The organism is Alteromonas confluentis (genome assembly GCF_001757105.1).
GTDB lineage: Bacteria > Pseudomonadota > Gammaproteobacteria > Enterobacterales > Alteromonadaceae > Alteromonas > Alteromonas confluentis.
In genome coordinates this window covers 189,582-232,782 of the sequence record NZ_MDHN01000040.1, presented here as the reverse complement: position 1 = coordinate 232,782, position 43,201 = coordinate 189,582, and the positions used below count along the sequence as shown (strand labels likewise).

Genomic DNA, 43,201 nt, shown 5'->3' with positions numbered 1-43,201 from the left:
TAATGCCAGTCAGTTAAGCTGACTGGCTTTTTTCTTTGTGGGGTATTTAGTCGGTTTTTTCCTCACCGCTCTTGGGTAATATCTGTCTGGACGTTTGTCGGGCAACCTCATCATTCTCAGAGATTCCATCAGATATTCATAGTGAACGGGCAGCTTAGTAACGGTTTCCGGAATGGTTGACAGGAAGAATACAATAATGTGTCTCATGCATAAGCCGAAGCTGAGTCGGGACGGAGATAGCTCCGGCATATCTTTGACAGCATCCAGCATCATCATTCGAATCAGGTTGTAGGCGAGTAATAGCCCCCAGAGCTCCTGTCGTACCATCTCCGGCTTCTTGCTTCGGAGTGTCAGTTTTGCCTGATGCATCGTTTGTTTCATTTCCCTGAAGCCCAGCTCTATTTCCCAGCGTTGAACATACACATCGACAACTTCGTCATAGGGAAACTGTAGCGCATTGACCATTGAACTAAGCACACGGTAAGTCTTTCCATCGACTTCATAGCTGGTCAATCTCGCTTCGAGGGTCTCAGGTAAGCCACTAAATTTTTTTCTGGCCTGGGGCGAGGTTTTCAGTGTGACAACAGCATCATGGTCGCTTAGTTGATGCTTTACTGTGTACTGTAAATCTTTACGAGCAGGCAGCATCCAGTGGGTATTCACACCTTTAGTCATCCATAGATGGAGTAATCCCAACGAGTAATATCCTCTGTCAAAGAGAGTCAGGGAGTTATCTGGCACCGAAGGAACAAGGCGCTCTGCAAGTGACATCTCGCCGACATCACGACTGTCGAATTCACTGGCTAATAGAAGATGGCTGGACGTTTCCATCAGGCTGCACATGCGTACCTGCGGATAAGGATTATCACCTTTAGCATTCCGGTCACAACCAAATGTATCAAGATTCTCATTGGTATCCTGCGCACGGAACATCACACCATCAACCGCCAGGACATTTAAACCACACCACTGTTCAAAGGCATACTCTCCAAATGCTCGCTGTGCCATTAACTTAAAGACGTGACCGACAGCTTCCTCCCCCAGTCGTTGCCGGGCTTGCACCACCGCACTGGGCGCAACAAAGCGGTTTTTACCCGGCAGCGAAACATCGAGTTTATTCGCGACATCCCAGACAGGGTCGTTACGGAAGAGGCTCATTCCCACAATCGTAAAAACGACGGAATCCAGCGGCAACCGGCGACGTCTGACGGTCGCTACACCCGATAAATCATAAGCTTGCTGGAGCAGTTCAGGGTCAACAAAAGACATGAGCTTATCAATAGTATTCAAATCTTCAGCATGACTGAATGTTTCATCGAGGTTGGAAAGTAAAGGCATAAAAAAATCCGATATCAGAAACTGATATCGGATTTTGAAGCCTTTAAAAGATCGGTCAACCGATCATGAAAATATTCTTAACTGATCGGCATTAAGAAGATTCTGGCTTTTTTTATGTAGGCTATCACTTACTCAAGGTCACATGCGTGCAGGTTTGAGCAAGGCTTAACCTTTTTAAACTGTGTAGTTGCTTCCTGTTGCTTCTGAACCGGCTTCGCGCCTTCTTCTACAGTAGTTACAGGTGCAGTTGTTGAAAGTGCGAGTGCTACAGCGGCTGCTTTTAACATGTTATATATCCTCTGATTTTTATTTGAACAAACAACACCGTTATGTTCGGTGCACCAGAGATATTGCTAGATGCGTGCCAGACTAAACCTTTAGTATGATTTTTTTATTTTTTTCAATAAATTCAATGAATTATTTTTATTGAGAATTTGGAATAAGAAATAAAGAAAATTTTTTGACTATTCGTCTAAATAGACTACGACTTTTTTTTGACGTTGCTTAATTAAACGAATTATTACCAATAAGATTATAAAGTTTTTGATTCTCTTGAAGTAATTTTTCAAACCGCTCTGCGTTTAATGGTTTCGAATACAGGTAGCCTTGCAGCATCTCACATTCGTAGCGGCGTAAAATAGCAAGTTGGTCCTCTTGCTCCACACCTTCAGCGACCACTTTTAGCCCCAGGTTATGGGCAATATTGATGATAGCGGCAGCCATATGCCGGTCTGTGTTGCTCACGGCAATGTCATCAATGAAGGCTTTATCAATCTTCAGCGTATTCAGCGGGAAGCGCTTCAAGTAGGCAAGAGATGAATAACCGGTACCGAAATCATCCAGTGCCAAATGAATGCCACGGTCACGTAGCCGCTTCATGAGTTCTAAACCCTGCTCTGGGTTTTCCATCAGTGTGCCTTCGGTGATCTCGCACTCGAGGTGAAGAGGGGACAGGCCCACTTCTTTTAAAATTCTTTCTATGCGGTCGTCAAGATCAAGAAGTTCGAATTGCTTCGCTGAAATATTCACAGCAACTCGCCCAGAGAACAAGCCGGCACTTACCCAACGTTTAGTATCAGCACAGGCTTTCCTTAACACCTGCTCGCCAATCTCAACAATTTGGCCTGTTTGCTCAGCGAGGGGAATAAACTGGCCTGGGCTAACAATCCCTTTTTGTGGGTGTTCAAATCTTACCAAGGCTTCCATGCTGACTAATTTACCCGAAGCAATATCCACTTTCGGTTGATAGTACACGGTAAATAAATCGTCTTTGATACCCTGACGGATCAGGTTTTCGATTTGCAGTTGACGAACAGCATTCTGGTTCATTTCGCCACTAAAGAACTTGTACGTATTACCGCCATTATTCTTGGCGAAATACATGGCCGTATCTGCATTTTTTAGCATTTCCTGAGGCGTTTTGCCGTCATCAGGATAGAAGGCAATACCGATACTGGCGCCGAGCACGAATTCCTGCTTGTTAATAATGAAAGGCCGGGACAAGTTATCCAGGATGTTCTGCGCATAATGGGTAATTGTATGAATATCAGCCTGATCTTCCATCAGAATACTAAACTCATCACCGCCCAGGCGATAACAGGTGGCGGCGCTGCCGGTAATGCGTTGCAAACGTCGGGCAATTTGTTTTATCAGCACATCACCGGTTTGATGGCCCAACGAGTCGTTAATTTTCTTAAAGTTGTCCATGTCCAGGCAGAGCAGGGAATGAGACGCTGCCTTACGCACCAGGTTCTGGTGGCTGGCTTGGAAGAATGAACGATTCGGCAATTCTGTCAGGGGGTCTGTGTTTGCCAGTTTTAGCAGTTCTTTTTCAGTATTCTTACGCGAGGTAATGTCAGAGAATACGCCTACGAAGTGGCTAATGCGGCCATCATCATCGTGGACAGCATCGATATTGAGCTCCATTTCATAGCGCTCACCATTCACCCGCACAGACTCTACTTCACCGAACCAGTTACCTTTCGTGCGCAGTGTCTTTTTGATCTCTTCGGTAAACGCATCAGGATACTGATTAAAGTACATATAGGAGGCCAGTGCCTGGTCGCGACTCTCGCCGGTATAGCCACAATACGCGTTATTAATGGAAATATAACGGAAGTTAGTGTCGGTGATGAATACCCCTTCCGAAATGTTTTCGATTGAACGCTTAAATAAATTAAGTTGCTCTTCCGCCTCTTTCAGGTGGTGTATATTTTTAAGTGTACCTGTCATCCGCATGGGTTGCTGATTATGGTCTCGCTGAACAACCTTGCCGCGATCCAACACCCATATCCATGCGTTAGAAAAGGTTTTTGCCCGATAAGCTAATTCGTAAAATTCGGTTTTACCTTCCAGATGGCCCTTTAGCGCTTCCTGCACGCGCAGAATGTCGTTAGGGTGAATATTGGCATCATACGCACTGGTGGTACGAATGTTATCCTGTGGGAAATCCAGCGTGCCCCAGGTGTTAGCTCGATAAACCTGGCCGCGGTACACGTCCCAGTCCCACAACTCGTCGCCAGAACTCCAAAGGGTGAGTTTCAGTCGCTCTTCTGATTCCTGTATTGCACGTTGGCTTTGTTTATGTAGCTGATACTGACGCAGAATATAAAATAAAATAGTCAGCGCGACGAAGGCATAAAATACCAGTGCCGCAGTGTGCAGCCAGAAAGGCCGGCCAACAGTGATATCCAGAGTTCGGCTATCTGACCAGTCCTTATCGCCTTCTTTGGCCTGCACTTCAAAGGTGTAGTGGCCGAAAGGCACGTTGTTGAATTGAGCTAGTCGATTATTCCCCGCAGGGAACCACTCGTCTACATTTCCTACCATGCGATAACGGTAATTAACGCGTTCAGGTGTAAGAGGGTTGGCTAAACCAAAAGTGATACTAAATCTAGATTGTTCGTAGGTAAGTGAATAATTCTGACTTACTAATAGACTGGCATTTGTCTGTTGCGTTTCTTCTTCATTTGAACCTGAAAGGTGGGCCGATCCAAAAACTTTTAACTCAAAAAGCAGAGGAGTCCGAGTTTTCACAGATTGTTGAATACTTTGCTCAATGAACGACCTTTTTATTACATTAAAGCCACGAACCCCAGCAAAAACAAGTGAGTTAGCAGTTGTTAAGAGAGAAGCCCCTTCACTGAACTCATTATTACCTAACTCTTCTCTCGATATGCTTTGTTCATCAGTCAAGGAAAATAGGTCAACTCGTGTTATACCTAACCGGTTGGTGTACCAAATGGATTCATTGCTTCCAATGGCTGAAAAAGTTATACCGCTATTAGACCCTTTATCTTGTTTTTCCGTTATTTTCAGCGTTGATGAATTTACTTTAAACACACCATTGTATCTGGTGGTTATCCAGTAAAAATTTCTCCAAAAATAGACGTTTACAGTATTAAATGCATGCTGGTCTTCATTACCGATAAATTTAACTACTTTTTCCTTTAAAGGGTCAAATAAGGCTATTCCTGTATTTGTAGAGAGCCAAATTCTCCCTTCATGGTCACTGAATACCGGGGAATATGATTGTTCATTATCGGGAAGTTTATATTTAGTAATTAAATCTACATCTGTATTCTTTGAATTTACTATTGTAGTGGGCACAGATATTAAAAAACCGGAATTATCGTTTAGCCATATCTTCGTGCCATCGTAATGAAGCTTTTCAAGATTTTGACCATCTACCAATGAGCGAACCAAAACTAGTTTGTCATTAGCGTATTTATATATTTTCAAGCCAGATGAAGATGCTATCCAGAACATTCCATTTTGATCGATGACAAGATCCCAAAGTAGCTCTTTTTTGTTTTCCAAAAAATAATCAATTGTACCCAAATTAGGATCAAATCTACCGATGCCCTCGTGCTGAGTGACAAACCAAAGTTTATGGTCCTGATCTTCATCTATTGCCCAGATAGTTGAAGAAATTGATGCTTCCTGAAATTCTTTACTATTTTCGAATGTTCTAACGGCACTTAATTCAGGTTGAAAGCGAAATAGGCCAGAGTAAGTACCTAGCCACAATCCGCCAGTTGAATCTTCAGTTATTGCGAATATCATTCGCTGGGTTAAACCGATTAAATTGTGATTTTCTAATCCATTTACAATGAACTTGCCGGTCGTTAAATCGAAAATGCTCAAACCTTTGTACGAACCAATATAAACAAGCTCACCGCTCTGCTTTAATACCGAAACAGCTGAGAGGGTAGCACTCTTATCATCAACCCGATCTGTTAGAAATTGAGATTCCCCATTATTACTAACGGTTACAACACCATCGCCAGTAGCAAGCCAATATTCACCATTAATTATTCTAATTTTATTAATGCGTGTTGGTTCAACTGAATAACCGTAAACATTAGCTTTGCTTAAAGAATATAGCTTGTCAGTATTTTTGTTCAGGATGAACGCACCATGATTAATTGTTCCAATCCACAGGCGATGTTGTTCATTATAAATAGTAAGAATATCTGATGGAAAACTTGTACCTCTGAAGGCTGGTTCAAGTTGTGACATATCAGGTGATAATCTGTATATATTATCGTAAGTGCTGACCAATAAGCGGCCATTTTCATCTGTTACAATGTCGACTATTCTCGTCGCTACATTTTCTGGGTTTTCGAACTGAATTAGGTCGAAGTCATCGCTTATCGGATTATATCTAGCCAGACCTTTGTCCGTACCTACCCAAAGTGTGCCTTTATCGTCAATGAACAAATCATTAATCCATGCAGAGGGGAGTGAATGAGGGTTAAGAGGTTCGGGGTGATACTGCTTAGAACCTGAATCGTATCCGGTATATCGATGTAGACCTGTAACTGTTCCAATCCACAAAATACCGTTTTTGTCTTCAACGATATCCAGTACGGTGTGATCGGAAATGCCATCCTTCTGAGTGATGGACTGGAAGTAGATGTCTGTGATGGATACAGCTTGGCTGTCCGGAGAGAGAAGTGTCCCCAGTAGCAGAAAAAAGCTAACAAAAATCCAGTTTAAGGTTGAGCGCACCAATACACCTTTGGCGATATTATACTATCGTTCTAATTAAGTTTTATATCGGCAGCTTCCCTACAAACCGAAGGTTCAATATGCCGAAATACGCCATTATCTACAAGTTTTTTTCAGATTAGGCGGGTGTAGAGGTTAAATAATGCTCACATTATCCTTTATTGCGTTTTTCTACCTTACTTATTGAAAATACTGTGTTGTTTTTTTGAACAATGCCAGGTCTTTCAATTTTTTGTCGTCAGATACGTCCATCGATGGAAACTTACCTGAAGCAAACAAGACCAGTTCGCCGAATACATTTCGCTCGGCTATTTTGTTCGCATAAGCCTGAATGTCCTGAAAAGACGTTCGGCTTATCAGGTCGGCTAATTTCGCATTTCGGTCGAAGGCTAAATCCTGCGTGCCTAAACAAACCCAAAGTCGCTGGGACTTCATCGACAACGACAGGTCTCGTTCCTCAAGTTGTTTCAGCAGGTTTTTTTGAATCGTGGACCAGTAGAAACGATAAAAATCGATTTCATTGAGCTGTTCAAACAGAAATGAAGTCATTTCTTTTAAAAGCGCTTCGGGGGCATGGGAAGGGCTTTGAATATAAAAAGCCATTCCAGGATGCTGATTGTGCGGTACATAGCCGGTACCCACCACATACCCGAGTTGTTTTTCAGTTCGAAGCACATTAAAGAAGGGGGCGGCCAACATCTGTTCAAGCACCATACACATGGCGGTATCTATCAGGCTGTTGCTAGGCGCCTGCAAATACAACACAACTGCCGCATCTTCATGTTCACAAGTCACTTCATGATAAAGTGCATCGCCAACAGGTAAAGCGGTTACTGCCCTGGACATGGGGCCTGCATTGGCATTTGTACATTGTTGCTGTAACTTCTCGGCAAAACTCTGAGCTTCATCTTCAGACCAGTTGCCATGCATGAAACATTCAACGTAATAGCCTTTAAGCGCGTTATCTAAACATTCACGCATGTGTTGATAAGTACATTCCTTAACCGCTTTGAGCAGGTCTACCGGTGCTTGCGTGTTTTTCTGCACAATCACACTTAAGCGGGAAAACAACCTGTTTGTCGGCTTATTCATCAACGCATTTTCGAGGGACTGTATTTGCATCGCTTTTAAGCGATCGAAATGCTGTTGGTCAGGGATAAATTCGTAAATGGTTTCCAGCAACTGACCCGCGAGTTTGGGCTGATGGTTAGAAAAACCCCGTGTATGTAAGCTGAACCCAGCCTGATGCCCATAAATACGATAATGAAGGCCCGCGATTTCAGCGCGATAGTACTTGGCTTGTAAATAGTCGTTGAGCGCGGCCAACCAGATGCGTTTTGCCGCAACGGCCAGTAAATCGTCCGAAAACGCCGGGGTATCGAAGGAGACGTACAAGTCGCCTTTTGGACTATGGAACGTGTCGTCCTGCGCAAACCAAAGTTTGGTGTAATCGCTATCCAGTAAAAGCCGAGGCGTGAGATTTTCAGCCTGAGGTATCGTGAGGTGGTAATCGTCACCCAAATACGGATTGGGAGGAGGAAGCTGAAGCTCCGGGATATTTTCAGGATGGCAGAGTTGAGACAGCAAGGTCTGCGAAAGCGGGCGCATTTGATATTTTGCATTATAGAAACGGCACACAGTATCTGTGGCCAGTTCTGGCGCAATCATTTTTACGCGAATGTTATCGGGCCTGAAATAGCTTAATGCGTTTTCAAGTACTTCTTTGTCGAAGCTATCGATAACAATCCTGAAAAGCTTGATGTCGTCGCTGCTAAACGAGAATAAATGTTGCGAATAATCACACACGATATTCTGTAGTTTAGGGTTGTCTTCGTACTGATAAGCCAGTGCACCTAAGTGTGCTTTTTCCTGGTAGCGCCATTTTTCATCCATTGCGTTACTGATGAGTGCAATAAAAGAGAAAAGCGCCTGAAGAATGTGATCGCGGTTGGCTAAACCCTGCTCTGTAAGCTGAAAGCTTACATTGAAGTCTTTAAAGTCTTCACCTTCAATACCACTACCGGCAATAAGGTTAGTTACCCAGTTTTTATTTTTCAGGTATGCCAGCAAACTGCCTTCGCCTTCATCCCCAATAAGGTGGCTCAGGTAATTTAATGGTTTGGTACGAAAGTCCTGATGCAGGCCGGGCAAGGCAAAGGTGACTATCATTCGGCGAGCTGTTTGCAACGGGACAATATTGATTTCTACCGCCAGTTGTTCTGGCGTGTACAAGGCGGGCCATTCCGTATTGGCTTCTTCGCCTGCCTTTAATGCGCCAAAGCTTTGTGAAACCAACTCTAGTACGTCGTCAACATTTTCACTGGTAAAAATAGCAAGGCACATGTTTGCGCCTACATAATACTGCGCGTGATATTGCTGCAAAGCGGCGTGCAGCTCGCATTCAGGCAGCGAGCGGAAAATATCTGCATTACCAACCGAGAACTTACTAAACGGATGTAACGGATTCGCGGTTTCTTTGTGGATTTGATAAAGGCGTCGTAAGTCGTCTTTAATCTTAAATTGAAACTCGGCTTCAATGGCATTGATTTCTTTATTCAATGTATCCGGATCAAGCAGCGGCAAGCGCATCATATCGGCGAATGCGGGAAGGATACGTTTTATTTCTGTACTGCGGCAGTGGAAGTGATAATTAGCAAACTCAGTACCCGTCCAGGCATTAATTGCCCCGCCAGCACTTTCAACCATATCGTTAATACTGTTTGCCTTTGGTAAATGCCGACTACCCAAAAACATCATATGTTCTAGTAGATGTGATAAACCTTCGCATTCTTGAGGGTCATAAAAATGTCCGGCTCGTACACTCATTGACACAGAGGTTGCAGGAGAAAGGTCATGTTGGTAAATCATGACGCGCAACCCGTTGGGAAGCGTATGGAAACAGGCGTTTTCCAGATTTAAAGTAGTTGTCAAAATGCTCTCAATATTGTTTGTTATTACTGCATTTTTTTGAAGAAAATTTAGGTCGGAATTGGGTTCCAGAACAATTTAAATATTTATATCACCTAAAGTCGTAACTATTAATACTAGGCTACTCTATATGGGTCTGCTATGGTAACAGTGTAGTCCTTCATCATATTCATTAAACTATGCCACGTCAAAATTCCAACGCTGACACATTATTATTTATTATGCGCCACGGTGAGGCAGAATCATTGCGGGTTGATGACAAAAGTCGTCAGCTAACTGAGTTTGGTCGTGCACAAGTCTCTGTAACGGCTAACTGGCTTATAGATAACTACTGTGAAAACAGGCAGGTAGATCTTGCATTGGTTAGCCCTTATCGTCGAGCCCGTCAGACTTTTGACATGCTCAGTCTTGATTTGAGTGCCGGCAAGTCTGAAAGTTGGGACGATATTGTGCCTGAAGGTAATCCAGCAATGGCCCACGATTATGTTGATACGTTGCTCAACGCGCATACCGGCCGTGGTCATCAAATTAACCGTATGTTACTGGTTAGCCATATGCCGTTCGTGAGTTATTTTCTGGATGAAGTGTGTACTATCCCAACACATAGCCTGTTTGCAACGGCATCTGTCGCGGTGGTTCGCTACAATATTCAGAAACAGAAAGGCGAACTCGTCGCGCATTTTCAAGGCTAAAAGCCTGTCCTGCTCCATCTTTATCCGCAAAAATTAAAAAACCTCTTAAGAAGTTAATTTCTCAACCGATAAACTATGTAGTGAGAGTGTAACCAACTGCGCAGGGCAGTAATTCTAATGACAACTAAATCCATCCCTGATTTGCTCAGGCGTTCGTTAGAGAGTCATATGGCTGAGGCCGATCTTAAAAACGATGAAGAACTGAAGGATATTCTCGGTAAGTTGAGTTCATTGTCGGAAAAGGTGGCTGCGGCTAAGGCGCAAGTATTGGCCCGACGTGCGCGGGCCAGTGAAGAGACTTAGTTTTCTGAGGACGTTTCCCGGGGTGTTTCAAAGTATTCCGGTAATACCCGTACTGTTTTAATCATGTTGTCTTTTATATCGACAATTTCCATAGGATAGCCCGCAAGACGAACACTTACATGATGCTCAGGAATTTCCTCAAGATATTCCAGAATCAAACCGTTCAAGGTTTTAGGCCCATCTAGCGGTAAATTCCAGTCCATTTCTTTGTTTAGATCTCTGACGTTGGCACTGCCATCAACCAGTACACTGCCATCTTGCTGAACGTTGGCTTCTTTGCTGTGGTCCGGCACCATTGAAGTGGTGAAGTCACCGACAATTTCTTCCAGAATATCTTCCAGTGTTACCAGGCCCATGATGTCACCGTATTCATCTACCACCAGAGCGATGCGCTCTTTTTCAGCCTGGAACTTATACATCAGTGTGTGCAGTGGAGTCGATTCAGGCGTGTAGTAAATTTCCCGTACTGCACGAAGCAGACTGGATTTGGTGAACTGGTCTTTTGATAACAGACGCAATGCGTCACGGGCGTGAACAAAGCCCACCGCATCGTCAATACTGTCGCGGTAAAGTAGAACGCGTGTGTGCTGGGCTTGAGTAAGTTGCTTCTGAATTTTCTTCCAGTCTTCATTGATATCAATGGCAACGATTTCAGCGCGAGGCACCATGATGTCTTCAGCGGTCACGTTTTCCAGATCAAGAATGCCGACCAGCATATCTTGGTGTTTTTTCGGGATCATCGTTCCGGCTTCATAGACCACGGTTCTCAACTCTTCCCGGCTGAGCGAGTCATCATTACCGTTCTTAGAGTCGATGCGTAATAAAAACAAAATGCCGTTGGTGATGGAGTTAATCATGGCCACGAACGGATAGAGTACAAACAGCAGTGGTAATAAGATGAGCGAGCTAGGAAACGCCACTTTTTCCGGATACAGCGCGGCCAGCGTTTTCGGTGTGACTTCTGCAAATATAAGCAGCACCAGGGTAAGACCGAATGTAGTAGCGATGAAGCCCCAATAATCGCCGAACAACCTCGTACATAAAATGGTAGCAATGGCAGATGCAGCAATGTTTACCATGTTGTTGCCTATAAGGATAAGACCTATCAGGCGATCAGGACGTTCGAGTAACTTCTGCACACGCAATGCGGCGCGGTTACCTTCATTTTGTAGGTGTTTAAGTCGATAGCGGTTAATCGACATCATGCCTGTTTCAGAACTAGAGAAATAGGCGGATAAAAGTATCAGTACGCCAAGTGCAATAAATAGCGTGCTTGTTGATATGTCGTCCAAAAAAAAGGGTTCCTTTACCTGTGTGGACTGTCCAATTTAGTTATTCAGCCAACGGGTTTCAAGTGTAAGTTTGTGAATCTACGCATACAGTAGCCGCTTTTCACCTATTTTGGCGGAAGCAGCCCACTGATTACTGATATTTTTAGTCTAAAGTAGTACTTCCCGAACGAAGCGACTACCGAAATAGGCGAGGGTAAGCAACAGCAAACCAACGACGGTAAGTACAATTACCTGTTTGCCTCGCCATCCCCAAATGCGTTGCCCGGTGAGCAAAAAGACATATACCACCAGGGCAATGAGCGACAGCAAGGTTTTATGGGCGTACATCGTACTGAACATGTTATCGAGAAATACGAATCCGCTGATGAGCGACAGTACCAACAAAAATGTGCCGACGAGCAACAGTTTAAATAACATGCCTTCGACAAGCATTAACGGCGGTAACGGAGAGTTAAGCAGTGATGCGCCTTTTTGTTTTAGCTTGTGGGTAATAAACGACATTTGCAGCGCATAAAGGAAAGCGATAACCAGCGTGCCATAAGCGAAGAGCGACAGCGTAATATGAATAACCAGGCCGGGTTGCATTTGAATATGCATGATGTGTGTAACGGGCACAAAAACCGCTGCGGCAATGGTGAGTGCTGAAAATCCGAAGACAACCGGTAACAGGATAATATTCGGCATCACAGATGCACTGATAAGCATGGAGGCGGTAATCAACCAGGACACCAACGAGAGAACGTTGGTAATGCTCATGTTTTGCCCTGGCGCAATCACGATGGCCTGAGACAAATAGCCGATATGTGCGGCAGCCCCGACAAGCGACAAAATAATCGCCAGCTTTTTGTTTGGCGACTGTTGATTAACAATTTTTCCCATCAGCAGATACGCTGCGGCAAGATAAAAAATAATGCCTGTAACGGCAAATACGGTGGTCATCCCAATTCCTGTGCAAGATTCGCCGTGCAATAATCTGACGCGATATCCTTTGGCTGTCGGTTCGCTACTGTGCGAAACGTTTTTTATTTTAGCATGACCGGTGTTGGGAGGAAGGGCGTTATTCTCCGGAAAATAAAAAATAACCGGTCCATGAATCTTTGCCTGTATTGATACTGCAACTGCACAGAGAATTCAACCAGAACCATTGTTTTTACACAGTTTAAGGCAATATAAAGAGAGAAAGTGTATTCATGGTTCGTTGTGAACGCCTTTTTCGCTATAATGTCGTGAAAATGAATAATCCGATTTAAAGAAGCTGCCTTATGTTTGAGAATTTATCTGAACGCCTTGGCCAGACGTTACGCAACGTTTCTGGTCGCGGCAGACTCACCGAAGACAACATCAAAGAGACGCTAAGGGAAGTGCGTATGGCACTTCTGGAAGCAGACGTTGCGCTGCCTGTCGTTAAAGACTTTGTTGCTCAGGTGAAAGCCCGTGCGGTTGGCACGGAAGTGACCAAGGCGCTGAAGCCTGGTCAGGTATTTATTAAAATTGTTCAGTCTGAACTTGAAGCGGTAATGGGGGAGGCAAATGAAAAGCTGAACCTTTCTGCTCAGCCTCCTGCTGTGGTACTGATGGCCGGCCTTCAAGGTGCGGGTAAAACAACCAGCGTGGGTAAGTTAGCCAAGTACCTCACCGAACGCGAAAAGAAAAAAGTGCTGGTGGTAAGTGCCGACGTATATCGTCCCGCCGCGATTAAGCAGCTTGAAACCCTGGCCGACGATGTGGGTGTGGGGTTTCATCCTTCTACGGCCGATCAAAAACCTATCGACATCGTTAATGGGGCTATCGACGCCGCCAAGAAGCAGTTCTATGACGTTCTGTTAGTGGATACCGCCGGTCGTTTGCACGTCGATGCCGACATGATGGACGAAATCAAAGCGCTGCATGCGGCTGTGAAGCCGGTTGAAACCCTGTTCGTGGTTGATGCCATGACGGGTCAGGATGCGGCGAACACAGCCAAGGCATTTAATGATGCACTGCCATTAACCGGTGTCATTCTAACCAAAGCAGATGGTGACGCCCGTGGTGGTGCTGCACTGTCTGTTCGTCAAATTACCGGTAAGCCCATTAAGTTTATTGGTATGGGCGAAAAAGTGGATGCCCTTGAGCCGTTCCACCCTGAGCGTATCGCGTCTCGTATTCTGGGCATGGGTGACGTACTCAGCCTTATTGAAGAAGTTGAGCGCAAAGTCGATAAAGACAAAGCCGCTAAGCTGGCGAAGAAAGTCCAGAAAGGCAAGGGCTTCGACTTGCAAGACTTCAAAGAGCAGCTCGAGCAAATGCGCAACATGGGCGGCATGATGGGATTAATGGACAAGCTGCCTGGCATGGGCGGTATGGCTGACAAAATCAAAGATCAGGCAAATGAAAAGCAGTTCAACCAAATGGAAGCCATCATTAATTCGATGACACCTGCTGAACGAGCCCGCCCTGATGTGATTAAAGGTTCGCGTAAGCGCCGTATTGCTGCCGGTTCCGGTACCCAAATCCAGGATGTGAACCGTCTGCTGAAGCAATTCACGCAAATGCAGAAAATGATGAAGAAAATGTCTGGTGGCGGCATGAAAAAAATGATGCGCCAGATGAAAGGTATGATGCCGCCAGGTGGAATGGGCGGTGGCGGCGGTATGTTCCCGCCACGGTAACCCTTTTTAGCTACGCAACACCAGAAGAAGCTGCCTTGGATGTAATTGTTCAGGCAGCTTTTTTCGGCATTACAACGCACAATAATTCTCATGCCGAGTTCAAGACAGGAAATTTATGGCCGGTTTAAAACGCATCATTCTCATCGACACACACTTACCCGGTGTGGTTGAACTGAAAACGGACGGACACACAAACATTTGTGGTACCAATGCCTCGGGTAAAACCACCTTACAACGTCTGATCCCCGTATTTTACGGTGAATATCCAAGCCGGGTGGTACCTGCTACCCGCGACAGTTTCGAGCGCTGGTATTTACCGCGCACTTCCAGTTTTATTATTTACGAATACACCCGCGCAGAAGGCGATCTGTGTCAGGCAGTGTTGAGTTCAAATGGCACCGGTGTGAATTATCGGTTCATCGGTAAGCCTTTCGATATCAATGATTATTTGATTGAACAGAAAAACGGCAAACGGGCAAGCGTCAGCAGTGCCGAGTTGGCCCGGGCTTTAAAGCGAAACAATGTGCTGGTAACCAGCCTGCTTACCACCAAAGATTTCCGTGCCATTCTGCAAAACGATCACGGTGTGCTTAACCAGAGCAGTAATGCCCGTGAACTACTCGGTTACGCCCGCATATTCAGTTTGTGTCAGCCGAATCTTCATGTTCGCCATATTGAAAAGCTGGCCAAAGCGGTTCATTCCAAAGAAGGCAAGATGGAAACCATCAAAGCCATGATTGCCGCCATTCTGGAAGAAGACGGCGTACAACCGCCCACATCCAACCTCAGTCGCAATCGTGTGGACGACTGGTTGCGTGAATGTCAGTTAATTAAGCAATTCGATCGCATTCGTCCAGAGTTTGCCAAACTGGAGCAGGCCGATATGGCGCTGGGCTCCACCGAAAAACAATTGGCCGGATTGAAAAAAGTTTTCGAAAACGACAAGAGTCACCTGGCGGCGGCGCTGGAAACCTCGAAAAGTCAGCTGGAAGAGAATCAGTTTCAGCGTAAGCAGAATGATAATCAGTGGGCTGAAACCCGCGATGCTTTGAACCAGACAGTATCGTCGGCCCGTGCTGACGTGGAGAAGTACACCGCAGAACTCGACGCGGTGGAAGATGAATTCCAAAGCTGGCAGGAACAAAATATTGAACAGCTCAAGGAAGATGTGGCCAACCTTGGCCAGTGGCAGAACGAACTTGAACTGGCCAGTAGCCGCTACACACTGCTGACCGAAAAGCACCAGGATATCGAATCCACGTTTAACCGCCGGATAGCTGAGCTGGGTGAAAAGCTCAGTATGAACTTGGAACAGCTGTCTGCCAGTCGTCAGGAAGCGGCTGATAAGCGCAGTGAGTTGCAGCAAAAAGAACGGGATGCGTTACAGGTTATCCGTGACGATTTTGCTCAGCAATTACAAACGCTGGACCATGCGCACCAAAATGCGTTGAGCGATTTAAAAGTCAGCGAAGCGGAATTAAAAGCGGGATTAAATAACGCCGGTTATAACGAGTTTGAACAGTCGCAGTTAGATCTGCTCGATGCGGCAATTAAAGAAGCCAGTGTAAACGAAGATGCTGCCCGCAGTGAATATCGTCAGGCTCAGCAAACACACAGTAAGGCGATTCAGCACCGTCAAACCGCATCTGCGGCACTCGATAAAGCCCGTCAGCACCATCAGAAGCAAGAAAAGCTGGTTGAAAGCATCAATCATTTGCTTTACCCCGGCGAAGGTTCGCTACTGGAATTCCTTCGTGGCAACCTGGATGACTGGGAACATTCCCTTGGCAAAATCATCCGCCCGGAATTGCTAGAGCGCAAAGATCTGGCACCGCAGTTAGCCGAAGGCGATAGCCTTTTCGGCATCAAGTTGGCTCTGGAAACCTTAGATACACCCGAATACGCCAATACCGAACAAGAACTCAAAGCCCGATTGAACGGGGCAGAAGAAGCCCTCGAGCTGGCGCTGGCATCACAAAATGAATGCGAGTCGGCATTAGCACAAGCCAATGAAGCGGTGCGAAACGCCGAGCTTGCCATGACCCAACGCGACAACGCGGTTCGCAGTGCAGAAGCTACCCGTAAGCGGGCGCAGCAGGACCGCGATTCAGTCCTGAGCGAATATCAGCAGGCACTGTCGGCCCGTAAACAGAAGGCCCGCAGCAAGCTGGAAGAAAACGTGCAGGCCAGAAAACATCTGGTGGCCCAGTTTGAACTCGACCGCGACGAAATTAAAGATCAGCAGCGGGAAACTGAAACCGAGCACAGCTTCCACTGGCAGCAACTGATTTCCGATACCGATGCCCGCATCAGTCAGCTCGACAGCGACATGCGTAAAGCCCGTGACAGCGCGGCGAAAGACAAACGTGACACCGAGCAGTGGCTTGAGAACGAATTGAATAATCGCGGCGTTGATGTGGATGAAATCGGCGAACTGAAGAAGCGCACGAAGAAACTCAAAGAAGACATTTATAGAACGGAAACCCACCGCCATAAGGTGGCAGATTACGAGCGCTGGTATCAGACCGTGTTTAACGGCCATAAAGTGGCCTGGCAGAACAGCCTGGCGAAAGCCCGTAAATCGCTGGCGGAATCTGAACGAGAACTGGCGCAGAAGCAAACCGTGTATCGTGAAACTCGCGAGCAACTGAAAGACCAACATGCTCAGTTAGAAACCTCTGTTAAAACGGTATCAGAGCAGCATGAGCAAGTGGTGAACTTTTCGCGCTCGCTGGCAAAAATCGCCCTGCCTAGTGTTCAAAGCGACGATGAACAGCGTCAGGACGAGCTCTCCATTAACCAACGCCTGTCGCTGGTACAAAGCGCGTTGCAAGAACGTGAAACCTTACTGTCTGACGTGAAGGCGTATGTTGAACGGTTCGATCAGCTGATTGCTGCTCAGGCCGGAACGGGTCTGTCTGACACCTGGGAACGTGCTCGTGAAGAATGCGCGGTGATGAACGCGCAAGGTGTGAAAAGTATTGATCATCGTCGTATGGTTACCCATCTTGCCCAGCTCTTAAATGTGATTGTGCCGCAGAAACTACAGGGCCTGAAAGAGCAAGGCAGGATCTTCGGGGCCGATCTGAGTCAGTACTACTTCGTATTGGCCGATATCGACAAACGTATTGTCAGTCAGAGCCGCCGCATTACTAAAGAGGTAGACGGTGAACTCTTCCTCGATGGTGTTTCCGATTCCGCGGTAAAAATCCGCTCGCGGATCAGCGAGCTGGAATTTTGGCCTGAATTGGAGCAATTCCGAAGCCTTTACGATGCGTGGATGGCGGAGGGGGCTAATCAGCTTCCTGATGAAGAGTACGGCCAAAGCATGCGCCGGGTGCTGGATATACTTGGGCGCGCCGCACTTACTGGCGGTATCAGCAAATTGCTGGATATTGAATTGCATTTGCGGGAAGGCAACAGCGACCTGGTAATACGCACTGACAGACAGCTTAACGAGTCGTCGAGTCACGGTATGGCGTACCTTATTCTGTGTAAATTCTTGCTGGCATTCACCCGACTGCTTCGTGGTGAAGCTGATGCCACCATCCACTGGCCCATCGATGAATTAGGTACGCTTCACCAGAGTAACGTGAAGAAAATCTTTGATGCCTGTCAGAACAATAATATCTGTGTGGTGGGGGCTTTCCCTAACCCGGAATCAGACGTGCTTACCCTGTTCGACAACCGTTATCTCATCGATAAGGTGAGCCGTCAATTACAGGTGGTAGAGCCCAAAGCCAGCGCCATTGCCGAACGAATCAAAGCCCGTCGTGAACAGGAGGCTTCAGCATGATGTCAGAACAAGGTCGTATTTTAAGTCTGCTGTTAAGTGGTCAGTTTGTTTGTCAGGTCAGTGATGAAGAAGGTTGGCGGTTTCTGAAAAGCCGGGACAATGCCGCAAAGCTGGAGCCGCACCTAAACGTGCTAAATCGCACGCTGGCGTCTACCGCTGAAGGGGATGTGTTTTTTGCCGCATACCTCACGCTTGGTGACGACGAGCGCAAAGTACTGACGCTACAGTTTCAGGAAACGGCATCTAGCTTGGTGCCTCTGGTAGAGTGGCTGTTATTGGTGCAACAGGCGAGTGAATCGGATATGCCGGTGACCATGGGCAACGCCTTGCGCTTAAACGAGTTGCAAAGCGTGATTGAAGATACGCCAGCCTACGCTGAACAGTTGGAGAAAATTTCCCGCTATCGTATTTTCAACTCTACCAGCATGAATTTAGATGGTCAGTTGAAGCAGGTTTTTAAACGTCTTACCGACATGGGCTATCTCATCAAACCAAACTCTGAGAAACAGATTTATCTGGTGACCGGCAAGGTAGAACATTTATACGAGATGATTAAATTTATCGATGAGACCGAAAGCTTGTCGTTATCGGCACAGGCCGAAGCGGCAGTGCAACAGGGTAGCCTGTTATGAGTCAGGTGTTAATTCAGGCGGGTAACCGCCTGCTAAATGCGCTTGGTCGTCATAGCGAGCTTATCATGCAAGCTTATGTGAATGGCTCGGTAAAAGAGGCAGATCACAGCCGTAAGGTGTTGGAGCAACTGGTGCAACTCGGCGTGCTTTGGCGCCCCGATCCGCAAAGCCCGTTGCGGTTGAAAAATGCGGTGCGCGCACTGTTAGAAGGCAGTTTGCAGGATGATCGCAGCCGTACCATAAACACCAACATCACGGCGTCATTGGCGAGCCTGCGCACGCTGGCCGAGCATTATAAAGAGTCACTTCATCATAATCGCTTTAATGAAGCCCATGCGCACATGGGGGATCTCACTGAACATGTTTACCAACTGACGGAATCACTCACTAACAGCGTGCGCGTGCTGTTTGGTCGCATTAATAACGAATTCGGTTATGTGAGTTCGGTGGAAGCCAAGATCCGCGAAAACGAATTGGCGCAAGGCCAGGTAAGTGACTTACTGCAACAGCTTGAAAGCTTCCATTTTGATGAGCTCAGCGAATTGGCAGGCAGCAACCGTGAATTGCGACACTTGTTGGTAGTAGCGCTACAGCAAAGCTTCTCCAAGGCGGCGCAGGAGTTGTCGGTAGTACAGGCCCGGTTGCTCGATTTGCTCGGTCGTTTTCGCGAGTTTCAGGGGCGTACCCGCCTTCTTAAAGGCTTTCTGCTACATATGGAACAACAACCTGATTTTACACCGGGTAATTATCCGGCGCTGAGTCAGGTGCCGGTATTGTTTAATCAGTCTGCTAGTCTGCTGGCACCGGCGGCAGCCGATGTGAATCAGGTTGAGCATGAGGCTGATTACCAGATGATTGTCAGTAATTTGACTGATATTCATCGTCGTAAGCCTGATGAAGAAAGCCATAAAGCCGCGCAAGAAATCGAAGTGGCCGAGCAGGGCAGTGTATCGTTAGAGAAAGATCCCATTCACCAGGCTGTTGATGACTATTTTTGTGATGTCATCGATTCAGGGCAACCTAAGTCGGCGCTGGAATACTTTGCCGAACATGCACTGGACTTCGATCAAGAGGTGTGGATTTATCAAGTGATTGGTGGTTACCAGTCGCTTGACGAAAATGACAAACAATTTTTCGCCTTAGATGCCGCTGGGCAGCCAGATAAAACCTTTACCGGCAATTTCTATATCAATGACGTCACACTGGGTTTGCGCTGATATTCCATATTGGCACAAACCCTCATGATTCAGGTCAAAACTGATCTAAACAAAGGGTGCAATTTGCTGCAAAGTAAATATAATTAACAATTGTGTAACATTATGAACTTTGTTCTATGTCAGTGCGTAATATGCTTGTCACTTTGAGGAAGCAAAGTGATGCGCCGACAGATGGCAGTTCCATCGAATTAGAATATATGGCACACAACGGAGAGTAATATGCAGTTGTCCCATGAACAGGCCTTTAACCAGGCTTTAATCCGTTTATCAGTTCTGTTGTATCAGGTTGACGGTAAAGTAACGCTTTCGGAACAGGATTATCTGGAAGATGTTATCGACAAACTCGATTGGCAGAGTCCCATCTGTCGGGAAGCTTTTTTCACCGATGCAATTTATCAAACACGTCAGGTTATCGATGCGGGTGAGCAACTACGGTATCTACGAACGTTGCAGAATGATTTGATTTTCGATGCTGACAAGGCGCTGGAAGTGGCCATGGCCATCACTGGCATCGACGGTGAGCGTAGTGAAGAAGAAACCGAGTTACTTTCTTTGCTTACCCACAAAGTGCTTGCCAAAGCATTAGTGAATGGCAGTCAGCCAAACACGGCAACGCCACTGAATTAGCATGCTGTAAATCTGGCTTAGAAAAACCGTCTGCCGACGGTTTTTTTGTGCCCGCTTCTTATCGAATAGGGTGAATGCGCTGCACAAAAAACGGGACCATGCAGGTCCCGTTTGTATTTTTAACTTTGCTGACGCTTAAGCAATTTGCTGCTCATCGGCATCGGTCAACTCTTTCTCAAGTCGCTGAGTTTCATCTGCCCGGGGCTTGGTGAAGCGGGCGAGGGCAAGATACAGCACCGGCGTAAGATACAGCGTAAACACCACCGCAATACCCAATCCACCAAACACAACCCAGCCAATGGCGTTACGGGATTCCGCACCAGCACCCGACGACAGGATGAGCGGCAGACCACCGAGGATGGTCGATACCAGCGTCATCATAATCGGGCGCAGACGCACTTTACCGGCTTCTACAATGGCATCGTAAACGGAGTGCCCTTGATCGCGAAGCTGGTCAGCAAATTCGATCAGCAAAATAGCGTTCTTCGCTAACAGTCCGATTAGCATCACCAGCCCGATTTGCGAGTACACATTAATGGACGTATTGGTGAGATACAGTGCATAAATTGCAGCCGCAATACCAAACGGTACTGTAAGCATCACCACGACGGCGCTGTTTACACTTTCAAACTGAGCCGCAAGTACCAGCAATACAATGATAAAGGCGAGAATGTAGGTAAGCGCGACCTGCTGTGAGGTTTCTTCAAATGTTTGCGCCTCACCTAAAAATACCAGACCGATACCATCGGGCAAGGTATCGTTACCCAATGCACGTAAACGTTCTACAGCTTCGTTGATGGTGAAATCATCCGGTAAATCCATCGATAAGTTAATGGCTCTGCGCTGGGCCTGGCGTTCCAATTCAGCGGCTACACCTTCTTCTGTAATGTAAGCCACGCTAGACAGCGGGATCAAAGAACCGGTTGTGGATTTCACGTACAGGTTGGTCAAATCAGACGGGTTGGTAGTATTGCGCTTACTGGATTCAAGCATAATGGGAATCGCCTGATCGCCCACGTTCAAATCGGCAATATCGTCACCATTTACCGCTGCACGTAAGGTGGCAGCAATATCGCTGAGTGGCACACCCAATTCCTCGGCACGGCGACGGTCAATATTCACACGTAATTGCGGCTGTGTTGGTTCATAGCTGACGCGAGGCGAACCAAGCTGCGGAATGTTTTCTTCGATGGCTGCGGCAAAGTCTACCGCTGCATCGTAGATACCTTCGTAGCTATTGCCGGTTAGCGCCAGTTCCATGCCGCCACTCTGGCCGCGAAGATTCAAGCTGTTACCACCAAACGCATTACCTGGTGCACCCGGAATAGCTTGCAGGCCCGGACGAATTTCTTCGACGATGTCTTGCAGCGATTTATCACGCTCGTCCCAGTGTTTTAGCGGCACGGTAATAAACACGATGTTTGGGTCCCAGGAACCGACAACGGTATAAATAGAATCAACGGTGCCGTTTTCCACGTAAGGCATCAGCATTTCTTCCATTTTATACGCCTGGCGATCCATGAAGTTCATGCCAGCACCGTCAGGTCCACGAGCGAAAATACGGATAGTACCGCGGTCTTCACTGGGTAATAACTCATTGTTGATATTCTGCGCCGTAAACCAGGCTCCGGCAGCGGCAACAATACTGAGTACCACAACCAGCCAGGCATACTTCAGCGACCACACGAGGGAACGCTGATAGCCACGTAAACAGACATTACCAAAACGGCCAAGAGTTGAAGAGAATAAGCTTTTCTCTTTTGCTGCTTTCACTGGCAGACGGGCAGTTAATGCGGGAACCAGTGACAGGGCAACGAAAGAAGAAATGATCACCGCACCTGCCAATACACCACCAAACTCACGGAACAAGCGCCCGGCGGTGGAGGGCAAAAAGGCGATTGGAATAAATACAGAGGCCAGCACGGCGGTTGTCGCCACCACTGCAAAGAATACCTCGCGGGTACCAATCACCGCAGCAGCACGTGCACCCAGACCCATGCCACGACGTCGTTGGATATTTTCCGATACCACAATCGCATCATCAACAATCATACCTGTGGCTAGTACCAGCGCTAACAGGGTAAGAATATTGATAGAGAATCCCAACATCCAAATCACACCCAGTGCACCTGCTAGCGATACGGGGATGGAAAGTGCGGGAACGATGGTAGCGCGCCATGAGCCGATAAATACCAGAAGAGTAACCACAACCAGCACGATAGTGGCGCTTAGTGAGCCGATAACTTCGCCTACGGAATCACGAATAAACTCCGCGTCATCACTGGTCACTACAATGTCCATGTCAGGGAAGCGCTTGTTCAGGCCTTCCACCATGGCCATGACTTCATCCGAAATCTCGATGGTATTTGAACTCGCCTGACGAATAACACCAAGGCCAATCACCGGGCGGCCGTCTAGTCGAACCATAGACGTACTGTCAGCGGGGCCAAAAAAGACGTTCGCCACATCACCTACGCGAATGTCGCCGCTTATCACGATATCAGACACATCTTCAGCACTGATTGAGGTGGCATCGGCGCGCACGATTAATGATTGATCCTGCGATTGGATACTGCCCGCGGGAACGTCAAATGGGGCTTGGGCCAGTACGTTTGCTACGTCAGTCATGGACAAGTTAAAACTGGTTAAACGTAGCGGGTCCACCGACACGCGTAATACCCGTTCACGATCGCCGCTCATTTGCACATCGGCTACGCCAGGAATGCTTAGGAATAGTGGCGCGAGGTCTGTGTCTACACGCTCGGTTAGTGTTTCCATATCCAATGTTTCGCTGGATATGGCCAAGCTGACTACCGCCTGGGCATCGCTGTCGGCGCGAATAATAGAAACTTGTTCAACGTCTTCAGGAAGTTGGCGCTGCACGCGGCTAACCGATTCACGGGTTTCGTTGGCGGCATCTTCGAGATTAACACCAGGACGGAACTCAACCCTTACCCGAGCCGATCCTTCTTCACTTTGTGCGGAAATATTTTTTACCCCACTCACCCGAGCAACAGCACCTTCCAGACGGCTCGTTACTTCGGCATCAACCGTTTCCGGCGATGCGCCGGGGAATTCGGCGGTAACCGTAACCTGAGGGGTATCAACGTCGGGAAGTTCACGAACTTCAAGACCATTTATCGCGGCGAAACCCGCAATAACGATGAGTAAGTTAAGTACAACAATAAGTACCGGGCGTCGAATGGATACGGAGGGTAAATCTCCAGTTTGCAGGGAATGCTTAACCATTGTCGGTGCTCCGGCGCGCCAGTTCAGTGGTGATTTCCTGACCTTCGCGAAGACGTTGTATGCCTTCTGAAATCAGCTTGTCACCGGGAGACAGGTTGCCGGACACTAAAATGGTGCCACGTAAGCGTTGATGCACAGTGACATCAATGCGCTTAGCTTTACCATTTTCTGCAATCCATACGTAAGCTCCGGTAGCGCCCCACAGTAAAGACGCTTCGGGTACGGCTGCGTATTCATTGCCATTAATTTCAAGATTTACCCGGAAGCTCATTCCCGGGCGGAAGTTATCTGCATTATTGTCTAACATGGCTTTTGCACGCAGTGTGCGGTCGGTTTCGCTGATGCGTGAATCCACTTCGGCAATTTCAGCGGCCAATTCTTTATCACGGCTCGACCACGGTTGCAAAGTAACTTGAGGGTCGTTTAGTAGCACCGCTAATGCCGCTTCAGGCGCGCGAAAATCGATAAACAATTTGCTTCTGTCATCAAGTGTGGTGATAGCGGTGGTGGTGGTAATACGGTCACCAACTTCAACGTCGGTTAAACCAACAATACCACTGAACGGTGCAGAAACGGCGCGGTCTTCTAAATCCGCTTTGGCTTCATCAAGGGTGACTTTGGCTAGATCGCGGGTGGTTTCAGCCAGATCCAGTTCACTTTGCGGAATGGCGCCTTTCGCGCGGCTTTCCTTTAAGCGTTGAAATGAACGTTCTGCATCCAGCAGTTGTAATTCCGCACGGCGCACGGCCACCCGTTGTCGACGGTCATCTAAACGAACAAGTACCCGGCCCGCCTCTACGTATTGGCCAGGGACAAAATTCACTTCTGTTACTTCATCGGCTACAGCAGGGTATAACACAACTGAACGGACAGCTTCTGCGGTACCCACAGCTTCTACATCGCGTTTTGCATATTGAAATTTAATTTCTTCGAGCACCACCAGTTTTGCTTGGCTGTCGCCAAAGAACTGAGCCTTTGCACCGGTGCTTAAGGCGAGCAGTGTAAGAGATAAGCCGAAAAACAGCATTGTTCGTAAATGAGAGATCATTAATTGTTCCGTGATTAAAATCTTTGCTTAGCCGAAAAGCACAGGCGAACGGGCAGGCCCAACGGCAAAACCTTTCTATTGTTAATTTTTTGTGGTTTTAAGTGGCGTATAGCACCACACCCTCATTAGCTAAGCAATTGCAGTTCAGCGTACTCTCGATACAGCGTATCGTTTTCTAACAGTTCATCGTGTTTTCCCGTGCTTACAACGTGTCCCTTGTCCATCACAATGATGCGATCCACATGTTTCACGGTGGCAAGACGGTGGGCGATGATAATAGTGGTACGACCTTCCATGAGCTTATTCAATGCTTCTTGCACCATTTTTTCACTGCGGGCATCTAGTGCGCTGGTGGCTTCATCTAGCAGCAACACCGGACGATCTGCCAGCAAAGCGCGGGCGATAGCAATGCGTTGTTTCTGCCCACCAGATAAGCGCACGCCTCGTTCGCCTAATTGGGTTTGATAGCCCTTTTCAAGTTCTTCAATAAACTCATGAGCAAATGCTGCTTTTGCCGCTTTTTTCACTTGTTCATCGCTGGCAAGCGGGTTGCCATAGCGAATATTTTCAATGACAGAAGTGGCGAACACCACCGGTTCCTGGCTTACCATCGCAATTTGACTACGTAGTGAAGATAACGACAAAGAGGTTACCGGTTCAGCGTCAAGACAAATGCAGCCGGCTTTAACATCGTAAAAACGCAGTAGTAATTGAAATAGCGTTGTTTTACCTGCACCACTTGCCCCGACCAAGGCCACTTTTTCACCGGGGTTTACATCTAGGTTCAGTTTGTTGAACAGGCACGAGCTGCCGGGATATTGGAATGTGACATTGTTGAAGCTAATGGCCGGAGGCGTGGTGTTGCCGTTGTCAAAATCCGTTTCACCGGAATGAATGGCGGGCTCTGTAGCCAATAGTTCCAGCAAGCGTTCACTTGCGCCGACACCGCGCTGCACTTCGCCAATTACCTCACTGACTGTAGCAACACTGCCGCCTGCCATAACCGCATAAAATAAAAAAGCAGACAGTTCGCCGGCAGACATGTCACCAGAAAAGACTTGTCGGGCACCGAACCAGGCAATCAACACAATGGCGCTTAAGCTTAGCAGCATAATAAGACCAATGAGCAGTGAACGGTAATGAATACGGCGTTGGGCCGTTGTCATAACGGCATCCACACTGGCGTTAAACTGACTCGCTTCGAGGGGCTCAGCGTTGAAGGCCTGAACGGTCATAATTTCATGCAGGCTCTGGTCGATATGCGCCCCTAAATCGGCAACACGGTCTTGACTCAATCTTGCGTATTTTCTCACCTGTGGCGCAAGTAGGCGAATAGGCACCAGTACCGCAGGCACGGCTAGCAGCACACAAAGCGTAAGGATAGGGCTGGTGATGGTCATTAACACCAGCGAACCGATAAAGGTGATGGTCGAGCGGATAGCCATAGACAAACTCATACCCACCACCGTTTGCACAATAGTGGTATCGCTGGTGAAGCGGGAAATCACCTCTCCGGTACGCAGTTGTGCAAAGAAAGAAGGGGGAAGTGTTAACAAGTGCGAAAATACCGACATACGGATGTCTGCACTGATGCGCTCGCCTAGCCAGGTCATGAGGTAAAACCGCACATAGGTGGCAAGACTAGCCACGGCTGTTATTACCAGCACGCCCAAAACTGCTTTGTTCAGCATATCGGCATTGTCGTTTAGAAAGCCCTGGTCGACAGCTAACTTAATGCCTTGCCCCAACAGCAGCCACGCGCCCGCGGCAACGAGAAGCGCGACAATCGCTCCCGCCACTTTCAGCCGGTAATGTGCCAGCAACGAGGAAATCCAGGCGAGTACCTGTGTGGTGGTGACAGTGGAATGAGTTGACGAGTCGGACATACCTTTCCTGAATAGCTAAGTATCTTAATAACCGAGTTTACGCCAGAGGTGAGAGTTCGGTCTGCGAGATCCGACCATTACGGTATTCAGCACGACTAAATACCTAACGAATTTTATGCCTGTAGATTTGAAATTCTGGCGTCTTTGACCATAGTTAATGCATAACCCTTGTCCGTGAATCTCTCAACGTTGTTGCAAGCGAACTGCAAAATGAGTCAGGAATCTTAATGTCAGAAAGAGCGCTGTTAGTTGATGATGTAGCCAACGTGCTAGCTTCGTTTAAGCGGAACCTCAGAGGGCAATTTGCATTTGATGTCGCAGATAGTGGTATGACAGCGCTGAAAATGTTGTCTGAAACGGAATACGCGGTATTGGTCACCGACATGCAAATGCCTGAAATGGACGGTTTAGCACTGCTCAAAGTGGTGAAAAAGCGCTTTCCGAATGTAGTAAGAATCATGCTTACCGGAAACGGCGATTTGCAAACCGCCGTTGATGCTGTCAACGAAGGAGATGTGTTTCGTTTCGTTACCAAGCCGTGCTCTGTCGACGTTCTTCGTTCTGTCATTACCGCTGGCTTTCGTCAGCATCAATTATTGATGAGCGAGAAAGTACTGCTAAACGATACCGTCAGCGGCGTTGTAAACGTTCTGTCAGAGGTGATTGGGCTGGTTAATCCCGGCACTGTGACGAGGAATGTGCAGGTAAAAAATTACATGATACAACTTGTTCGGCAGATGGGGCTTAAACCCAGTTGGACATTTGAACCTATGATAGAACTCTCTAGGTTGGGCGCCATTCTCACTCCCAGCATCGAAGCTGATCGCGATTCCACGTCAGCGATGTCTCAGGCAGAAGCGGAGTTAATGGAGCAGCACGCAGGATTAGCCCACGACCTACTAGCGCAAATTCCCTGGTTTGAGTCAATTTCGCGAAGTATTTTATATCAGGATAAATGTTTCGATGGGCAGGGCTTTCCTAACGACGACGTTAAAGGAGAAGACATTCCTTTGGGAGCACGCATGCTGAAAGTGGTGAATGACTTTCTCGATCTTCGTGATGCAGAAATGTCGTTTCCCGATGCAATAAAACACATGCATGGTGAGCAGGAAAAATACGATAAGAGAATTCTGGAAGCCTTTAATGCGCTGCTTTTTCAGCAACACGATGTTCTCCAGGTATCGCTGAAAGAAATTGATGTTGGCATGGTGGTAGCCGAACCCCTGATGACAGATTCCGGTAGGCGGCTTGCGCCATCGGGGCAAGTTATCACAGCGTCGTTTCGTCAATTGTTATCACGGTGCGTTGCCAACGGGCTGTTGAATGCGGGTACGCAAATAAAAGTCTATTTTGATGAAGATGATCAGACATTCGATAAGGAAGCAAGTTAATGGATTTCTGGCGTTTTACCGTACCTGATACTGCTTACTTTACTGAAGTAACAGCGAGCTACAATCCTTTCATATTATTCCTTTCTTTACTTGTCTCTACCTTAGCGGCTTACTCGTTAATCGTAGTGTTTAAACGTGTATGGCAGACCCGTCAGGCTGAAGCTAACAGGTTGTGGAAATGGTTTGGAAGCGTTGCCTTTGGTTTAGGTGTATGGGCCATGCATTTTACCGGCATGCTGGCGTTTATGCTGCCAATTAGCATGTCTTTTAATGTTGTACTTACCGTCTTGTCGATCTTGCCGCCAATATGTGGGGCCTACTTCGCCGCGCGAATTTTGGCGTCGCAGCGTTTTTCTGCGTTGGATATACATGCTAGCGCACTGGCTTTGGCGCTGGGCATTGGTGCGATGCATTACATTGGCATGGAAGCGATGAAGACGCAGGCACTTATGGTTTACACCCTTTGGCTGTTTATCACGTCGATTGGTTGTGCATACCTGTTAGCTTTAATTGCTATTTTTATGTTGGTGTATGTACAAAAAAATAATGTCATCGGCCAACCTGGATTGATTGCCTGTGCCGTGGTGATGGGTATGGCAATTGCCGGTATGCATTATGTCGCCATGTCTGCGGTTCACTTTTATGTTGCCACCGGTGTTGAGGTGTTGCATCACGAAGATCACAGCGGTTCGGCAATACTCGCGCTTACCATCACAGGCTTAGTGTTCGTGATTTTTGCTACTACCTTGCTAGGTTCTATTGTTGATAAACGGCTTCAGGCGGCTGAACTTGTTGCAAGGGTCAGTGCTGCGCGGGAAAAAGACATTGTTGAACATCTCGCAGATGGGCTAATGATAATTAACAAAAATGGCCGTATCAGTATGGTTAATCATGCTGGCCTGACGATGTTCGGATACACAAAACAGAATGAACTCAGGCATGCTGACATTAACAAAATCTTACCCGGCTTTAATTTAACGTGGCTAACTGAGGATGTTGAAAGCGAAGATAAAGTCACGCAACTAGAAGGGCGGTGTGCAGACGATAGTATGTTGTCTTGTGAAGTGAATTATTCGCCAATGACAGCGGTAGCAGAAAATGCCCACTTATATAATGTGGTAATTCGGGATGTGAGTCAGCGCCTCGCGTTGGAAGATCAGCTTCGGCAGGCACAAAAAATGGAATCCATTGGCCAGCTCGCTGCAGGTATTGCCCACGAAATTAACACGCCAACCCAGTATGTGTCCGACAACATGTCATTTTTACAAGGCGCCACAGCATCTTGCCTTGCTGTTGTGGGTAAAACGCGGGAGTTTTTACAGGCCGCCAACAGTGAACAAGAGGCGCTGTTGAAAAACGAACTTGCCATACTTGTCGAAGATGAAGACATCGACTTCTTTATCGAAGAAATTCCAGTTGCAGTTGAGCAATCTTCCGAGGGCTTAAAACGCATTGCGAAAATCGTTAGTGCAATGAAGTCTTTTTCCCACAGTGGCGACGACTCTATGACCAAAGTCGACCTCAAAGAAGCCATCAATGCCACTATCACTGTGGCACGCAGTGAATGGCGGTATGTGGCAGACCTGAGCGCGGAGTTTGACGAAGATCTACCATTGGTTACGTGTAGTCGTGATGAAGTGAATCAGGTTGTACTTAATTTTATTGTTAACGCAGCACACGCGGTGGAAGAAAGGTATGGCCGCGATTCCGCCGCAAAAGGGCATATTACTATCAGCGTGTTTTGCCGCGAAGACGAAGTCACTATCACCATTGCCGACAATGGCGTAGGAATGAGTCGGGAAATCAGCAACCGCATTTTTGAACCCTTCTTCACCACTAAGCCGCCAGGCAAAGGCACTGGGCAAGGTTTGTCTTTAGCGTATGCCATTATCATCGAAAAGCATCATGGCAGTATTACGGTAAACAGTGAACCGGGGCACGGCACGACATTTAACATTGTACTGCCGGTAGAGCAGGGGAATTTCCACAGCGAAAATGAGGAAAGTCGTGAAGATCTTATTTGTTGATGATGAACCCATGATCCTAAATGGTATTCGGCGCGCCCTCTACCGTTCAGGTTGGAAAATAAGCATTGCAGACGGACCACAAAAAGCCCTCGATGCGCTGCAGGACATTCAACCGGATGTGATTTTCTCAGACGCTATTATGCCAGGGATGAATGGCGTTCAGTTTTTACAGCAGATTAGTGAAATATCACCCTGTATTGCGCGGTTTATATTGTCTGGTCAAGCTGATGAAAACTTGGTGTTACAAGGCAGTCAAGTTGTCCATGGCTGGTATACGAAACCGTGCTCACACACCTTATTAAATGAACAATTAGAAATAATATCAGCCATTGCAGCCATGTTGCCCGTGGAAGCGCCGGATGTGGCCGCACAGGCCACAGCTTCTCCTTTATTTGCACCGCTCTCACTGTTGAAGCAGCACATGCAGTGTGTAAATGGACAGGTTTGCGCACTCGGTAATGCTGACATCAGTAAATTCACCGATGACCAGAAACAGGCGCTGTTCCACGTTGCCGAAACCCTGTTTAACGATATCGATACTGATAAAATAAAAGATGAGGCATCACTAGCTCATCTCACTCAAAGCCGATTTCCCTTGTTGCTGCTCACTGAAGTGTTTCTGCGGGCGCCTGAGCTCATTCAAAATGAAGAACTGAAAACACAGATCACGCTGCATGGTGAGCAGTTTGCCGAACGCGACAATACCGACGGCATGGCACTGTTGATAAACCTTTTGAAGCCGATTTTACGTGATAAACTTACTGCTACTGAACACATCTCTGTGGATACAATGCTGCTTTATATGCTGCATGTTTGGAGTTTGCCGTACTCGGTTATTCATAAAACACTTTGAACCGCAGGGTAATCCGTATTTAAAGGGTCAGATAACGGCGCTTTTTTCTTCACTAAACTTGCATTTCCCTCCCATATCCGTATAATTCCGCGGCCTTCTTGCTGGCACTGGATTTTCCTGTGTTTTTCAAGGGGTAAGTTAACGGTAACGCTACAACGAGTTTGAGGCAACTATGGTTACTATTCGTTTACAGCGTGGTGGCGCGAAAAAGCGTCCATTTTATCAAGTGGTTGTGGCTGACAGCAGCCGCGCAAGAAACGGTCGTTTCATTGAAAACATCGGTTTCTTTAACCCAACTGCACAAGGTCAAGCAGAACGTCTGCGTTTAGACCTGGAACGTGTAGAGTACTGGGTTGGTGTTGGCGCTAGCTTATCTGAGCGCGTTAACAGCTTGGTAAAAGAAGCTAAAAAAGCTGCAGCGTAAGCTGTGCTTAATTCTGGTAGGTAGAGATGAGTCAAGCGTCTGACAAAGTGATTGTTGGCAAAATCGGTGCGCCGTACGGTGTGAAAGGTTGGGTCAAGATCAACAGCTTTACTGATGTGCCAGAGGGTATTTTTGACTACTCACCGTGGCAACTCAGTGATGGTAAAGAATATCAAATTGACCAGTGGCGACCTCACGGTAAAAGTCTGGTAGCGAAAATTGTAGGTGTAGAGAGTCGTGACGACGCTGAGCGTATCAAGAATCTCGACATTGCGATTAACGAAAACCAGTTACCTGAATTAGATGAAGGTGAATTTTACTGGCGGGAGCTCACCGGCATGCAGGTGGTAACTACGCAAGGTTACAATCTGGGTGTGGTGAAAGATGTGTTTAACACCGGCGCAAATGACGTTTTGCAGGTCCGCGCTAAGGTGAACGACGCATTTGGTCAGAAAGAAAGATTATTGCCGTTTGTGATGGATTCCGTCATCAAATCGGTCAATAAGGTTGAAAGTGTGATTACGGTAGACTGGGATCCGGGGTTCTAGTGACTGCGGAGAAATGGTTCGGCGTTATCAGTTTGTTTCCTGATATGTTCGCTCCCTTCATGCAACAAGGCGTGGTAGGGCGAGCTGTTAAGTCAGGCATTCTGGATGTCGAGATGTTTAACCCACGTGATTTCACGCACGATCGTCATCGTACGGTAGATGATCGCCCTTACGGCGGTGGTCCCGGCATGCTGATGATGGTGAAGCCTTTAACTGACGCCATAGCCGCGGCTAAACAGGCCGGCGGTAAACATGCAAAGGTGATTTACTTATCACCACAGGGTAAAAAGCTGGATCAGGCAGGGGTTAAACGCCTTGCCAATAACGACCGCATGATTTTTATCTGCGGACGTTATGAAGGAATCGATGAGCGCGTCATTGAGGCCCATGTTGACGAAGAATGGTCAGTAGGGGATTACGTGTTAAGCGGCGGCGAACTGCCAGCGCTTGTGCTCATGGATGCGGTAGCCAGAATGGTTCCGGGTGTGCTCGGTCATCAGGCGTCTGCTATCGAAGATTCTTTCACCGACGGGTTACTGGATTGTCCGCATTATACGCGGCCTGAAGTACTCGACGGTAAAGCGGTTCCTCCTGTGTTGCTAAGTGGCGATCACGAAAAAATCAGACAGTGGCGACAAATGCAATCGCTGGGTAGAACCTGGCAGCGTCGCCCTGAGTTATTAAACAACCTAGCTCTGACTGAGGAGCAGCAGCGTCTTCTTGAAGTATTCAAGTCGCAGTTGCAGCAAGATGACAGTTAACTAGGACGAGAGGATATGATGAGCAAAGTCAGTCAAGATATCATCAAAAAAATTGAGCAAGCACAGCTCAAATCTGATGTTCCTGCGTTTGGTCCAGGTGACACAGTAATCGTAAAAGTTCGCGTAACTGAAGGTGACAAAGAGCGTCTTCAGGCGTACGAAGGTGTTGTTATCGCTAAGCGTAACCGTGGTCTTCACTCGTCTTTTACCGTACGTAAAATTTCAAGCGGCGAAGGCGTAGAGCGTGTGTTCCAAACACACAGCCCGGCGGTTTCTTCTATTGAAGTGAAACGTCGTGGTGCAGTTCGTCGTGCTAAGCTTTACTATCTGCGTGAGCGTTCAGGTAAATCTGCACGTATCAAAGAGAAGCTTAACTAAGATTACTAATCCTTGCGTTACTGTTAACTTTGAAAAAGCCCGCTTTAAGCGGGCTTTTTTGTATCTTCTAGTAAATTATGATCATCTAATACTAATGATAATAATTATCATTTGAAATTCTTTCTAACCTCTCTATAATGCCGTTCGAATTTTAAAATTGGTTAAGAGCAGGTTTCACAATGACTAAAAAGCAAGTATTTGCGCTTTCACCTATTATGTTGGCGATGGCAGTACAGGCGCAAAGTGCAGCGGTAGATAACAGCGAAGTAGCAGCGGATGAAGATAATATTGAAGTTATCCGAATCGTTGAAAGTCGCGTCCAGCGTATCAGTTCAGGTGCAACAGGGCTGGGCCTGGATAGTTTTGATACCCCTCAGTCATTGTCGATTCTGGAATCCGAGCTGATTGAAGATTACCGTTTAAGTGATATCAATAGTCTGTTCAAGCAGGTGACCGGTATTAACGTAGACCAGTCAGAAACCGACCGTACTTACTTCAATGCTCGCGGTTTTGACATCACCAGTATGCATATCGACGGTTCAGGTATTCCCTTTGGTGATATTTTTGTCGGCGACTTAGACACCGCTATTTATGAAAAAGTGGAATTTATCCGTGGCTCAAATGGCCTCATCACCGGTCTGGGAAACCCATCCGGTACCGTCAATTATGTGCGCAAACGCCCTGGTAACGAAACCGAAGCCAGTGTCGATTTTACACTGGGACGCTGGGCAAACATGCGGACTGTGGCTGATGTTTCCACACCATTGACAGACTCTGGTAGCTGGGCGGCCCGTGTCGTCGTTGCGCATCAGGACAAAGAAAGCTGGCTGAACCTGTACGAAAATGAACGCAGTGTATTTTACGGTATCATTGACGGGCAGCTCAGTGATGACGTCACGATAATGTTTGGCTACTCGCACCAGGATAACAACAGTGACGGTGTGACATGGGGGGCAGTGCCATTAATCTATTCAGATGGCACCCAGGTTGATTTCGACCGTTCTACCACAACGGCGATGGACTGGACCTATTGGGATACATTGAATAAAACCGCGTTTGCCGAGCTAAACTGGTTTATCAACGACAATCTGCAATACACGTCTAAACTGAATCACATCCGCTATGAAGATCACTCTGCGTTATTTTACACCTATTCCAACACCGGCTTAGACGCTGAAACGGGTTTGGGCATGCTGGGTTATCCAGGTAAATATGATGCTGAAGACAAAACGTTAATCTGGGACAACAACCTACAAGGTGCGTTTGAAGCCTGGGGCCGAGAACATACCTTTAATGTGGGTATTAGCGTGGCCGACGCAGAAACCAGTGACATGGATTACGGTGCACTGAGCGGTTTTGATGTTATGCCAGCGTTACCTGGTTGGACTGGCACTGAAGTCGCATTGCCTGAATGGGCGGCGCCTTATCAAGCGGGTTATACCGACATTTCATTAAACCGTTTTTACGGTTCAGTACAGCTCGCGGTTACCGATGCGCTTGATTTGGTACTTGGCGTGAGTTTTGTCGACTATGAAAACGAAGGTGAGTCTTGGGGCGCGTCAACGTCGACTTCCGAAGACGGCAGTAGTCCATACATTGGTTTTACCTGGGAAGTATTGGAAGGCTTGAATGTTTACGGTAGTTACAGCGATATCTATCAGCCACAGTATTACCTGAATGAAGACTTGCAACCACTGGGTTCTGCAGAGGGCCGCAGTTATGAAATGGGCGTTAAGAAAGAGTTTGCCAACAACTTCTTGCTGACTGTTGCGTTGTTCAGAACGGAACAAGAAAACCTGTATGAGTTCCTCGGTTACGACGATGGCGACGGCGTTGATGATGACGATTATTCTGATGAGTTCAATTATGCCCTCTATCGTGGTGTGTCTGTCGATTCTAACGGGTTTGAAATTGAGCTGTCTGGCGCCATCACCGATGAATTGTCTGTTCAGGGTGGTTTGACCGTACTGAGCATGGATGAAGAAAACGGCGATGAAGCCCGCACCTTCATTCCTCGACGCACGTTTAAACTGCTTGCCGACTATGCGCCAGCGTGGAACGAAAAACTGAACATGGGCCTTTCAGCCCGTTATCAGAGTGAAACTTACTTCACATCAGGCTATGGCCGAATTACGCAGGATGCTTATGCTGTTCTCGGCGGCTATGTTACCTACAGCTTCAATGATAACTTATCGTTCAGCCTGAATATGGATAACATTACGGATGAAAAATACCTCAGCTCAGTGCGCACGGAACAGGCGTTCTACGGCTCACCGACTAACTACAGCTTGACGGTAAGCTGGGACTATTAATTTGTTCTGAACCTCCTATGAATGCCCGCTTTTAGAGCGGGCATTTTTTTTGAGCGAATGCGGTTTAGCCTTGTTTAGTCACAACCATCACAACCTGAAGGTGACATTTGTCATGTTCTCGTTAAGGGGAGTGATACAATTATGTTTATCTGGTGCAGGAGGATAGTTATGTCAGACAACGCACTTTTTAACGACGAGAATTGGCAACTGATGACAACGGGGCAATGGTATCAGACCAACAGTAAAGTCTTGGCGAGCTTTCGTAGGGAGATAAAACGACAGTGCCAACAATTTAATCAGGCTCAAGGCGAACGGCGTAAGCTGTTGCAGCGCGCATTGCTTCCCAATGTTGAGGCGGTAATTGGAAGCCACTTTGCCAGTGACTACGGCTTTCAAATTAAAAGTGATGGCATCTTTACCGCTGGTGAATTTTTAACCATTCTGGATGGTGCATCAGTAAAAATAGGCGTAGACACTATAATAGGTGATGGGGTTGTCATTACGAGTGTCGAACATCATAAATCGCCGCAAGCGCGCTTGCAGGGTTGGCAAAAGGCGAGTCCTGTTATCATTGGTAACCGCGTAACTATTGGGAATGGAGTGACTATTTTACCAGGAGCCGTGATTGCGGACGATGGTGTAATCAAAGACGGCGAAATAGTTGGTAGGCGGTAACAAACCGTGATGAACCAATCCTTCAGACTTTAGTCAAAAAAGTCTATTGTCACGGTTGCGGCCTTTATCAAAAATTGATAAAAAGTCAACGAGCCTAAGTAATAAATACTAGCTCAAGGTGTAAATTTTAATTTACACCTTGAGTTAACATAATAAAAACATGAGTTGCACGTTTGCAACCACGAAGGGCCAAGAAGCAATTTGGTCAGTAACCTATCCAAGTAAAGAGAGTCTCATGATAAAGGACAACGTAAATAACGTTCACGTTAGTGCAGAACAAGTGCTAATTACGCCTGATGATTTAGCCAAAGAACTGCCGGTTTCAGAAACCGCCCTGTCGGCTATCTCTGAATCCAGAAAAATAATTTCTGACATCATTCATGGTCGCGACCACCGTTTACTGGTGATTTGTGGCCCTTGCTCTATTCACGATATCGATGCCGCAAAAGATTATGCACTGCGTCTTAAAGAGCTCCATGAATCCTGTAAAGATACACTGTTTATTGTTATGCGTGTGTATTTCGAAAAGCCGCGTACGACAACAGGCTGGAAAGGGCTAATCAACGATCCGCACCTCGATGGCACCTTCGATATTGAAACCGGTCTGCGTAAAGCCCGCGAATTATTGATCTGGTTAGCTGAATTGGAAATCCCTGTGGCAACGGAAGCGCTAGATCCAATTAGCCCGCAATACTTGGCTGAGTTATTCAGTTGGAGTGCCATTGGTGCACGGACTTCAGAGTCACAGACGCACCGCGAAATGGCGTCTGGACTGTCTATGCCTGTTGGCTTCAAAAACGGGACTGACGGAAGCCTCGATATCGCGGTGAATGCGCTGAAGTCTGCGGCCTCTGGCCACAACTTCATGGGTATCAATAAGCAAGGGCAAGTCGCCGTTATTTCAACAAGCGGTAACCCTGACGGTCACATTATCCTGCGCGGTGGTAAGCAACCAAACTACGATTCGGTTTGTGTTTCTGACTGTGAAGTTGATTTAGAAAAAGCCGGTTTGACAGCAGGTTTGATGGTTGATTGTAGTCATGCTAACTCAAGCAAAGATTATCGTCGTCAGCCGCTGGTGGCGCAAAATGTTGTAAATCAAATCCTAGAAGGTAACCAGTCTATCATTGGCATTATGCTTGAAAGCCACATCAATGCCGGTAACCAGAAAGGTGACGGCGTACCCGTTGATGAACTGGACTACGGCGTATCTATTACCGATGGCTGTATTGACTGGGAAACCACGGACAATCTGATCACACAAACCAGAGATAAACTGATAACTGTGTTACCATTGCGTCAGAATAAACGTTCTGCTGTAGCCTAAGGTTACAGCGCTTTTTGAGTCGCAATATGACGGATCTTTCCAAACAACTGGCCGCGCTGCGGTCAGGCATTGACGAGCTCGATTCCGAGCTCGTTTCATTACTCGCCCGCCGGGCTGAATTGACGACACGAGTTGGTCAGATAAAGGCTGAAACCGGAATGCCAGTGTACGTTCCCGAGCGTGAAAAGGAGCTTATTGCTTCACGACGCGCAGAAGCGGAACAAGCGGGTGTTTCCCCGGATCTCACTGAAGATTTACTGCGTCGAATTATGCGCGAGTCTTATCACACCCAGAACAATCGCTATCGCTGTATTAATCCTGCGATAGAACAGGTTGTTGTAGTAGGGGGCGCTGGTGCGTTGGGGAAAGTCTTTGTCAGTCTGTTTGAGAAATCAGGCTATCAGGTAGCGGTTGTTGAAAAAGACGACTGGGATTCTGAACTTGCTAAAGTGGCATTTGCTCGTGCCGATTTGGTCTTAGTTGCAGTGCCCATCACCATCACAGAAGGGGTTATTGCCCGGCTGAATAATCTACCTGCGCATTGTGTGCTAGCCGATATCACCAGTGTTAAAGAAAAGCCGCTTAACGCCATGTTGGCTACCCATAACGGGCCTGTGGTTGGTTTACACCCTATGTTTGGCCCCGATGCCCCCGGCATGATTAAACAAGTGGTGGTGGTTTGTGACGGCCGTGGTGAAGGCAAATACCAATGGTTAGTTGAACAAATGAAAACCTGGGGTGCAACCATTCATCGAAGCACCGCACAGGAACACGATCAGGCAATGGCGTTCATTCAGGTGATGCGTCATTTCAACACCTTTGTTTATGGTGCGCATTTGCAAGGTGAAGGTCCGGATTTAGAGACTTTGACCGTATTTAGCTCTCCCATTTACCGTCTTGAACTTGCCATGGTGGGGCGTCTTTTCGCGCAGTCACCGCAGTTGTATGCTGACATTATCTATAACAATCCAGATAACTTTGCGTTATTGCGACGTTTCCACGAGCGTTTTGGCAAAGCACTGACGTTATTGGACAACGGCGATAAGCAAGAATTCATCAACGAGTTTAATCGTATTGGTGAATGGTTTGGCGACTACGCCCGTAAGTGCCTTGTCGACAGTAAGCAATTGTTGCTTAAAGCTGATGACGACGAGATGTTAAGAAAGTCATAAAAAAAGCACCGATTGGTGCTTTTTTTATATCTGATGAACTCGTTTAATCCTGTGTCAGCGCTTTTGCTGCCGCCACTTTTGTTGGACTCACTTCTTCACTCGGGTAACAACCCAAGACCTTCAGATAGCGAGTGAGCTTTTTCAAACTTTCCACTGCAGTTTGGACAGGACCATCTTCAAGATTACCCTCAAAATCAATGTAGAACATTTCTTCCCACGGGTTTCCAGTGATCGGGCGTGACTCCAGTTTTGTCATATTTAAGTTGTTGTCTTTCAATACCGTGAGGGCTTCCACCAGTGCACCTGGTTTTTGCACTGTAGACATAATTACCGTGGTTTTGGCTGGCACTTGCAACGGCACATTCACGGGATCGCGAGAAACAACAAAGAAGCGGCTGTGGTTTTCTTTCTGGTTAGCCAGGTTCGATTTTATCGCCATTAAACCATACAGGCTACCACCCGCTTCGCTACCAATGGCGGCGACATCATCGCGTTGAAGTTCACTGACTGCCATCATTGCGTGCGCTGTACTTTCCATGGTTTTCACTTCGACGTTGCCCAATTCGGCGAGGAAGTGACTACATTGTGCAAACACCTGCGGATGAGCATAGAGCGTTTTAATATTCGCGATGGCGGTGTCTTGAGACACCAAAAGGCTGTGACGAATGGGGTGAGTCAGTTCACCAATAATGCTGAGTTGAGTGTGTTGTAATTGGTCGTACACTTCGTTGATACTGCCGGAAGTGGTATTCTCAATCGGCAGAACCGCATAGTCAGCTTCGCTCTTTTCAACTTTCTGAACAATCTCGGCAAAGCTCTGACACCCCATTTCAACCAGTTCACCGGGACGACGGGAAAAGTACTTCTGCGTGGCCAGGTAGCTGTACGAGCCTTTATCGCCCAAAAACGCCACACGATTAAGCGGTAGGGTGCTGCCCGGGTTGGCGTGTTCTGCCAGCATCGCTTGCTGATTCAGTACGCTATCTTCAATAATGACGTGGAAAACCTGAGTAACATAATGGGGATCAAGACCCACATTCTTGCCTTCTTTAATTAGGCGAAAAAGCAGTTGTTCTTCTCGCTTCACATCGCGCACGGGGATATCGTGGCGAATTTTTGTTTCTGCTACTTCATTGGTAAGCTGCCGGCGTTCAGCCAACATAGTCAGCAATTGACTGTCTAATTCTGTAATGCGTTTTCTTACTGCGTCCAAAGCCGTATCTGACATTTTTTAAAACCCGTTTTCTTGGCAAAAAAAAACCTCCCGGCGGGAGGTTCATACACACGGCGCATCCTCCCTCATTTGAAGGTGATAAAACCAAAAAAGAATGCGTTAGTGTGTTTGATATTCGTTTTCATAGCTCGACTTTAAGGCGATGTTGCCTAAGTGTCAATAGTTTTATACGCCTACAGCATATCACCAGTGGGGAAGAGCTTCTCCTTTCGTATACACTGTGCTATGCCGCTGGACTTTTAGTGTAGGCTTTTAGGTTATTCACCGAGCAGTGCCGCTAGCATTGCGCGCACTTCCGTTGGCTCGAAAGGCTTATCGCACAAAGCGTTAACCCCAGTTTGCTGAATGTTCGCCATGTGCACGCTGTCTTGTGATTCTGAGGTAACCATGATGATTGGAATATGAGCTGTTTCCGGATTGTAACGAATAAACTCTGATAACTCACGACCGTCCATTTCAGGCATATTGTAGTCTGTCACCACTAAATCAAACTCAGCATCTTTAATATGCGTTAGCGCCATCGCGCCATTTTCTGCTTCAGTAATTTTCTTCAGTCCCATACCTTGCAGTACACGACGAATATGATTACGGGCCAGACGGCTATCGTCAACCAGCAGTACCCGCACTTCTTGTACATCAAACAGGTCAAGATCTAGCTCATCGTGGTTGATCAGGTCGAGGCTGGCATTCAGCGCTCGCGACAGGTGTAATGGCTCAAAGGGCTTCGGCAAAATCGCCGCAACACCGGCTTGCTTAAACTCTTCTAATTTTACAGTACGATTTTCACTGGAAACCAACATGAAAGGAATAGACGCGTACTCGGTACTGTCCTTGATAAATTTAAGTAACTCAATTGCCGTACCATCTTCAAAATACATGGCACTCACCACGAGATCAGCACTGTGGCTTTCAATGGCTTTACGCGCTTCTTCTATGGAACTTACCGCGTCAATCTCGCGAACATTCTCCTGCATCAGCAGGCTGGTAATGATTTTTCTTTGTGTGTCTGAAGGCTCAACCAACACTATGTGCAGGTCAGAGATTGATAGTTTTTCCATTCTTCTAATACTCAGCTAAACGTCTAAACACGTGTAAATCTAATTGTAGTTGGGATTTGCTCTATCCACCGGCCAGTTTTACAGTAAATTGCTTCTGCTCAAGCAAACTGCGTAATTTTTCCCGGTCGTCGGTTTGCACTTCAATGGCACCGTCTTTGACTGCGCCGCCACAACCACACTTCTTTTTTAATTCTGTACACAGGCTCTTCAGGCTTTTCTCATCTAAGTCCAGCCCCTGAATGATAGAAACGCCTTTTCCTTTGCGCCCCTTCGTTTCACGGTGAATTCTAACAATACCGTCTTTGCAAACAGAGCGGCTCATTTCAGGTCTCTTTTCCTGAATTTTGCCACCGTCTGTACTGTAAACCAATTTTGAGTCGTGCATATGTATATCTCTGTTTACTATCGTATATCCCGCTTAGGTAACGTTTTGCTACTCAAACGTTTTATCGTGCATCCGTCGAGCGCGAATCGCTCACATGGTTGTTATGATAAGGAAAATACCGAGTAAAACCCAATAGAATTATACTTTATCGCCATTTTTACTTTCATAAAGTAATAATATGGGACTACGCTTAATCAAGGTTACTTTAAAGGAAGAATGGATGACGATTACAGCAAATTTGTATGATGATAATGCAACTTGGGTGATCAAGTTGGATGATAAATTCGATTTTGGCAAAGTACAGGAGTTCAGAGATGCCTATCAGTCTTTACCTGAAGACGTTACAACCGTAGAGGTTGATTTGGGGCAAACCGAATATATGGATAGCTCGGCGTTAGGCATGCTGTTAAACATGCAGAAATCGCTAAGTGAAAGATCCCTCGCTTATAAAATAACGCACTGTCGCCCGCAAGTGGCGCGCATATTAACAATTTCTCGTTTTGATAAAAAATTCGACATAAGTTAATGGTTAGTGGTTACCTTCCTGCCATGATTGATGGGGATGGCGTTTGAAAATTCTGATTATTGATGACGAGTCGCTGAATCGCTTTCTTCTTTTGCATATGCTCGAAGAAGAGGGGTATACCGATTGTTACGAAGCAAAAAACGGACAGGAGGGCATTCAATTAGCCCAGGAAGTGCAGCCTGATCTGGTGTTACTCGATGTCATGATGCCGGGCATGGATGGCTTTGCAGTGGCGCCTGTACTTAAAGAAATGGCAGGGGATAACTACCTTCCTGTAATTTTCATTACTTCTCTTGATGACAAAGAAAGTCTGGCGCGATGTCTAGAGGTTGGGGGCGATGACTTCGTAGCCAAGCCTTTCGATAAGCTTATTCTTGCGGCAAAAATTCGCGCCCATGACCGCATACGTCAACTAACCAGCAAAATTGAACAACAAAACCAGTCATTGCGCTACTTCCAACAAAGTGTCGATCGTGAGCACGCCATCGTCGAACACATATTCAATAACGCCATTGTGAACAAAGAGCTGGTGACTGACTTCTTTGATTTCAGTCTTTCACCCGCGGCGGTGTTCAATGGTGACGTTTTCCTTTGTGAATCCAGCCCAGCGGGGGGATTGTATTTTCTGGTAGGAGATTTTACCGGCCATGGTTTGGCTTCTGCCATTGGTGTGCTACCGGTAAGTCGTACGTTTCGGTTCCTGGCGCGAAAAGGCTACTCTGCTGGTGAAATTGCTGCGCAACTGAATACGACTCTTGGGTCACTCTTACCGCCTGACATGTTTTGTGCTGCCGCGGTCATCGAGGTCGATGCAAGCGGGTGCCGATTTAATATATGGAATGGCGGACTGCCGTCTCTGTTACTTAAATCATCGACCAATCTATCGATGTATAAAGTGGTATCGAGACATATGGCATTAGGCATTTTGGAGTCAGACGAATTTGATGCAGAGTGCGAAATTATTGAAGGAGAGCCAGGAGACCAATTACTGGTGTATACCGATGGTTTGATGGAAGTCATGGATGAACACGGAAAAATGGCCGACGAAGAGGGAGTAATGTCGTGGTTTTCCAGTCCAGAAACCATTACTGCGGCGTTCTTATTTGAACGTGCGGCTGAGTATCGTGCCGATAGCATTCAGGCCGATGACACCACTATTGTTATATTTAGCTGTCAGTCATTAGAAGTACTTAAAGAGGATTTCGCAACGAATGAGCTGCCATATTCAATACACCTGACATTGCAAGGCAGAGAGTTAAATAACCCGCATATTATTTCTTCTCTGATGGAGATGATTAATTCCCAGCCCGGCATGACGCTTGTGCGCTCTGATCTGTATACCATCCTATCAGAGATGTTTAATAATGCGTTGGAACATGGCGTATTGAAACTCAGTTCAGATTTGAAATCGACACCTGACGGTTTTCATCAATATTACCAACGCCGAGACACGCTTCTGGC

At 46.9% G+C, this 43,201-nt stretch carries 32 protein-coding genes (1 of these 32 running past the window's edge); 20 read left to right on the top strand and 12 right to left on the bottom strand.

Translation table 11 applies throughout. The features are described 5' to 3' along the window. Nucleotides 1–9 precede the first annotated feature (9 nt). The 4 genes from BFC18_RS17925 to BFC18_RS17915 all read right to left on the bottom strand — a co-directional run bounded on the left by BFC18_RS17925 (nucleotide 10) and on the right by BFC18_RS17915 (nucleotide 9,219). Complete coding sequence (locus tag BFC18_RS17925) at nucleotides 10–1,338, bottom strand: IS4 family transposase (RefSeq protein WP_070123693.1); 1,329 nt, start codon at nucleotides 1,336–1,338, stop codon at nucleotides 10–12. Between the two features lie 128 nt (nucleotides 1,339–1,466). After that, nucleotides 1,467–1,625: a hypothetical protein gene (locus BFC18_RS21760; protein WP_170826624.1), complete on the bottom strand. Its 159-nt coding sequence runs from the start codon at nucleotides 1,623–1,625 to the stop codon at nucleotides 1,467–1,469. A 217-nt stretch (nucleotides 1,626–1,842) separates the two neighbouring features. Continuing rightward, nucleotides 1,843–6,351 (bottom strand): EAL domain-containing protein, encoded by a 4,509-nt coding sequence (locus BFC18_RS17920; protein WP_070126918.1) that lies wholly within the window; start codon nucleotides 6,349–6,351, stop codon nucleotides 1,843–1,845. A 180-nt stretch (nucleotides 6,352–6,531) separates the two neighbouring features. Then, entirely contained in the window at nucleotides 6,532–9,219 is a 2,688-nt protein-coding gene (locus tag BFC18_RS17915) for an insulinase family protein (protein ID WP_083273173.1), read from the bottom strand. Between the two features lie 239 nt (nucleotides 9,220–9,458). Here BFC18_RS17915 and sixA point away from each other — a divergent pair, with 239 nt between their 5' ends. Continuing rightward, on the top strand, nucleotides 9,459–9,971 hold the full coding sequence (gene sixA / locus BFC18_RS17910) for a phosphohistidine phosphatase SixA (protein WP_070126916.1): 513 nt from the start codon (nucleotides 9,459–9,461) through the stop codon (nucleotides 9,969–9,971). Nucleotides 9,972–10,088: 117 nt separating this feature from the next. Continuing rightward, nucleotides 10,089–10,274 carry a hypothetical protein gene (locus tag BFC18_RS17905; protein ID WP_070126915.1) on the top strand — a complete coding sequence of 62 codons (186 nt, stop codon included), beginning with the start codon at nucleotides 10,089–10,091 and terminating at the stop codon, nucleotides 10,272–10,274. Here the strand turns inward: BFC18_RS17905 and BFC18_RS17900 are convergent. Both BFC18_RS17900 and BFC18_RS17895 read right to left on the bottom strand, forming a co-directional pair. Continuing rightward, nucleotides 10,271–11,566, bottom strand: a complete 1,296-nt coding sequence (locus BFC18_RS17900) for an HlyC/CorC family transporter (RefSeq protein ID WP_070126914.1) — start codon at nucleotides 11,564–11,566, stop codon at nucleotides 10,271–10,273. The two genes, BFC18_RS17905 and BFC18_RS17900, sit on opposite strands and share 4 nt — an antisense overlap. Nucleotides 11,567–11,713: 147 nt before the next feature. Then, complete coding sequence (locus tag BFC18_RS17895) at nucleotides 11,714–12,505, bottom strand: cytochrome C assembly family protein (RefSeq protein ID WP_070126913.1); 792 nt, start codon at nucleotides 12,503–12,505, stop codon at nucleotides 11,714–11,716. A 323-nt stretch (nucleotides 12,506–12,828) separates the two neighbouring features. On the opposite strand from BFC18_RS17895, the gene ffh reads away from it, so the two are divergent. From ffh to BFC18_RS17870, 5 genes are all read left to right on the top strand, one after another. After that, nucleotides 12,829–14,214 (top strand): signal recognition particle protein, encoded by a 1,386-nt coding sequence (gene ffh, locus BFC18_RS17890; RefSeq protein ID WP_070126912.1) that lies wholly within the window; start codon nucleotides 12,829–12,831, stop codon nucleotides 14,212–14,214. A 115-nt stretch (nucleotides 14,215–14,329) separates the two neighbouring features. After that, nucleotides 14,330–18,010 (top strand): ATP-binding protein, encoded by a 3,681-nt coding sequence (locus BFC18_RS17885; protein ID WP_070126911.1) that lies wholly within the window; start codon nucleotides 14,330–14,332, stop codon nucleotides 18,008–18,010. After that, a complete protein-coding gene (locus tag BFC18_RS17880) occupies nucleotides 18,007–18,642 on the top strand; it encodes a hypothetical protein (RefSeq protein ID WP_070126910.1) in 636 nt (211 codons plus the stop codon). The genes BFC18_RS17885 and BFC18_RS17880 overlap by 4 nt, the downstream gene beginning before the upstream one ends. Beyond that, nucleotides 18,639–19,859, top strand: a complete 1,221-nt coding sequence (locus BFC18_RS17875; RefSeq protein ID WP_070126909.1) for a phosphoenolpyruvate carboxylase — start codon at nucleotides 18,639–18,641, stop codon at nucleotides 19,857–19,859. The genes BFC18_RS17880 and BFC18_RS17875 overlap by 4 nt, the downstream gene beginning before the upstream one ends. A 219-nt stretch (nucleotides 19,860–20,078) precedes the next feature. After that, nucleotides 20,079–20,486 carry a hypothetical protein gene (locus BFC18_RS17870; protein WP_070126908.1) on the top strand — a complete coding sequence of 136 codons (408 nt, stop codon included), beginning with the start codon at nucleotides 20,079–20,081 and terminating at the stop codon, nucleotides 20,484–20,486. A gap of 135 nt (nucleotides 20,487–20,621) precedes the next feature. Here BFC18_RS17870 and BFC18_RS17865 read toward each other — a convergent pair whose 3' ends face one another. The 3 genes from BFC18_RS17865 to BFC18_RS17855 all read right to left on the bottom strand — a co-directional run bounded on the left by BFC18_RS17865 (nucleotide 20,622) and on the right by BFC18_RS17855 (nucleotide 26,669). Then, on the bottom strand, nucleotides 20,622–23,735 hold the full coding sequence (locus tag BFC18_RS17865) for an efflux RND transporter permease subunit (protein ID WP_070126907.1): 3,114 nt from the start codon (nucleotides 23,733–23,735) through the stop codon (nucleotides 20,622–20,624). Beyond that, nucleotides 23,728–24,783, bottom strand: a complete 1,056-nt coding sequence (locus BFC18_RS17860) for an efflux RND transporter periplasmic adaptor subunit (RefSeq protein WP_070126906.1) — start codon at nucleotides 24,781–24,783, stop codon at nucleotides 23,728–23,730. Before BFC18_RS17860 ends, BFC18_RS17865 begins: the two co-directional genes overlap by 8 nt. Nucleotides 24,784–24,908: 125 nt before the next feature. Further along, nucleotides 24,909–26,669, bottom strand: coding sequence for an ABC transporter transmembrane domain-containing protein (locus BFC18_RS17855; protein ID WP_070126905.1), 1,761 nt, complete (start codon nucleotides 26,667–26,669; stop codon nucleotides 24,909–24,911). A 227-nt stretch (nucleotides 26,670–26,896) separates the two neighbouring features. Here BFC18_RS17855 and BFC18_RS17850 point away from each other — a divergent pair, with 227 nt between their 5' ends. From BFC18_RS17850 to tyrA, 11 genes are all read left to right on the top strand, one after another. Beyond that, the gene (locus BFC18_RS17850; protein ID WP_070126904.1) at nucleotides 26,897–28,060 is read left to right on the top strand and encodes an HD domain-containing phosphohydrolase; all 1,164 of its coding nucleotides are present in this window, start codon (nucleotides 26,897–26,899) and stop codon (nucleotides 28,058–28,060) included. After that, a complete protein-coding gene (locus tag BFC18_RS17845; RefSeq protein WP_070126903.1) occupies nucleotides 28,060–30,087 on the top strand; it encodes an MHYT domain-containing protein in 2,028 nt (675 codons plus the stop codon). Before BFC18_RS17850 ends, BFC18_RS17845 begins: the two co-directional genes overlap by 1 nt. Beyond that, a complete protein-coding gene (locus tag BFC18_RS17840; protein ID WP_070126902.1) occupies nucleotides 30,068–30,940 on the top strand; it encodes a response regulator in 873 nt (290 codons plus the stop codon). Before BFC18_RS17845 ends, BFC18_RS17840 begins: the two co-directional genes overlap by 20 nt. A gap of 172 nt (nucleotides 30,941–31,112) precedes the next feature. Beyond that, on the top strand, nucleotides 31,113–31,364 hold the full coding sequence (rpsP, locus tag BFC18_RS17835) for a 30S ribosomal protein S16 (protein ID WP_070126901.1): 252 nt from the start codon (nucleotides 31,113–31,115) through the stop codon (nucleotides 31,362–31,364). Between the two features lie 26 nt (nucleotides 31,365–31,390). Beyond that, complete coding sequence (gene rimM / locus BFC18_RS17830) at nucleotides 31,391–31,912, top strand: ribosome maturation factor RimM (RefSeq protein ID WP_070126900.1); 522 nt, start codon at nucleotides 31,391–31,393, stop codon at nucleotides 31,910–31,912. Further along, nucleotides 31,912–32,673, top strand: coding sequence for a tRNA (guanosine(37)-N1)-methyltransferase TrmD (gene trmD / locus BFC18_RS17825; RefSeq protein ID WP_083273171.1), 762 nt, complete (start codon nucleotides 31,912–31,914; stop codon nucleotides 32,671–32,673). Before rimM ends, trmD begins: the two co-directional genes overlap by 1 nt. An 18-nt stretch (nucleotides 32,674–32,691) precedes the next feature. Continuing rightward, nucleotides 32,692–33,051, top strand: a complete 360-nt coding sequence (gene rplS / locus BFC18_RS17820; protein WP_070126899.1) for a 50S ribosomal protein L19 — start codon at nucleotides 32,692–32,694, stop codon at nucleotides 33,049–33,051. Between the two features lie 179 nt (nucleotides 33,052–33,230). Next, nucleotides 33,231–35,363 carry a TonB-dependent siderophore receptor gene (locus BFC18_RS17815; RefSeq protein WP_070126898.1) on the top strand — a complete coding sequence of 711 codons (2,133 nt, stop codon included), beginning with the start codon at nucleotides 33,231–33,233 and terminating at the stop codon, nucleotides 35,361–35,363. 168 nt (nucleotides 35,364–35,531) lie between these two features. Beyond that, complete coding sequence (locus BFC18_RS17810; RefSeq protein ID WP_070126897.1) at nucleotides 35,532–36,038, top strand: maltose acetyltransferase domain-containing protein; 507 nt, start codon at nucleotides 35,532–35,534, stop codon at nucleotides 36,036–36,038. Nucleotides 36,039–36,273: 235 nt separating this feature from the next. Next, nucleotides 36,274–37,365, top strand: coding sequence for a 3-deoxy-7-phosphoheptulonate synthase (locus BFC18_RS17805; RefSeq protein ID WP_070126896.1), 1,092 nt, complete (start codon nucleotides 36,274–36,276; stop codon nucleotides 37,363–37,365). Nucleotides 37,366–37,391: 26 nt separating this feature from the next. Further along, a complete protein-coding gene (tyrA, locus tag BFC18_RS17800; protein WP_070126895.1) occupies nucleotides 37,392–38,537 on the top strand; it encodes a bifunctional chorismate mutase/prephenate dehydrogenase in 1,146 nt (381 codons plus the stop codon). Between the two features lie 43 nt (nucleotides 38,538–38,580). Here the strand turns inward: tyrA and pheA are convergent, their stop codons facing one another. The 3 genes from pheA to yciH form a co-directional block, all read right to left on the bottom strand. Then, nucleotides 38,581–39,765: a prephenate dehydratase gene (gene pheA / locus BFC18_RS17795; RefSeq protein WP_070126894.1), complete on the bottom strand. Its 1,185-nt coding sequence runs from the start codon at nucleotides 39,763–39,765 to the stop codon at nucleotides 38,581–38,583. Between the two features lie 263 nt (nucleotides 39,766–40,028). Beyond that, complete coding sequence (locus tag BFC18_RS17790) at nucleotides 40,029–40,829, bottom strand: response regulator (RefSeq protein WP_070126893.1); 801 nt, start codon at nucleotides 40,827–40,829, stop codon at nucleotides 40,029–40,031. A gap of 61 nt (nucleotides 40,830–40,890) precedes the next feature. Beyond that, on the bottom strand, nucleotides 40,891–41,214 hold the full coding sequence (yciH, locus tag BFC18_RS17785; RefSeq protein WP_070126892.1) for a stress response translation initiation inhibitor YciH: 324 nt from the start codon (nucleotides 41,212–41,214) through the stop codon (nucleotides 40,891–40,893). A gap of 220 nt (nucleotides 41,215–41,434) precedes the next feature. Between yciH and BFC18_RS17780 the strand changes: the two genes are divergently transcribed. Together BFC18_RS17780 and BFC18_RS17775 are read left to right on the top strand one after the other, a co-directional pair. After that, nucleotides 41,435–41,740 carry an STAS domain-containing protein gene (locus tag BFC18_RS17780; protein WP_070126891.1) on the top strand — a complete coding sequence of 102 codons (306 nt, stop codon included), beginning with the start codon at nucleotides 41,435–41,437 and terminating at the stop codon, nucleotides 41,738–41,740. Nucleotides 41,741–41,783: 43 nt separating this feature from the next. Further along, a protein-coding gene (locus tag BFC18_RS17775) for a fused response regulator/phosphatase (protein WP_070126890.1) crosses the window boundary here: on the top strand, nucleotides 41,784–43,201 show its 5' portion. Its footprint extends 232 nt past the window's final position; the window shows 1,418 of its 1,650 coding nt (coding positions 1–1,418); the start codon lies at nucleotides 41,784–41,786; its stop codon lies off the right edge, out of view.

Coding starts and splice junctions, on each gene's coding strand:
- BFC18_RS17875 (WP_070126909.1), top strand. CDS start 18,639: ATGAGTCAGGTGTTAATTCAGGCGGGTAACCGCCTGCTAAATGCGCTT.
- BFC18_RS17925 (WP_070123693.1), bottom strand. CDS start 1,338: ATGCCTTTACTTTCCAACCTCGATGAAACATTCAGTCATGCTGAAGAT.
- BFC18_RS17790 (WP_070126893.1), bottom strand. CDS start 40,829: ATGGAAAAACTATCAATCTCTGACCTGCACATAGTGTTGGTTGAGCCT.
- BFC18_RS17915 (WP_083273173.1), bottom strand. CDS start 9,219: ATGATTTACCAACATGACCTTTCTCCTGCAACCTCTGTGTCAATGAGT.
- BFC18_RS17870 (WP_070126908.1), top strand. CDS start 20,079: ATGCAGTTGTCCCATGAACAGGCCTTTAACCAGGCTTTAATCCGTTTA.
- BFC18_RS17810 (WP_070126897.1), top strand. CDS start 35,532: ATGTCAGACAACGCACTTTTTAACGACGAGAATTGGCAACTGATGACA.
- BFC18_RS17895 (WP_070126913.1), bottom strand. CDS start 12,505: ATGACCACCGTATTTGCCGTTACAGGCATTATTTTTTATCTTGCCGCA.
- pheA (WP_070126894.1), bottom strand. CDS start 39,765: ATGTCAGATACGGCTTTGGACGCAGTAAGAAAACGCATTACAGAATTA.
- rimM (WP_070126900.1), top strand. CDS start 31,391: ATGAGTCAAGCGTCTGACAAAGTGATTGTTGGCAAAATCGGTGCGCCG.
- BFC18_RS17860 (WP_070126906.1), bottom strand. CDS start 24,783: ATGATCTCTCATTTACGAACAATGCTGTTTTTCGGCTTATCTCTTACA.
- BFC18_RS17815 (WP_070126898.1), top strand. CDS start 33,231: ATGACTAAAAAGCAAGTATTTGCGCTTTCACCTATTATGTTGGCGATG.
- BFC18_RS17805 (WP_070126896.1), top strand. CDS start 36,274: ATGATAAAGGACAACGTAAATAACGTTCACGTTAGTGCAGAACAAGTG.
- BFC18_RS17905 (WP_070126915.1), top strand. CDS start 10,089: ATGACAACTAAATCCATCCCTGATTTGCTCAGGCGTTCGTTAGAGAGT.
- tyrA (WP_070126895.1), top strand. CDS start 37,392: ATGACGGATCTTTCCAAACAACTGGCCGCGCTGCGGTCAGGCATTGAC.
- sixA (WP_070126916.1), top strand. CDS start 9,459: ATGCCACGTCAAAATTCCAACGCTGACACATTATTATTTATTATGCGC.
- yciH (WP_070126892.1), bottom strand. CDS start 41,214: ATGCACGACTCAAAATTGGTTTACAGTACAGACGGTGGCAAAATTCAG.
- BFC18_RS17885 (WP_070126911.1), top strand. CDS start 14,330: ATGGCCGGTTTAAAACGCATCATTCTCATCGACACACACTTACCCGGT.
- rpsP (WP_070126901.1), top strand. CDS start 31,113: ATGGTTACTATTCGTTTACAGCGTGGTGGCGCGAAAAAGCGTCCATTT.
- BFC18_RS17855 (WP_070126905.1), bottom strand. CDS start 26,669: ATGTCCGACTCGTCAACTCATTCCACTGTCACCACCACACAGGTACTC.
- ffh (WP_070126912.1), top strand. CDS start 12,829: ATGTTTGAGAATTTATCTGAACGCCTTGGCCAGACGTTACGCAACGTT.
- BFC18_RS17880 (WP_070126910.1), top strand. CDS start 18,007: ATGATGTCAGAACAAGGTCGTATTTTAAGTCTGCTGTTAAGTGGTCAG.
- BFC18_RS17845 (WP_070126903.1), top strand. CDS start 28,060: ATGGATTTCTGGCGTTTTACCGTACCTGATACTGCTTACTTTACTGAA.
- BFC18_RS17780 (WP_070126891.1), top strand. CDS start 41,435: ATGACGATTACAGCAAATTTGTATGATGATAATGCAACTTGGGTGATC.
- rplS (WP_070126899.1), top strand. CDS start 32,692: ATGAGCAAAGTCAGTCAAGATATCATCAAAAAAATTGAGCAAGCACAG.
- BFC18_RS21760 (WP_170826624.1), bottom strand. CDS start 1,625: ATGTTAAAAGCAGCCGCTGTAGCACTCGCACTTTCAACAACTGCACCT.
- BFC18_RS17850 (WP_070126904.1), top strand. CDS start 26,897: ATGTCAGAAAGAGCGCTGTTAGTTGATGATGTAGCCAACGTGCTAGCT.
- BFC18_RS17865 (WP_070126907.1), bottom strand. CDS start 23,735: ATGGTTAAGCATTCCCTGCAAACTGGAGATTTACCCTCCGTATCCATT.